General features: G+C 65.1%; 40 protein-coding genes and 1 tRNA gene (1 of these 41 running past the window's edge). 21 read left to right on the top strand and 20 right to left on the bottom strand.

Going from position 1 to position 40,694, the window contains the following annotated elements; all coding sequences use genetic code 11:
- Positions 1–283: 283 nt before the first annotated feature.
- Complete coding sequence (locus tag F9929_RS08800; protein ID WP_152046175.1) at positions 284–499, bottom strand: Trm112 family protein; 216 nt, start codon at positions 497–499, stop codon at positions 284–286.
- A 125-nt stretch (positions 500–624) separates the two neighbouring features.
- Between F9929_RS08800 and F9929_RS08795 the strand changes: the two genes are divergently transcribed.
- Together F9929_RS08795 and F9929_RS08790 are read left to right on the top strand one after the other, a co-directional pair.
- Complete coding sequence (locus F9929_RS08795) at positions 625–2,295, top strand: AMP-binding protein (protein WP_210251319.1); 1,671 nt, start codon at positions 625–627, stop codon at positions 2,293–2,295.
- A 94-nt stretch (positions 2,296–2,389) separates the two neighbouring features.
- A tRNA-Met gene (locus tag F9929_RS08790) sits at positions 2,390–2,466 on the top strand.
- A 409-nt stretch (positions 2,467–2,875) separates the two neighbouring features.
- Here the strand turns inward: F9929_RS08790 and F9929_RS08785 are convergent.
- The 3 genes from F9929_RS08785 to F9929_RS08775 form a co-directional block, all read right to left on the bottom strand.
- Positions 2,876–3,376 carry a DUF992 domain-containing protein gene (locus F9929_RS08785; RefSeq protein WP_152046173.1) on the bottom strand — a complete coding sequence of 167 codons (501 nt, stop codon included), beginning with the start codon at positions 3,374–3,376 and terminating at the stop codon, positions 2,876–2,878.
- 103 nt (positions 3,377–3,479) lie between these two features.
- Positions 3,480–4,433 (bottom strand): tetratricopeptide repeat protein, encoded by a 954-nt coding sequence (locus tag F9929_RS08780; RefSeq protein ID WP_152046172.1) that lies wholly within the window; start codon positions 4,431–4,433, stop codon positions 3,480–3,482.
- A 185-nt stretch (positions 4,434–4,618) separates the two neighbouring features.
- Positions 4,619–6,580 carry an FUSC family protein gene (locus tag F9929_RS08775; RefSeq protein ID WP_152046171.1) on the bottom strand — a complete coding sequence of 654 codons (1,962 nt, stop codon included), beginning with the start codon at positions 6,578–6,580 and terminating at the stop codon, positions 4,619–4,621.
- 225 nt (positions 6,581–6,805) lie between these two features.
- Here F9929_RS08775 and F9929_RS08770 point away from each other — a divergent pair, with 225 nt between their 5' ends.
- The 5 genes from F9929_RS08770 (at position 6,806) to F9929_RS08750 (ending at position 13,062) form a co-directional block, all read left to right on the top strand.
- The gene (locus F9929_RS08770; RefSeq protein WP_152046170.1) at positions 6,806–7,723 is read left to right on the top strand and encodes a hypothetical protein; all 918 of its coding nucleotides are present in this window, start codon (positions 6,806–6,808) and stop codon (positions 7,721–7,723) included.
- Positions 7,724–7,861: 138 nt separating this feature from the next.
- The gene (locus F9929_RS08765) at positions 7,862–9,115 is read left to right on the top strand and encodes a sarcosine oxidase subunit beta family protein (protein ID WP_152046169.1); all 1,254 of its coding nucleotides are present in this window, start codon (positions 7,862–7,864) and stop codon (positions 9,113–9,115) included.
- An 11-nt stretch (positions 9,116–9,126) separates the two neighbouring features.
- Positions 9,127–9,507, top strand: coding sequence for a sarcosine oxidase subunit delta (locus tag F9929_RS08760; RefSeq protein ID WP_152046168.1), 381 nt, complete (start codon positions 9,127–9,129; stop codon positions 9,505–9,507).
- On the top strand, positions 9,504–12,488 hold the full coding sequence (locus F9929_RS08755; protein ID WP_152046167.1) for a sarcosine oxidase subunit alpha family protein: 2,985 nt from the start codon (positions 9,504–9,506) through the stop codon (positions 12,486–12,488). The genes F9929_RS08760 and F9929_RS08755 overlap by 4 nt, the downstream gene beginning before the upstream one ends.
- Positions 12,481–13,062 carry a sarcosine oxidase subunit gamma gene (locus F9929_RS08750; RefSeq protein WP_152046166.1) on the top strand — a complete coding sequence of 194 codons (582 nt, stop codon included), beginning with the start codon at positions 12,481–12,483 and terminating at the stop codon, positions 13,060–13,062. Before F9929_RS08755 ends, F9929_RS08750 begins: the two co-directional genes overlap by 8 nt.
- On the opposite strand, the gene F9929_RS08745 is transcribed toward F9929_RS08750, so the two are convergent.
- Complete coding sequence (locus F9929_RS08745) at positions 13,063–14,952, bottom strand: M10 family metallopeptidase (protein ID WP_152046165.1); 1,890 nt, start codon at positions 14,950–14,952, stop codon at positions 13,063–13,065. It abuts the gene before it with no gap.
- A 383-nt stretch (positions 14,953–15,335) separates the two neighbouring features.
- On the opposite strand from F9929_RS08745, the gene F9929_RS08740 reads away from it, so the two are divergent.
- From F9929_RS08740 to F9929_RS08730, 3 genes are all read left to right on the top strand, one after another.
- Positions 15,336–16,253: a class I fructose-bisphosphate aldolase gene (locus tag F9929_RS08740; RefSeq protein ID WP_152046164.1), complete on the top strand. Its 918-nt coding sequence runs from the start codon at positions 15,336–15,338 to the stop codon at positions 16,251–16,253.
- A gap of 372 nt (positions 16,254–16,625) precedes the next feature.
- Entirely contained in the window at positions 16,626–17,393 is a 768-nt protein-coding gene (locus F9929_RS08735) for an outer membrane protein (RefSeq protein ID WP_152046163.1), read from the top strand.
- Between the two features lie 288 nt (positions 17,394–17,681).
- Positions 17,682–18,479, top strand: a complete 798-nt coding sequence (locus tag F9929_RS08730; protein ID WP_152046162.1) for an outer membrane protein — start codon at positions 17,682–17,684, stop codon at positions 18,477–18,479.
- 81 nt (positions 18,480–18,560) lie between these two features.
- On the opposite strand, the gene F9929_RS08725 is transcribed toward F9929_RS08730, so the two are convergent.
- A complete protein-coding gene (locus tag F9929_RS08725; RefSeq protein WP_235919120.1) occupies positions 18,561–19,562 on the bottom strand; it encodes a carbohydrate kinase family protein in 1,002 nt (333 codons plus the stop codon).
- Between the two features lie 39 nt (positions 19,563–19,601).
- Entirely contained in the window at positions 19,602–20,360 is a 759-nt protein-coding gene (locus F9929_RS08720; protein ID WP_152046202.1) for a DUF3750 domain-containing protein, read from the bottom strand.
- Positions 20,361–20,473: 113 nt separating this feature from the next.
- On the opposite strand from F9929_RS08720, the gene F9929_RS08715 reads away from it, so the two are divergent.
- Positions 20,474–21,472: an asparaginase gene (locus F9929_RS08715; RefSeq protein WP_152046201.1), complete on the top strand. Its 999-nt coding sequence runs from the start codon at positions 20,474–20,476 to the stop codon at positions 21,470–21,472.
- On the opposite strand, the gene F9929_RS08710 is transcribed toward F9929_RS08715, so the two are convergent.
- The 3 genes from F9929_RS08710 to F9929_RS08700 all read right to left on the bottom strand — a co-directional run bounded on the left by F9929_RS08710 (position 21,469) and on the right by F9929_RS08700 (position 24,790).
- Positions 21,469–22,518 (bottom strand): magnesium transporter CorA family protein, encoded by a 1,050-nt coding sequence (locus tag F9929_RS08710; protein WP_152046161.1) that lies wholly within the window; start codon positions 22,516–22,518, stop codon positions 21,469–21,471. The genes F9929_RS08715 and F9929_RS08710 overlap by 4 nt on opposite strands.
- A 99-nt stretch (positions 22,519–22,617) precedes the next feature.
- Positions 22,618–24,303, bottom strand: coding sequence for a sensor histidine kinase (locus F9929_RS08705; RefSeq protein WP_152046160.1), 1,686 nt, complete (start codon positions 24,301–24,303; stop codon positions 22,618–22,620).
- Positions 24,304–24,415: 112 nt separating this feature from the next.
- The gene (locus tag F9929_RS08700) at positions 24,416–24,790 is read right to left on the bottom strand and encodes a hypothetical protein (RefSeq protein WP_152046159.1); all 375 of its coding nucleotides are present in this window, start codon (positions 24,788–24,790) and stop codon (positions 24,416–24,418) included.
- A 209-nt stretch (positions 24,791–24,999) separates the two neighbouring features.
- On the opposite strand from F9929_RS08700, the gene F9929_RS08695 reads away from it, so the two are divergent.
- Positions 25,000–25,239 carry a hypothetical protein gene (locus tag F9929_RS08695; RefSeq protein WP_152046158.1) on the top strand — a complete coding sequence of 80 codons (240 nt, stop codon included), beginning with the start codon at positions 25,000–25,002 and terminating at the stop codon, positions 25,237–25,239.
- Between the two features lie 3 nt (positions 25,240–25,242).
- Here the strand turns inward: F9929_RS08695 and F9929_RS23950 are convergent, their stop codons facing one another.
- Both F9929_RS23950 and F9929_RS08690 read right to left on the bottom strand, forming a co-directional pair.
- Entirely contained in the window at positions 25,243–25,416 is a 174-nt protein-coding gene (locus F9929_RS23950; RefSeq protein ID WP_193227663.1) for a hypothetical protein, read from the bottom strand.
- A 61-nt stretch (positions 25,417–25,477) separates the two neighbouring features.
- Entirely contained in the window at positions 25,478–26,149 is a 672-nt protein-coding gene (locus F9929_RS08690) for a DUF1345 domain-containing protein (RefSeq protein WP_152046157.1), read from the bottom strand.
- Between the two features lie 144 nt (positions 26,150–26,293).
- On the opposite strand from F9929_RS08690, the gene F9929_RS08685 reads away from it, so the two are divergent.
- A complete protein-coding gene (locus F9929_RS08685; protein WP_152046156.1) occupies positions 26,294–26,641 on the top strand; it encodes a RidA family protein in 348 nt (115 codons plus the stop codon).
- Positions 26,642–26,654: 13 nt separating this feature from the next.
- Here F9929_RS08685 and F9929_RS08680 read toward each other — a convergent pair whose 3' ends face one another.
- Both F9929_RS08680 and F9929_RS08675 read right to left on the bottom strand, forming a co-directional pair.
- Positions 26,655–27,440: an SDR family NAD(P)-dependent oxidoreductase gene (locus F9929_RS08680; protein ID WP_152046155.1), complete on the bottom strand. Its 786-nt coding sequence runs from the start codon at positions 27,438–27,440 to the stop codon at positions 26,655–26,657.
- The gene (locus F9929_RS08675) at positions 27,437–27,829 is read right to left on the bottom strand and encodes a DUF423 domain-containing protein (RefSeq protein ID WP_152046154.1); all 393 of its coding nucleotides are present in this window, start codon (positions 27,827–27,829) and stop codon (positions 27,437–27,439) included. Before F9929_RS08675 ends, F9929_RS08680 begins: the two co-directional genes overlap by 4 nt.
- A gap of 113 nt (positions 27,830–27,942) precedes the next feature.
- On the opposite strand from F9929_RS08675, the gene cysQ reads away from it, so the two are divergent.
- Both cysQ and F9929_RS08665 read left to right on the top strand, forming a co-directional pair.
- Entirely contained in the window at positions 27,943–28,719 is a 777-nt protein-coding gene (gene cysQ / locus F9929_RS08670) for a 3'(2'),5'-bisphosphate nucleotidase CysQ (protein WP_235919118.1), read from the top strand.
- Positions 28,720–28,825: 106 nt separating this feature from the next.
- Positions 28,826–30,943: a S9 family peptidase gene (locus F9929_RS08665; RefSeq protein ID WP_152046152.1), complete on the top strand. Its 2,118-nt coding sequence runs from the start codon at positions 28,826–28,828 to the stop codon at positions 30,941–30,943.
- A gap of 70 nt (positions 30,944–31,013) precedes the next feature.
- On the opposite strand, the gene F9929_RS08660 is transcribed toward F9929_RS08665, so the two are convergent.
- Positions 31,014–31,616: a superoxide dismutase gene (locus F9929_RS08660; RefSeq protein ID WP_152046151.1), complete on the bottom strand. Its 603-nt coding sequence runs from the start codon at positions 31,614–31,616 to the stop codon at positions 31,014–31,016.
- A 301-nt stretch (positions 31,617–31,917) separates the two neighbouring features.
- Here F9929_RS08660 and F9929_RS08655 point away from each other — a divergent pair, with 301 nt between their 5' ends.
- The gene (locus tag F9929_RS08655; RefSeq protein ID WP_152046150.1) at positions 31,918–32,682 is read left to right on the top strand and encodes a L,D-transpeptidase; all 765 of its coding nucleotides are present in this window, start codon (positions 31,918–31,920) and stop codon (positions 32,680–32,682) included.
- A gap of 76 nt (positions 32,683–32,758) precedes the next feature.
- Here the strand turns inward: F9929_RS08655 and F9929_RS08650 are convergent, their stop codons facing one another.
- A complete protein-coding gene (locus tag F9929_RS08650; RefSeq protein WP_152046149.1) occupies positions 32,759–33,007 on the bottom strand; it encodes a TM2 domain-containing protein in 249 nt (82 codons plus the stop codon).
- 57 nt (positions 33,008–33,064) lie between these two features.
- A complete protein-coding gene (locus F9929_RS08645) occupies positions 33,065–34,735 on the bottom strand; it encodes a helicase HerA-like domain-containing protein (RefSeq protein WP_152046148.1) in 1,671 nt (556 codons plus the stop codon).
- Between the two features lie 85 nt (positions 34,736–34,820).
- Here F9929_RS08645 and clpS point away from each other — a divergent pair, with 85 nt between their 5' ends.
- Complete coding sequence (clpS, locus tag F9929_RS08640) at positions 34,821–35,126, top strand: ATP-dependent Clp protease adapter ClpS (protein ID WP_152046147.1); 306 nt, start codon at positions 34,821–34,823, stop codon at positions 35,124–35,126.
- A gap of 34 nt (positions 35,127–35,160) precedes the next feature.
- On the opposite strand, the gene F9929_RS08635 is transcribed toward clpS, so the two are convergent.
- The 3 genes from F9929_RS08635 to flgF all read right to left on the bottom strand — a co-directional run bounded on the left by F9929_RS08635 (position 35,161) and on the right by flgF (position 37,858).
- Positions 35,161–35,649, bottom strand: coding sequence for a hypothetical protein (locus F9929_RS08635; RefSeq protein ID WP_210251318.1), 489 nt, complete (start codon positions 35,647–35,649; stop codon positions 35,161–35,163).
- 147 nt (positions 35,650–35,796) lie between these two features.
- Positions 35,797–37,128, bottom strand: coding sequence for a FliI/YscN family ATPase (locus tag F9929_RS08630; RefSeq protein WP_152046145.1), 1,332 nt, complete (start codon positions 37,126–37,128; stop codon positions 35,797–35,799).
- Positions 37,129–37,132: 4 nt separating this feature from the next.
- Entirely contained in the window at positions 37,133–37,858 is a 726-nt protein-coding gene (gene flgF / locus F9929_RS08625) for a flagellar basal-body rod protein FlgF (protein ID WP_152046144.1), read from the bottom strand.
- 193 nt (positions 37,859–38,051) lie between these two features.
- On the opposite strand from flgF, the gene motA reads away from it, so the two are divergent.
- The 4 genes from motA to fliN form a co-directional block, all read left to right on the top strand.
- Entirely contained in the window at positions 38,052–38,924 is an 873-nt protein-coding gene (gene motA / locus F9929_RS08620; protein ID WP_152046143.1) for a flagellar motor stator protein MotA, read from the top strand.
- Positions 38,925–38,954: 30 nt separating this feature from the next.
- Positions 38,955–39,881 (top strand): FliM/FliN family flagellar motor switch protein, encoded by a 927-nt coding sequence (locus F9929_RS08615; protein ID WP_193227662.1) that lies wholly within the window; start codon positions 38,955–38,957, stop codon positions 39,879–39,881.
- The gene (locus tag F9929_RS08610; RefSeq protein WP_152046141.1) at positions 39,862–40,257 is read left to right on the top strand and encodes a hypothetical protein; all 396 of its coding nucleotides are present in this window, start codon (positions 39,862–39,864) and stop codon (positions 40,255–40,257) included. Before F9929_RS08615 ends, F9929_RS08610 begins: the two co-directional genes overlap by 20 nt.
- A 170-nt stretch (positions 40,258–40,427) precedes the next feature.
- Positions 40,428–40,694, top strand: the 5' portion of a protein-coding gene (gene fliN, locus F9929_RS08605; protein ID WP_193227668.1) for a flagellar motor switch protein FliN. The gene runs 63 nt beyond the window's last position; only the first 267 of its 330 coding nucleotides appear in the window; it begins with the start codon at positions 40,428–40,430; its stop codon lies beyond the right edge, outside the window.

Genomic DNA, 40,694 nt, shown 5'->3' with positions numbered 1-40,694 from the left:
TATGTGCTAACCACCAAGCCTGACGGCCCACAGCGATTACAACGCCCCCGCATGCGTGCAAGAAACCGTGCAGGGGCACGGTGAGGCAAAGCCGATAAAGACGGCGCAGGAAAACCGCAGGATAGGCAAAAACACAGCCGGAAACAGCGTTATAACAGCGATCAGCAGATCGACACGGGATGCCTCTCAGTCGGTGGGGGGGCGATCCAACGACCAACATATTCAAGATGCAGACGTTACCTCGAAGCGCCTGGGCATGCCGGCTTCTGAGTATCGCGCAGTCCTATTCTGCTAGAGATCGAGCTTCGGAAACCAGCATGATCGCTATTCCGTCCCGGACGGGGAAGGCGAGTTTGGCTGTCGAGGATACCAACTCCAACCGTACTGGATCGTAGACCAGCGATCCACGGGTAACCGGACAAACGAGGAACTCCAGAACCTTGCGCTCCGGGCGTACCGATACAGCTCTCGGATTGATGGTTGTCGCGCTATCGTCCATGGGCTCTTCGATAAGCTGCGAAGCCCGGCCGAGCAAGATACAGCGAAGGCTTCCTTAAACTCGATCGCGAAGGGCATTTCTTCTTCTGCTCGGCGCCGTTAAGCTCTGGTGACCGGGAGGGTATGATGCATCGACCATGGCTTGCGACCTATCCGCCGGGCGTTCCAGCCGATCTGCCGCCGTCGCCCTATGCCACCGTCGTTGATCTGATGAACGAGGCATTCTTTCGTTTCCAGGCGCGGGAAGCGTATCGATTTCTCGGCAGCCCACTGACATTCGGAGCCGTTGCAGGGCGGGCCGAAGCCTTTGCGGCCTATCTGCAATCGTTGGGCCTCGTGAAGGGCGATCGCATCGCCCTCATGATGCCGAACATGCCTCAATATCCGATTGCGGTCGTGGCGGCCCTCAAAGCCGGCCTCGTGGTGGTGAACGTCAACCCGCTTTACACGTCGCGGGAATTGTCCTTCCAGCTCGCCGATTGCGGGGCGAAGGCGATCGTCATCTTTGAAGCCATGGCTGCGACCTTGGCTGGTTGTTTCTCGCAAACGGGCATCCGCCATGTGGTGATCGCGAGGATCGGCGACGAACTCCCCATGTGGAAGGGAAGAGTTGCGGACTTGATGCTTCGGCACGTCAAGAAAGCAGTGCCACCCTACAAACTGCCGATGGCAGTTCCGTGGAGCCGGGCGATCTCGCACGGCAAAAACGCGACGTTCCAAACTCCGTCTCTCCAGGCCGACGATCTCGCCATCCTGCAATATACGGGGGGCACGACGGGCGTTGCGAAGGGGGCCATGCTGACCCATCGCAACATCCTCTCCAACGTCCTTCAGGCGCATTATTGGTATGCGCCAGCGCTCGATTCCGTGCCGGAGGGCGAACAGGCGACGTTCATCTGCGCGCTGCCACTCTACCACATCTTCGGCTTCACCGTGAACATGCTCCTCGCTCTGCATTCGGGCGGGCGGAACATCCTGATCGTCAACCCGCGCGACATCGGAACGCTGGTGCGGACGCTGCGACAGACGCGGTTTCATAGCCTGCCTGCGGTGAACACCCTTTTCGATGCGATCGCGCGTCACGAGAAGGCGCGGCTGGTGGATTGGTCGAGCCTTCTGCTTTCGGTCGGGGGAGGCATGGCGGTGCAGCACGCGACCGCTGAGCGCTGGCACGCGCTGACGGGGCGAACCATCTGCGAAGGCTACGGCCTTTCGGAGGCTTCACCGGTTTTGTCATGCAATCCCGTCTTGGCCGAGGAATATACCGGGTCCATCGGCCTGCCCTTGCCCTCCACCGAACTCGCCGTTCTGGACGATGCGGGCGCTCCCGTTCCGCTGGGTTCTCAAGGCGAGATCGCCGCTCGTGGACCGCAGATCATGGCAGGCTATTGGCAGCGTCCCGAGGAAACAACCGCGTCCTTCACCTCGGATGGATGGTTTCGAACCGGCGACATCGGCGTCCAGAAGCCGAACGGTTCGTTCTCCATCGTCGATCGCAAGAAGGACCTGATCATCGTGTCGGGCTTCAACGTTTATCCGAACGAGGTCGAATCCGTCCTCATGGAACTGCCGGGCGTGCTGGAAGCGGCGGCCGTGGCGGTTCGGGACGATCTCTCCGGCGAGGCCGTGAAGGCCTATGTCGTTCGAGAAAACGATTCGGTGACGGAGGACGCTCTTCGCGCCCACTGCCGACAATATCTCACCCGATACAAGCAGCCGAAGTTCGTGGAATTCCGTTCGGAACTCCCGAAAACCAGCGTCGGGAAGGTGCTGCGGAGGGCTTTGCGAGAAAGCTGATCCTTTCGAGCGCTAAATCGCCGATAGGGGCTTTTCATTCATCCGAATGTCGCATATATCGTCCTCACCGGCGGCCGAGAGGCTCCGGAAATGGCGCGGGGTGGAGCAGCCCGGTAGCTCGTCAGGCTCATAACCTGAAGGTCGCAAGTTCAAATCTTGCCCCCGCAACCATTGAAGTGCTAAGTCCTTTATGCTGGCCGTTCCGAATGGGACGGCTTTTTGCGTTTGAGGGCGACGATCGTTGGACGTCTGTCGCGGATGGTTTGCGACGGGAAGCTCGGGGTTTCGAGCGACGACGTTCGAACGTTGGTGGGGCTGCAAGACGGCTCGCAGCCTTCGCTGAGATCAACTCAGATCAGATACCTTCGGAAACCCTGACCTCGTGTGGTGACAACCGCGTTCGCGGTTGGTGAGGATCGCGTCAATTCTCGGCACGTCGCTGGATACCGCTGCTGGCGTCGGGCGCTGCCAATTCGGAATCAGGCTATCCTGGACGGCCTATACCCAAAAGGCATGGTTCCCCACGACAAAGCCCGTCCGGACGGTGCGGGACGGGCTTTGGTTTGAATGATCTTGGATATTAGGGCTTGTAGACGGTGTTGGTCTGCGCCGGCTGCAACTCGAAGCGCGAGATGCCGGCCGTGGCGTTCAAGCCGAATTGGGCCTGAAGGCCGAGCGACTGGAGGGTGAAGCCGTTGTTCGGTCCGCCCACCAGAACCTTGGCGCCACCACCGGCCGCCACGGAAGCATCGACGGAAGCGCCGAGATAGCGGCCGTCGAGGCTGACGGGCTCGCCGGCCTGGAACGAGGCGGCATAAACGGCCCAGGAAAAGTCCTGGCGCCCGGTGATGCCGAGATCTATGCCATAGGTGTCCAGGCGGCCAACATAGGGCTCGGAAGGCTGGCCACGGCTCGCGGGCGTGAAGACGCAGAGGTAGTTCTTGGTCGAGGTGACCACGAGGCCGAGGGCGCCGTCGCTCTGGCAGGTGAGAAGGCCGATCTTCTGCCCGGCCGAGGCTGCCGGGGCGAGTGAAACGACGCCGAGGGCTGCTACGGTGGCGAGAAGGACGCGCTTGTACATAGGTTTGACTCCAGTCAACAATTCTGGAGCCGAACGCCTCAGGTAGGCAGAGGGTTTCCGAAGGCGCTCTTCACGCCTTCGCAGGTGCGGAAATGTTTCGGGATCAGGCGCTGCCGCCACCGCGTGTGCGGTCCGCGCCGTCCTTGGCCGGCTTGTAGTTCGGATCGAGTTGCGCCGCACGCGCGTAGGAGCGGAAGGCGCGGGCCCGGTCGCCGCGTCGCTCGAACACAATGGCCTGGTTCGTCCAGTATTCGGCGCTCTTGTCGTTCAGCTTCAGAGCGGTGTTGAAGTCGTTGAAGGCGTTCTCGTCGTCGCCAAGCGCCAGATAGGAAACCCCGCGCCCGGAATAGGGCTCGGGCGCATCCGCTTGAAGCGAGATGGCGGTCGAGAAGTCCTCGATGGCCTGCTTGTGCTGGCCGTCCCGCTGATACAGCAGACCGCGATTGTGGTAGGCGCGCGGGTCTGTCGTGTTGAGGTCGATCGCCTTCTGGAAGTCGGCGAGAGCCTCACGGTTGCGCCCGGCCGTCCGGTAGAGATTGCCGCGTCCGATCAAGGCGCCGTCGTAGTTGGCGTTGAGGCGGATGGCTGCGTTGTAGTCGGCCAGCGCGTTCTGCTGGTCGCCCGTCTGGCGATAAACGAGGGCGCGGTTCGCATAGGCCTGGTAGAAATTTGGATCGAGCTGGATCGCGGTGGTGAAATCCTTGATCGCCTCGCGGTTCTGCCCGGCGCGCCCATAGGCCGTGCCGCGCACGTTATAGGCTTCGGGATTGCGTGGATCGGCGTTCACCGTGGCGGTGAGGGACGCGATGTTCTCCGACGAGCCCTGCGCCTTGTCGAGGCTGATGACGTTCGGCACGGAAGCGGTTTGGCACGCGGCCAGAACGGCAAGAAGCGACAGGCCGGCAAGGCCGGCGAAAACCCGCGAGCGCGCGGCGGTCGGGGCGGGGCGATCGGCGTCGGGCGTCAATCCGGTCGTTCCTTTGCTTCCCGTGGAGCCCCGGGCGAGGAGGCTGCGCGCGGGGCGCGAGACCGGCACGACCTCGGAGTGCCGGGCCATGCGCCATGTCGCGCGGGTGATCTGAAAGATGGCAAGACCTTGGCCCGCCATGCCTTTGCTGTGCCGGTCGAAATGGACCAAACGATGTCCGGCCGAGGCTTTGCCGGTCCGCTCCGCAATCCCGCAGGCCGCGCGCCATTAGCAAGGTCGCCGGCCCCTGTCGAGGGAGCGCGAATCACGGGCGTTCATTGCTTGGGCGGAGTGACGCAATCGGGTGACATGCGGGCAAGGAGCCGGGAAAGCACATCGAGGGCGAGAAGCGGGTCGTCCGTTCCTGCATGGGCATCGGCGAAACGGGGTGGGACGAGGGCGTTGGCATTTGAGCCCGCATCGGCTTCGGTGAGGAAGTGGACGCGGGTTTCGCGCGCGGCGGCGATGCGCGTGCGAAGGGAGCCGATGGATTCCGCGAGCTTCGTCTTGCGCTCGTCGTCCAGCCGGCTGCCGACGAGCGATTTGGCGAAGATGCGCGCCCAGTAGGTCAGCGCCATGAAGCCGAGGAGCGCCTGACGCACGGTTCCGGGACGTCGCACCACCTGCCAGTTGCTGCCGAGAGGCCGGGCGGCCACGGCGATATCGGCTTGGCGTCGGTCGAGATGGCGGGAAAGGACGAGGATGCGCGCGCCCGAATGATCCTGCTCGATCGCGGTGCCGGCGGCGGCGAGCAGCCGGTCGAGCGCGGACAGAAAGGCATCCGCCGCCTTGTCGGCCGCGCCCGTGGTCTTCTGAGGAAAGACGGCGAAGGAGATGAAGACGCCGGCCGCCGTTCCGATCAGCGTTTCTTCGAGGCGCAAGACGAGGAGACCCGGCGTGAACTCGCCGAGGAGCCCGTAGAGGAGCGACAGGACGATGGTCACGCAGAAGGTCATCGTGCCGTAGGAAAGCTGCAGAAAGTAGAAGCCGAAGAAGGTGAACAGGACGATCAGGATCGCCGAGGGCACGAGCGCGCCGCCGAGAAGGGTCGCAAGTCCGATGCCTATCGTGATGCCGGCAAAGGTGCCGACCGCACGGTTCACCGCCCGAAGCGCGGTGTCGCCGCGAGACTGCGTGTTCACGAAAACAAGGAACGCGGTCAGGATCGCCCAGAACCAGCGCGTCTTGGAAAGCATGAGGCCGCCCGTCATGCCGATGGCGGAGGAGAGGGTCACCTGGATCGCCACCTGAAAGGCGGGATCGCTGAAGGGCGATCTTCCGGTCGAACCGGCAGTCGAGGCAGGGCTCGGCAGGGGCTCGCGCTCGAAAACGATGGGCGGCAGGTTGTCGGCCAAGTGCTTTGTCTCGGCCGTCAAACGCGCGAGGCGGTCGAGGGCGGCGCTGAGGCGCTCGTTGGGGGCCGAGACAGGCACCTCGTCGGCAAGCGCGGCGAGCATCGCCGTTTCGCTTGCGAGTTGAAGGTCGAATAGCGCGACGGCCATGTGGCGGCCGGGCTCGCTTTCGCCGGTTTCGGCTTCGCCGATGGGTAGAAAGGCATCGGCGATCAGGATCGCCTCGCCGATGCGGTCCTGCATTCGAAAGGCATCCTGCCGTCGGTGGTCGCTCCAACCCGAGAAACGTCCAGCGGCCAGGATGCGCCGCAACTCGCCGATGCGCTCGAAGATCGCGAGCGTGGCGCGGGCGAACTCGTCGGCCGGGCGTTCGGGGAGGATGGCGATCCGGATGAGATGGGCGATGGCGCCGGAAATCAGGATCGCGATCGCCACGCCCGGCAGTTCGTCGGGCGTCGGGTGCATGTAGCTGCCGAGCGAGTAGCACATGAAGGCGAACATGCCGACCGCGTTCCAGCGCACGCCGTATTTGCGCGTGTAGACGGCGACGAAGACCAGAACCAGGAACGCCGCCTCGTTCAGGATCGGCCAGGAGAAAAGGAAAGTCGCGAGTGCGACCGACAGAAACCCCGCGACGCCGGAATAAACGCGGGTCACCACGCGCCGGCGATTGGTCACGTCTTTGATCTGAAGGGCTCCCTGCATCGCCGTGATGATGGAGATGCCGTAGGCCGCCACGGACAAGGGCAGGAACCCATGAACCAGAACGAGCACCGCGATGATGGCGATGAGCGTCAAGGTCACGCGCGCGCCCATGCGCAGACGCGAAAATGTCGGGTCCGACGCCACCATCAAAGCGCGGGCGCGGGCGAACCATGCCCTCAAGCGTCGTCTCGACGTTGTCGCGGCACGTCAAAGCATTCGTTGGCGGAAAACAGGGTTCGGAGCATTTTGGAGGGAACGCATGGCCTCATCAGGAAGGTGGCGTTCAAAAAATGCTCACTGACTTGGAACGTCTTCATCCAACGGTCTGTTTCTCGCGCGTCTGGGGAGCGGCACGAAATGTCGCGCCCTCATCACATCTAGCGACGACGTGTCAGGAGTAAACGAATGTCCGCAACGGTTCATCATGCGGCGGTTGCCGCACCCGCTGTTGTCGCGCCGCGACGCGTGTCGTGGGGTGCGATCATCGCCGGCGCGCTTCTGACGCTCGTCGTCCAGATCATGCTCGGGCTTCTCGGCATCGGTATCGGGCTCGCGACCGTCGATCCGGCCGGCAACGGTACGCCGACGGCCGCGACCCTCGGCACGAGCGCCGGGATCTGGACCGGCGCGACGGTGCTGATCGCGACCTTCGTCGGCGGTTACGTGGCGGCTCGCCTGTCCGGCAGCCTGACGAAGGGCGACGGCGCGCTGCACGGCATCGTCACCTGGGCCGCGTCGACCCTCTTGATCGTCTACCTTCTGACCAGCGGCGCCGGTTCGGTCATCAATGGAACCCTCGGCACGCTCGGCTCCTCCTTCGGCGCCATCAAGAACACGGTGCAGGCCGCGACGCCGAACTCGCTGTCGGTTCTGCCGGACGGGCTGGAGAGTGACGTTCGCCAGCTTCTGGCGCGCGGCGAGCAGCAGGCGCAGCAGGGTGCCGATCAAGTCCAGGCTCAGGGCCAGCAGGCTGCCGATCAGGCCCGCTCCGCCACTGGCGAGCAGGATCTGACGCGCGCCATCCCGGAGATCGTCCGCGGCCTCGGCCAGAACGCGACGCCCGAACAGCGTCAGGCGGCCGTCACCGTGATCTCGCAGCAGGCGGGCATCTCGCAAGGGGAAGCCGAACAGCGCCTCCAGCAGTTCCAGACCCGTTACAACCAGGCCATGGCGGAACTGCGCGAGCAGGCCGATGCCGCCGCCGCCGGCGCGTCGACCGCTGCCTTGACCGGCTTCGCCGCGCTTCTCGCCGGCCTGATCGTCGCCGGCATCGGCGGTGCCGCCGGTCGTCCGAAGCGTCTGGAGGCAGTTGCCGCCGTCTGAGTTGAAGCAACTTGCGACGCCGCGTCATCGCGGCGTCGCAAAATCAGCACGATCGTTCGATCAAACGGCTAAAGATCACCCGCGTCCGCCCGGCGCTTCTTGCTCCGGGCGGGCGCAGTTTTTGGCGGGGATGCCCGAATGCGACGTTTCTCGGCCTTCGCGGTTGCCCGCGAAGCGTTTCGCAACCATACCGGTTGGGGCGAGCAGTGGGCCTCTCCCGAACCCCGACGCAACTACGACGTCGTGATCGTCGGGGCCGGCGGCCACGGCCTCGCGACCGCCTATTATCTCGCCAAGAACCACGGCATCACCGATATCGCGGTGGTGGAAAAGGGTTGGCTCGGCGGCGGCAATACCGGCCGCAACACCACGATCATCCGCTCCAACTATCTCTATGACGAGTCGGCCGCGCTCTACGACCATGCAGTGAAGCTGTGGGAAGGGCTGTCGGAGGATCTCAATTACAACACCATGTATTCCCCTCGCGGGGTCATGATGCTGTCCCACAACGTTCATGACCGTCAGGTCTTCAAGCGCCACATCCATGCCAATCGGCTGAACGGCGTCGACAACGAATGGCTGACGGCGGAAGAGGCCAAGGCCTTTTGCCCGCCTTTGAACATCTCGCGAAACGTCCGCTACCCGGTGGAAGGCGCGGCCCTGCAGCGGCGCGGCGGCACGGCGCGGCACGACGCGGTGGCCTGGGGCTATGCGCGCGCCGCTTCCGCACGGGGCGTCCATGTCATCCAGAACTGCGCGGTGACCGGCATCCGGCGCGGCGCCGACGGGTCGGTGCAGGGTGTCGAGACAAGCCGCGGCTTCATCGGCGCCAAGAAGGTCGGCGTCGTCGCGGCCGGCTCCACTTCCGTCGTCATGGAAATGGCGGGCATGCGAATGCCGCTGGAAAGTTTCCCGCTTCAGGCGCTGGTGTCCGAGCCGGTGAAGCCGGTGTTTCCCTGCGTCGTCATGTCGAACACCGTCCACGCCTATATCTCGCAGTCCGATAAGGGCGAACTCGTGATCGGGGCGGGCACGGACCAGTATCCGAGCTACAGTCAGGCCGGCTCGCTCCACATCCTCAACCACACGCTCGACGCGATCTGCGAGATGTTCCCTATGTTCCGCCGCATGCGGATGCTGCGGTCCTGGGGCGGCATCGTGGACGTGACGCCGGACCGCTCGCCGATCCTGTCGAAGACGCCGGTGAAAGGCCTTTACGTCAATTGCGGCTGGGGCACTGGCGGCTTCAAGGCGACGCCGGGCTCGGGCCACGTCTTCGCCCATACGATCGCGGCGGACGAGCCGCATCCGATCAACGCCGCCTTCGGTCTCGACCGCTTCGTGACGGGTCGCTTCATCGACGAGGCGGCGGCCGCCGCCGTCGCGCACTGAGGGGTTTCGCCATGCTTCTGATCCATTGCCCTTATTGCGAGGAAGAGCGGCCGGAGCTCGAGTTCCGCCATGCCGGGGAAGCGCATGTGCCGCGCCCTGCGGGTGACGCCGCCCTGTCCGATGCGGACGTCGCGCAGCGCCTGTACTACCGCGAAAACGTGCGGGGCCTCGTTTTCGAGCGCTGGCGGCATTTCTCCGGCTGCGCTCGGTTCTTCAACGCCGTGCGCCATTCGGTGACCGACAAGTTCGTCACCACATACAAGATCGGCGAGCCGAGGCCGGAAATCACCGAGGATATGGCGAAGTCGGCCGGCTTCGATGCCAATGTCCGTCCCGCCGTCATGGGCGATCCCGCTCATACGCCCGTCGCGCGCACGGAGGCGCAGCAGTGACCGAACGCTTCCGCATCCCCGGCGCCGGCCATCTCGATGCCGCGCGCCGCTTTTCCTTCACCTTCGACGGCAACCGCTACGAGGGCCGCGAAGGCGACACGCTGGCCTCCGCGCTTCTGGCCAACGGCGTCCACCTGACGGGCCGCTCGTTCAAGTACCACCGGCCGCGCGGCATTCTGGGCATCGGCTCGGAGGAGCCGAACGCCCTCGTGGAAGTCCGCCGCGACCGGGCGCGGCGCCAGCCGAACGTGCGCGCCACCATGCAGGTTCTTTACCAAGGCCTTCGCGCCACGAGCCAGAACCGCTGGCCGTCGCTCGACTTCGATCTTGGCGGCGTCAACCAGTACATCTCGAAGTTCCTGGCCGCCGGCTTCTACTACAAGACCTTCATGTGGCCGCGCGGCTTCTGGCACCGGGTCTACGAGCCCGCCATCCGCGCCGCCGCAGGGCTCGGCCGCGCGCCGGTCGATCCCGACCCGGACGTCTACGCCAACCGCTTCGAGCATGTGGACGTGCTGGTGATCGGCGGCGGTCCGGCCGGACTGAACGCGGCTCTGGCGGCCGGGGAGGCGGGGGCCTCCGTTCTTCTTTGCGACGAGAACCTGGATTTCGGCGGCTGGCTGCGTACCGAACGGGGCGCGACGATCGACGGGGTGCCGGCGCACGCCTTCGTTGCCGAGGCCGTCAAGCGGCTTGAGGCCATGCCGAACGTGCGCCTTCTGCGGCGGGCGACGGCTTTTGGCTACCATCTCCAGAACATGGTGGCGATCACGGAGGAACTGACGGACCATCTCCCGTCGCCTGACCCGATGATCCCGCGCGAGCGCCTGTGGCAGGTGCGCGCGAAGAAGGTGATCCTCGCGACCGGTTCCATCGAGCGCCCGCTGGTGTTCCCGGACAACGACCGGCCGGGCGTCATGCTGGCATCGGCCGCGCGCACCTATCTCAACCATTACGGCGTGACGCCCGGCCGGCGCGTCGCCGTCTTCACCGCCCACGACGCCGCCTATGCCGCCGCCTTCGATCTGCGCCGTGCCGGCGTCGACGTGCCGGTCCTCGTCGACCTTCGCGAAGAGCCGGATGGCGATCTCGTGCGCGCGGCCCGCAACATGGGCATCGAGGTTCTGGCCGGTTATTCGGTTGCATCCCTGCGCGGCAGGAAGCGGGTGCGCGGCATCCGTGTGGAGGAAACCCGCACCGGGCACGACCGGCGCGGGTTCGATTGCGACGCGCTGCTGATCTCCGGCGGCTTCACACCTTCCGTCCACCTCTTCTCGCAATCGCGCGGCAAGCTGCGCTTCGATGAGGACCTTCAAGCCTATCTGCCGGGCGAGTATTCGCAAGGGTGCGTGTCCGTCGGCGCCTGCAACGGCGAGTTCGATCTCGGCCGCGCGCTGACGGCGGCGCGGGCGGTCGGCATGGCGGCGGCGGGCAAGCAGGGCGAGAGTTTCGCGCCCGTTCTCGTGGAAGGCGCTTCGGCCCATGGCGGCGGCACGGTCGGCGCGACGCCGACCGCCGCGCCGGGGCGTTGGCGCAAGGCTTTCGTGGACTTCCAGAACGACGTCACCGCGAACGACATTCGCCTCGCGACCCGCGAGGGCTTCCGCTCCGTGGAGCACATCAAGCGCTTCACCACCAACGGCATGGCGACCGACCAGGGCAAGACCTCGAACATCCATGGCATCGGCGTTGCGGCGCAAGCCCTGCAGGTGGCGATGCCGCAGGTCGGGCTGACGACGTTTCGCGCGCCGTTCACGCCCGTCACCTTCGGCACGATCGCCGGACTGGGGCGCGGTGATCTCTTCGACGCTGTCCGGCAAACGCCGATCCACGAAAGCGCGGTCGCCGAAGGGGCGGTGTTCGAGGATGTCGGCAACTGGAAGCGCGCCTTCTATTTCCCGCGCGGCTCTTCCATGCACGAGGCGGTGAAGCGCGAGTGCCGCGCGGTGCGCGATGCGGCCGGCATGTTCGATGCTTCCACCCTCGGCAAGATCGAAGTGGTCGGGCCCGATGCGGCAACCTTTCTCGACCTCATCTATGCAACGCCCATGGCTTCGTTGGCGATCGGGCGCTGCCGCTACGGGATCATGCTTTCGGAAGCCGGTTACGTCATGGATGACGGCATCGTCGCGCGGCTTGGGGAGAACCGCTACCATCTGACCACGACGACCGGCGGGGCCGCCCGCGTCCTCCACCACATGGAAGACTACCTCCAGACGGAGTTCCCGCATCTGAAGGTCTGGCTGACATCCATCACCGAGCAATATGCGACGATCGCGGTGCAGGGGCCGAAGGCCCGCGAGATCGTGACGCCGCATTTCGAGGGCGCCGACGTTTCGAACGCGGCCTTCCCGCATATGTCGGTCGCGGAAGGACGCTTCATGGGCGTACCTTGCCGGTTCTTCCGCGTGTCCTTCACGGGTGAAACGGGCTTCGAGATCAACGTGCCGGCACGCTACGGCCGCGCCGTTTGGGATGCGCTCCGCGAGATCGGCCGGCCGCACGGGATGGAGGTCTATGGCACGGAAACCATGCACGTCCTTCGTGCCGAGAAGGGCTATATCATCGTCGGCCAGGAAACGGACGGCACCGTGACCGGGCCGGATGCCGGGCTCGCCTGGGCCGTTTCCAAGAAGAAGACGGATTTCGTCGGCAAGAGCGGCATGCGGCGACCGGACCTTCTGTCGGCCAACCGCAAGGAGTTGGTCGGCATTCTTTCCAGAAACCCGCTGACCGTTCTGGATGAAGGCGCGCAGATCGTCGCCGATCCGAAACAGTCGGTGCCGATGACCATGCTGGGGCATGTGACGTCGAGCTACTGGTCGGAAACGCTGGGTCGATCCTTCGCGCTGGCGCTTTTGCGCAATGGCCGGGCGCGCAAGGGCGAAACCCTGTTCGTGCCGATGCTGGACGGCGATATCGAGGTGGAGGTCGTCGATCCGGTCTTCTTTGATCGCGAAGGGGAGAAGCTCAATGGTTGAAGCCTCCAGCCTCGCCGCCATTCGGGCGCTTTCGCCGCTGGACGGCCATTATCACGGTGGGCTCGGCCTTTCCCTGACGCCCGCCGCACCCCGCGCACTTGTGTCCCTTCGTGTATCGGAAGAGGCGCTCAGTCCGGTCGGCCGGGCGCTCGGCCTCGAACTGCCGATTCGCCCGAAAGCGACGAGCGAAGCGAACGGCCTCGCGGCCTTGTGGCTCGGGCCGGACGAGTTTCTCCTTCTGTCCGAGACATGGAGCGACGAGGCGGCCCGCGATCTCGTCTCGCGCATCGAGGGTTCCGGCACGAGCGAGCAGTCCGCCGTCGACGTGTCCGACCGTTTCGTCGGCATGGTCATTGATGGAGTGGCGGCGCAAGCCGTTCTATCGGCCGCCTGTCCGCGTGATCTTCGCCTTGCCGCCTTTCCGATGGGCGCGGCGAGCCGCACCGTTCTGGCGAAGGCGGACATCCTGCTTTGGCGGCGCGGCGAAACGCGGTTCGAGCTTTTCTGCGGTCGATCCTTCGCCGACTACGTCTGGGCCTATCTCGTGGAAGCCTCGCGCGCGCCGGCCGTGTGATCAGACCACCAGAAAGTCGCCGGCTCCGAGCGCCAGTCCCGCCGAGAGCTTGGCGAACAGCGTCTGGGACGCGGACCCCGAACCGTCCGCGTCATAGAACAGGGAGCCCGTCTGGTTGTCGTAGACGATGTGCTGCGAAGCGTTGGCGGCGCTTTTCCCGATGGTGAACTCGGCCGCGCTCAGCTTGCCCGGCAGGAGGGCGGAGAAGATCGCGTCGTCCAACTGGATGAAGTCCTGGCCGGCCGCGAAGTCGGTGATCGTGCCGACATTCGTCTTCGCATTCAGGTAGCGGGAGAACACGAAGGTGTCGCTGCCCGCGCCGCCCGTCAGGATGTCGTTGCCGCCGAGCCCGTCCAACACGTTGTTGTTGTCGTTGCCAATGATGACGTTGTTCATGTAATTGCCGCTGCCCGAGATCGCGTCGTGCCCGGTGAGGGTCAGGTTCTCGAGATTGGCGCCCAGCCGATAGGTGAGGGAGGTCTCGACCGTATCGATGCCCTCGTTCGCGGCTTCGATCGGCCGTTCATAGGCGTTGTCGACGACATAGATGTCGTTGCCGAGCCCGCCCGTCATCTTGTCGAAGCCGGCGCCGCCGTCGAGGCGGTCGTCGCCCTTGCCGCCGATCAGCGTGTCGTTGCCGTCCCCGCCGAAAAGAACGTTCGCGCCGTCATTGCCGGTGATGGTGTTGGCGAGGGCGTTGCCCCGCCCGTTGATGTTGCCCGACCCCGTCAGTTCGAGCTTCTCGATATTGGCGCCGAGTTCGAAGGACACCGACGAGCGCACGAGATCGGTGCCCTGGTTGGCATATTCGACAACGAGATCGCCGGCATTGTCGACCACGAAGATGTCGTCGCCGAACCCGCCATAAAGCTTGTCCGCTCCCGCGCCGCCGTCCAGGATATCGTTGCCGCCGCCGCCGGAGATCGTGTTGGCGGCCGCGTTGCCGGTCACCGTGTCGTTGCCGCTGCCGAGCACCGCGTTCTCGATGACTGTGCCGCGCGCGATGGCGAGGTTTCCGGCATGGCCGTCGATGTCCGAGAAGCTCTCCGCGCGCAGGTCGAGACGCTGGTTGGCCGAGCGCAGGCTCAGATCGATCGTATCCACGCCACCGGCGTCGAAGATCGTCTGGGCGAGGAAGGAGGGAATGTCCGTGCCGTTTCCGGTGGTGGTTCGATGATCCCCATAGGTGTCGTTGCCGGTCCGCGTGTTCGTCGGGACGCCGTAGAGGTTCTGGATCGCGACGATATCGGCCATCATCGGCGTGACGACGTGGGAATAGTCCGCGCTGGAGTAAGGGTTCTGGTCCTGATTGAAATAGGACATGATCGAATACTGCCAGCTATCCTCCTGATAGCGCGCATCCTTCCCGAAATCGGCGCCGCCATTGTAGTTGCCGGCATGGCCGAGCCCCAGAGCATGTCCGATTTCGTGGATGTAGCTTTGAAGGTAGTACCATCCGTATTGCGTCCAGTTGGACGCGACGTTCACGACGCTGCTGATGATCGTCGAGCCCTGGGTGTCGGAATTGGCCCAGGCACCGGCCTGGTTCTCGCTGAAATTGATCTGCGCCCAGCTATCGGTTTGAACGAAGTTGATGCCCGACACGGCCGTCCAGGCGGAAAGTGCGTCCACGGCGGTCTGCTTGGCGAAAGCGGCAAGTCCCGTCAGGTTGACGGACAAGGTTCCCCCGGCCTTCACGTCGAACTGGTGCCGGCCCCAGCCGGTGTCCTGCCAGAAGCCGTCCGTCAGATACTGGGCTTGCCGGTCGAGATTGAAGCTCGGCAGCGCGGCGAGGGTGGCCGTGGAAGAGGAGGCGTTGGTCGTCCCGGCGGGCGTGCCCGCTCTAGCGTTCTCGCCGAACCCCTTCAGATTTTGACACAGATAGCACATCGCGCTCACCCTCGAATTGCCGCCCCAGCATTCCACCCTCGCCTTTGCGCAACGCTTAAGGGCATTGAGAAAACTTGATCGACCGAACCAGGAATGTCGCGCGGCAGCTAGATCGCTGGGATTTTCCGATGCGACCGTGCTTTCCCGCAGTTCTGCTGAAGGAGAACGAAGAAGGTTGCTGACGAATCCTTCAGGTCTGGAACGGGCGGAAACTGGCGGAAGCGCTCGAACTGGACCCGCGGACGAACGCGTTCCTGAAGGCCGACTTCATCTAACCGATTTTATTCCCTTCGCCGCGCGCCGGATGGCTTTACCTTGCCGCAGCCTGACGCGAGAAGGGGCGGGGCCGCTGCGAGCGGTGCGGGAAAAGCGAGTGGGATGCCATGATCAGAACCGAGACCGTCCGCAACATCCTTTCCTGGTACGAGGGTGAGACACCCGGCCTGAAGAGCAACCTGTCTCGGCTCCTGATGCATGGCCGGCTCGCCGGCACGGGCCGTCTGGTGATCCTGCCGGTCGACCAGGGCTTCGAGCATGGCCCGGCCCGCTCCTTCGCGCCGAACCCGGCCGCCTACGATCCGCATTATCTCTACCAGCTCGCCATCGAGTCCGGCGTGTCCGGTTACGCCGCCCCGCTCGGCCTTCTGGAACAGGGCGCCGACACCTTCGCCGGCGAAGTGCCGCTCATCATGAAGATCAACAGCGGCAACTCGCTCGCCGCTTCCGCCAACGATCAGGCCCTCACGGGCACCGTCGACGACGCGATGCGCCTCGGCTGCGTCGGCGTCGGCTTCACGATCTATCCGGGCTCCGACATGGCCTATGACATGATCGAGGAACTGCGCGAGATCAGCCACGAGGCCAAATCCAAGGGTCTGCTCAGCGTCGTGTGGTCCTATCCGCGCGGCGGCAAGATCACCAAGGGCGTCGGCGAAACCTCGCTCGACATCATCGCCTATGCCGCGCACATCGCCGCACTCATGGGCGCCACGATCATCAAGGTGAAGCTGCCGAGCGCCGGCATCGATCTCGATGCGGCCAAGGCAACCTACGAGAAGAACGACATTCCGGATGCGACCATTCCCGATCGCGTCCGCCACGTCATGCAGGCGAGCTTCGCCGGCAAGCGTCTCGTGGTGTTTTCCGGCGGCGAAGCCAAGACGCGCGAGGACCTGCTGAACGAAGTGCGCGGCATCCGCGACGGCGGCGGCAACGGCTCGATCATCGGCCGCAACTCGTTCCAGCGGTCCAAGGAAGACTCGTTGAAGCTGCTCGGCGAGATCATGGACATCTACGCCTGATCCAATTCCCGACGGCCTGAGCCGAAGCGCGAGCCGCTTCGGCCGGGTGAAGCGGAAATGACGCCTGCATGACGCCGCCGTGATCCTTGTTTCGCAAAGAAATGGGGAACACGGCGGCGTTTCGTTTTTCATTGAGAAGAAACAATGCCTTACCGAGCGATTGTCCTCGCGGGTCGTCGGTTGGGGTCGTTGCACAAGCGCAACAGTCCTCACCGAACCGGAAGCTTCGCCGCTTGATAGCCACAAGGTCGTGGATCACTTGCCCCGACAGACGAGTTCTGGTGCCGAACGAACATTGATTCGGTGTGGCGCGCCAGACCGAACGTCAACAAGATCCGCCGAAAGGCGGTAGAACTGACTGGAGTATCAACTATGAAGCGTTTCGCGATCCTCTTGGCCGCCACGGCCCTTGCGACGCCCGCCTTCGCCGCCGACATCATCACCGAAGAGCCGCCGGCTCCGGCTCCGGTGGAAATCGCGCCGGCCTATAACTTCACGAGCCTTTACATCGGCGGTCAGGCCGGCGTCGCCTTCGGCGGTTCAAGCGGTGCCATCGGCAGCGACCTGCTCGGCATTCCCGGCGTCACCTCCTTCCAGGACAGCCCGGATGTCGGCTTCACCGGCGGCGGCCATATCGGCTATGACTACCAGTTCGCCAATGGCCTCCTGCTCGGTGGCGTGGTCGACTTCAACTATATCGACCACGACCGCAGCGTCGGCGCTACCTTCCCCGGCGGCGAGACGTCGGTCGGCGTCGACATGAACTATTTCGGCACTGCTCGCGCCAAGCTCGGCTATGCCATGGATCGCGTCGCGGTCTACGGCACGGGCGGTGTGGCCTATGGCGACTACGACCTCGAAGTCAGGAACGGCGATGTTCTTTCGGCGCTGGGCACCGGCTTCGGTTCCACGACCGACACCGACAAGGACAAGGTCGGCTACACGGTCGGCGCCGGCGTCGACTACCTCGCCACGCAGAACCTCTCGTTCGGCTTGGAATATCTCTACACCGATCTCGGCAGCGCGAAGACCACCACGACCTTCGCTTCGCCGGCCCTCGGCACCTCGTTCGATGTCGACACCAAGACCGATGTGGATTTCCACACGGTGATGGCGAAGGCGTCCTACCGCTTCAACTAAGTTCTTAAGACTTCTCACGAAGTCGCTATCTACAAAGGCCCGCCGGACTTTTCGTCCGGCGGGCTTTTTAATTCAACGTCAAGGATTTCGGCTTAGAAACAATTCACCAAGGCGGTTCGCAAGGCTGAGGCAAGGCGAACCTGCATCGGGGTGCTTCGCCTGCAGCCAAGCGACCCCGAAACAGAAAGCAACCGGCATCGACCGAAAGGCCGACGCCATTGTCTCGGCAGGGGACGTCGTCGCGCCGCAGGATGGCGGGGACGCCCCAGTCTTTCATGGAGTACCCAGGTGAAGCTCTTCGCTCTTCTTCTCGCTTCGGCCGCTTTCGCGTCGCCCGCTCTTGCCGCCGACATCACCTATGACGAGCCGCCGGCTCCGGCCCCGGTCGAACTCGCGCCCGTCGCCAACTGGACCGGCGCTTATGTCGGCGGTCAGGCCGGCGTCGCGTTCGGCGGTTCCAAGGGCGCTTCGGGCGTCGACGGTTTCGGCGGCCCGACGGCCACCAACCAGGACGGCACCGGCGCCGGCTTCACGGGCGGCGGCCATGTTGGCTACGACTACCAGATGCCGAACAACGTCATCGTCGGCGGCGTCGCGGACTTCAACTACATCGACCACGACAAGAAGACGGGCGTCGTTCTCGGCCAGAACGGCTCGGCGACCGGCCAGGAATTCGAGACCAAGACCGACATGAAGTATTTCGGCACCGTTCGCGGCAAGGTCGGCTACGGCGTGGATCGCGTCGCGGTCTACGGCACGGGCGGTCTCGCCTACGGCAAGGCCAAGGTGAACACCGACGAGTCGAACTTCAACACCTCGGCCAACGGCACGGGCACGACCTACACCGCTACCTCCGACTCCGACAAGGACAAGGTCGGCTACGCGGTCGGCGCCGGCGTCGATGTGCTGGCGACGCAGAACGTCTCCTTCGGCCTCGAATATCTCTACACCGATCTCGGCAAGGCGAAGTCGGAAACCACCTTCACGGAAGCCAACACCGTGAACCCGGACACCTTCACCACCAAGTCGAAGACCGATCTGGACTTCCACACGGTGATGGCGAAGGCTTCCTACCGCTTCAACTGATCGGCTCGGCCGAACAAAGAAAAGGCCCGCCGGGGAAACCCTCCGGCGGGCCTTTTCGCATTCGAGTGGTCAGGAGAGCGGTCAGCCGGCGAGGGGAGCGAGCCCGAGATCGGCCCGCCGCGGCAGGTCGGCCCCGCGGCGCGAGCAGGTCACGGCCGCCGCGCGTGTCGCCGCGCCGATCAGCGCCTTCAGGTCGTTCTCGTTCAAGGATTCGAGCGCGGCCCGCGAAAGGGCCCCGTCCTCGGCGAGCTTGGCGAGCATCATGGCAAAGAACGTGTCGCCCGCGCCGACGGTATCCACCACATGCACCGCAACGCCCGGCAGGGACGCGCCGATGCCGGATCTGCCAAGTGCGACCGCGCCCTTCTCGCCCCGCGTCACCACCGCAAGGCTGGCCCCGGCCTCGACCCAGTCCTGAAGCACGGCGTCGATGGAGCGGCCGGGATAAAGCTGCGACAGGTCCTCGTCGCTCGCCTTCATGAGAGCCGCCATCGGCCCGAGTTCGGCGACCTTCGCCCGCCAGATATCGAGATCGGGCACGACGGAAGCGCGGATGTTGGGATCGTAGGAGATGAAGCGCCGGTCCTTCTCTCGGGCCACGAGCTTCAGGAGGGAGCCGGCGGTCGGCTCGGAAACGGTGGTGTAGGAGCCGCCGATATGGATGCCCTTGATCTCGTCCGGAAGGCTCGTCGGCACTTCATCCGGGGAGATCGACCGGTCGGCGGTGTTCTCGGTATAAAAGGAATATTCCGGCACCCCGGCTTGCGACAGCGACACCATGGCGAGCGTCGTGTTGCGGTCGGTCGGGATCAGGAAACGCTGATCGATATTCTCGCGCCCCATGAAGGCGCGGAGGCGCCGGCCGTAGAGATCGCCCGAGATCTTGCAGAAGAAGGCCGAGCGGTGGCCGAGACGCGCGAGGCCGAGCGCCGCGTTCAACGCCGATCCGCCGATCCGCGCCGAAAGGCCGATGCGCGAAACGTCGTCGTCGAGATCGGCGAAGACGTCGAAAAGCGAGTCGCCGCAGGACAGGAACATGGAAAGCACCTCCTCCTCCCGGCGTTTGCCGCGCCGGTCCACCATGCTTCGGCTAGCAGGAAAAGCAGCGTCGGGAAACGTGTCTCAGAAGCTGAACCGCTCCGGCAGCAGCGAATAGCTGCCGAAGGCGGGAATCTTGATCCCGAGATGCCAGGGATCGATCCCCGCGACGAGGCCGAGGATGTTGAGTTCCAGTCCGGCCGTGCGCCCGACGGACAGGCCGGCATAGCCGAGAATGGAAAGGCGAAGATCGCCCCGGTCGCGGTCGATCACCGCGAAGCGCCCGTCGGATGGATAATCGCGGCCGATCGCGGCCGGCGGCAGGTTCGTGCGGAGTCCCGGCACATGGCGCAGCACATGCTCCACGAAAGTGTTGGAGTTCGGTCCGGGGAAGATGTGGTAGCTGCCAGCCGTCGAATAGGGATAGGCGCGGATCGCCTCGCGAACGCTCGGGATAAGCGCTTCGGCCGCTTCGCCATGCCGCTCCAGAACCAGTTGCGGCGGGTTGGAGTACCAGCGCGCGTCGGCGGCATAGGCGTTGCGGCGAATCGGCGAACCCCAGCCCACCTTGTCCCAACGCTCATAGGCGGGGGCACCCTTCTCCTTCACCACCACCCAGGAATGTTCCGAGATCGCGCCTTTCAGCCCGCCCGTGCGCGCCGCGAAGACGTAGACCGCCGCGTCCCGCGATTGCGCCGGGGCGGGCAGGAGCTTGGCGCTCGTCCAGTCCGCGTCGCGCCAGCTTCCCGGATGACTTCCGGCCCACCAGAACAGCACTGCGAGGGCGGTCGGCACAAGATAGATCAAGGCGAAGAGCAGGAAAACGATCTTCAATATTCGCATCGTCATGAAAGGGCAGGGCTGGCGGGACGTCTTCCATATGGTAGGCCAGCCCGAGCTTCGGTAGGGCGCGGAGAGCCGCCCGAAGCATGGCGGATGAAGAACGGAGCGCGGCGGTGGACAATCCTGTTCTGGTGGAAGTGACGCGCGGCGACCGGGTGGAGAGCCGTCATCGCGGCGCGCTCGTCGTGACCGATGCGAGCGGCGCGGCCGTTTTCTCCTCCGGCGACGTGGATGCCCCGGTCTTCCCCCGCTCGGCGGTGAAGGTGCTTCAGGCCTTGCCGCTGATCGAAAGCGGCGCTGCCGACCGTTTCGGTCTCGGCGCGCGCGAGCTGTCGCTGGTCTGCGCCTCCCATTCCGGTGAAGAAGGCCATGTGGCGCTGGCGGGCGACATCCTCGGCCGGGCAGGGCTTGGGCAAGAGGCTCTCGAATGCGGTTGCCATTGGCCCTTCTCGGCCACGATCTCCCGCCAGATCGCGCGCGAGGGACGTGAGCCGACGCAGCTTCACAACAACTGTTCGGGCAAGCATTCCGGCTTTCTCTGCACCGCCGTCCATCTCGGCGAGGAAACGGCGGGCTATGTCGGCGGCCGCCATCAGGTGCAGGAGCGGGTGCGGCGCGCCATGGAGGACATGACCGGCGCACGCCTCGACCCGGAGGAGGCCGGCATCGACGGATGCTCGATCCCGACCTATGCCGCGCCGTTGAAGGGCTTCGCCACGGCCTTCGCCCGCCTCGTGTCGGGTCAGGGCGCGGCGCCCGATCGCCTCGCTGCAGGCAAGCGGCTGATCGAGGCCTGCATGGCCGAGCCCTGGTACATGGCGGGAACCAAGCGCGCGGATGTTGCCATGATGGAAGCCGCGCCCGGCCGCGTTTTCGTGAAGACAGGCGCGGAGGGCGTTTACTGCGGCGCGGTGCCCGAACTCGGCCTCGGCTTCGCGCTGAAGATCGACGACGGCGCGACGCGTGCCTCCGAAGCGCTCGCGGCAGCGACGCTGTCGCGCATCTTCGCCGCGCATGACGGCGCACTGTCGGAGACCTATGCTGCGCAATCGCACGACACCTTGCGCAACTGGCAGACGACCCGCGTCGGGGATGTCGTGGCCGTCTTTTAAAGCCAGCGTTTGTAGCGGAAGAAGAGAAGCGGGATGATGGCGGACAGCACCATGATGCCGAGCGCCATCGGATAACCGAGCGGCCAGTTGAGTTCCGGCATGTGCTGGAAGTTCATGCCGTAGATCGAGGCGACGAGCGTCGGCGGCATGAAGCCGACGGCGGCGACCGAGAAGATCTTGATGATGGCGTTCTGCTCGATCGAGATCATGCCGACCGTCGTGTCGAGAAGGAAGGTCGTCTTGTTGGACAGAAACGAGACGAAATCGTTCAGCGAATGGACGTCGCGGTTCATCGCCTTGGTGCGCGCACGCGCTTCCTTCACTGCCTTGCGCCCATCCAGCACGAGCTGAAGGAAGGGGATCATCCGATCGAGGGTGGCGAGGCTTTCACGGGTACGCGAGGCGAGGTCCCCAGCCGCGCCGATGCGGCGCAGCAATTCCTTGAACTCGTGCGTGGCGATCGGCTTCTTTTCGTCGGAGGCGCTGAAGATGTCGTTGGCGATGCCGTCGAGATCGGCGGCGATCGCCTCCATCATGTCGGCCACCCGGTCGATCACGGTTTCCAGGAGACCGATCAGGATGGTGTCGGCGGTCGGCGGGCGAAGGCGGGCGGTGGGTGCCCTGGACATTCCGGCCTCTCCCGTTTCCGCGGAAGGCTTAGGAAGATGCGTTTCGATCGGATCGCGGCATAGCTTGGCGGAAAAGATTGCGAAGCTCTTTGGCTCGGTGTAGCGCAGCGTCACCAACCGGGGGCCGACAAGAATGAAGGTGACGGGCGCGAAGCTCGGGCGTCCGCTGTCGAGACCGTAGACCACCGAGGCGGTCATGAAGTCGCCGCCGTCCTCCGAATAAAGCCGGCTCGAAACCTCGATCTCGCGCATCTCCTCGCGCGTCGGCACTTCCAGCGCGCAAAGGCGCTCCACCGCTTCCTGCTCGGCCTTTGTCGGGTTGACGAGGTCGATCCAGATGGCGTTCTCGGGGATGTCGGTGCCCGTCAGGGTCAGTCCGCGCGCCTTCGCCCCGTCGAGATGGTAGACGTCGATCATGGGCGGACTCCGGACGCTTAAGGATACGCGCAGGCGAGGCTGGACGCCGCGTTCCTTAACCCTTTGCCTGTCATAAGCAAGCGGCCACCATGTGCTGCTTCAATGCGTGGTGACGGACTCGACCGGGCAGCGCAGCTTCCACACGACGCCGCTTCGCGCATAGTCCATGTCGACCGTGCCGCCGAGACCGCGCGAGGTCATCTTCTGGACGACGAGCGTGCCGAAGCCCGAACGCGTCGGGCGCTGGACGGGCGGGCCGTCCACTTCACGCCAGTTCAATTCGAACTCTTCGGTTTGCGACCAGACGATCCGCACATGGCCGTCCGGCACGGAAAGAGCGCCGTATTTCGCGGCATTGGTGGCAAGCTCGTGCAGGGCGAGGCCGATGGTCTGCGCGGCGGTCGGGTTCAACCGAACGTCGGGCCCCGAAATCACGAACTGGCCGGACGAGCCCGCCCCGAAAGCCTTCAACTGCCCTCGAACGAGATCGGCCAGCATCACGCTTTCCCAGCCGCGACCGGCCAGAAGGTCGGCGGAGCGGGCGAGCGAGCTGAGAGCCTCCGACAGGGTGTCGAGAAATTCCGAGGTGTTCGCGCTTTCCTTGGCCGCGCGGCGCGCGATGGCGGCGATCAGGGCATATTGGTTCTTGGCGCGATGCGTCATCTCGCGCATCAGGAAGCGGCTTTGCTCTTCCGCCTCGCGGCGCTCGCGCGAGGCCTGCGCCAGAACGCGGCTGACATCGCCGATCTCCGCGATGTCCGTGCGGACCGGCGGGGCGGGCTCGCCCTTGCCGATGGCATCGGCCTGATGGGCGAGGGCCTGGATCGGGACCACGAGCCGGCGACCGAAAAGCGCGGCCAGTGCGGCGGAGAAGGTCAGCAGGAGAAGAACCGCCCCGATCAGCAGCCACCAGGAACGGGTAATCGGCTGGCCGATCACGGAGTCGGGAACCGCGACGGCGGTGGTCCAGCCCGACAAAGCCGAGATATGCGAGGCCTTGATGAGATCGTCGTGGGTCGTCGGGTCGAAGGGGTAATCGCTCGACGGGTTGTCGAAGGCGACGTTGCCGCTCGGGCGCATCTTGCCGTCCGTGGCGAGAGCCGCGACCACGCGGTGCCGCTCGCTGTCCACCACCACCGCCGACCATGTTTCCGGCAGATTGCGATCCTCGACGAACGTGCCGAGATCGGTGGTGCTGCGAACCAGCGTCAGGACGTAGATCACCCGGTCGCCGCGTATCACCGGAACGGCCACCTGGAACACGATGTCGTCGGAGCGGGCGCTGTGGAAGACGTTCGTCACCAGGGGCCGGCGTGACTGGAACACCGACTGGACCGCTTCGGCCTCGGTGCTTCGTTGCGGTGGGCGCGCGCTTGCGGGCCGCGTGTCGGCCGCAATGCGCAGGGCCGGATCGATCAGAAGCGCATCGGTCCCCGCGACGGCGAGAGCGGTGCGAGCGCTCGCGGTGAATTGATCGAGATCGCCGTTCTCGACCACGGCCGTCGCCGCCAGCGCCTTCGCCAGCGTGATCATGGTGAGGAGTTCGCGATCGATCGAATCCGACAGGATCTCAGCCGTGTCGGAGACCTGAGCATGCGCGATTTCTGCCTGCTGCTGGGAAAAGCGCAGGATCAGGAAGGCGCTGAAAAGAAGGGCCGGCACGATGATCGCGATGGCGAAGATCGTGACATGGGCGAGAAGCGGCGGCCTGCGCCGCCAGCGCGAGAAACTGAACGGGCGCAGGTGGGAAACAACGCGCCGCGCCGTGTTCACTCCGCTTGTCATGGTCGAACCGATACTTTCAAGGCGGGCGACGGCGCCCGGCGCCCGGCCTCCTGTTCACGATGCGACACTATTGACCCGCCCGTCGCCTTTCAACACGCCCATTCGCAAAAGATCAGCCGAACTGCGCGAGGCCGGGTGTGGTCGCCATAACGCGATCCACGGTTTCGGAGCCGACATGCTGCCGGGCATAGGCCACGAGTTCGCGCGCGACGCTGGAAATGCCCCCCATGTCGAGGCCGAGCCCCATCAGCTTGGAGCCGAGCGCCATGATACCGCCGCCGCCGAACAGCCCTTCACCTTCTCCGCCGCCCTGCGTTCCCGCATGGAGGATGGCCTCGTTCGCGCCGGGCGTCTTCTCGATCATGGTCTCGATCGCGGGATCGGACCCTTCCGTCTTGATGTAGAGAAGGATTTCGCCGACCGCCAACCGGGCCTGCTCGGGCGAAAGTCCCGTTTCCGCAGCGATGCGGTTCAATAGTTCCTGCATGATCTTGAAGCCCCTCGTTCGGCCGCCATCCGAGGAGCTTTATTTATGGTCCCGACGCCGTTGGCCAAGGACATCGTCTGCGAGGGACAAGGCGGGAGAAGGGCAAAGATGGCCCGATTCGCCGAAAAACACGGCACCAAGCACGATTTTAGGCGCGCAACATTTTAAAATGGGTCTATGTTGAGCGTTCGGGCCACAGGAGAGATGCTATGGAGGACATGCATTCCATCCCCAGAGCCATCGTGGAGGCGATCGAAGCAGGTATTCCGGCGACCAAAGCTTTCCGGATCTATTCGGACAAGTCGATCCCGGAAGTCGCCGAACTGGCTCAACTGGAGCCACGGCGGCTCTGCCTCATCGAAGCGGGGTTGAGGCCCACGCGTTCGGAGGCGGTGGCGATCGGCAGAGCGCTCGATATCCCGTCGCGTCTGGTTGCGCCTGCCCTTTGAGATCTAGCGTCCGTCGTTGAGGCGCGGCGTCGTGCGATCGTCACCGAACGTCGTATGCCCCTCGGCGGGCGACTTCTCGCTGCCGAAGTCCTGACGACTGCGCTCATCGGCGACGGCCTGACGGTCTTCAACGGCCTCGTCCGTGGTCGTTTCGGGAGTGGTCTTCTCGCGGTCCATGGTTCGGCTCCTCACCAACGGTGCCGAACTGAACTTGGGACAAGCTCCGGGGTTCCCGTGTTCAAAGCAGGCCGGCGCCGATATTGATGGCGAGGGCCAGAACCGTCGTGTTGAAGAAGAAGGCGAGGATCGTCTGCACCAGAACCACCCGCCGCATGGTGCGGCTGGTGATGGCGACGTCGGAGGTTTGCGCGGCCGCGCCGATTGTCAGCGAGAAATACAGGAAGTCGGCGTAGTCCGGTTCGTCCTCGCCCGGAAACAGCAACCCGCCGGCCGGCTTCTCTCCCGTACCGTAGAAGAGGCGCGCATAATGAAGCGTGATCAGCGTGTGCATGAACAGCCACGAGGTCACGATGGTGAGGCCGGCCAGCGCCAGATGCGACGGCGGCAGCTTGCCGTCGCCTGCCGCGCCGTTGCCTTGAAGCTCCACCACGATGGCTGCAAGGCTGACGAGGGTCGCCACGATCGCGAGGGCCAGGACGATCCATTCGGCTTCGTCCTGTTCGGCCGCGCGCCGTCGCAGCGAGGTGACTTCCGCCCGGAGCATCTGAATCCAGCTTGTGACCAGATAGGTGAGGGTGAGGGTGTTCCAGCCGATCAGCACCCGCGTGCTGGGCCTCAACCCATTTGGGAGGAGCAGCCAGACGCCGACGCCAAGAAGGGCAGCGATCACGAGGCGCTTGCGGAGACGGATGCCGTGCCAAAGGCGTTTGTTGAAGGTCGCGTGCTTCATGCGGTCCCGAGATGTCTGCGAAGGCCCTGACTGGCTGCCGTCAATTTAAAGCCCGCTTGCCGCGTTCCGAAGCTTTCTTCCCCAAGCTTCAAACGGCGGGCGGCTTTTGCTATCGCCGGCCGGCAACCCAAGGAGAGAAGCTTCATGAGCATTCGTCGCATCGAGCCCGGCAAGCGCATGTCCGGCGCCGTGATCCACGGCGACACCATCTATCTGGCCGGTCAGGTCGGCGATCCGTCCGGCGATCTCAAGGCGCAGACTGAGAGCGCCCTTGCCGAGGTGGACCGCCTTCTGGCGGCTGCCGGCTCCTCCAAGTCGAAAATTCTCTCGACCCAGATCTGGCTGAAGGACATCGCCGATTTCGGGGCGATGAACGACGTCTGGGACGCCTGGATCGACCCCGAGAACCCGCCGGCCCGCGCGACCATGGGCAGGGCGGATCTGGCGACGCCCGATTATCTCGTGGAAGTCATCGTCGTCGCCGCGCTGTGATGGCCTTGAACGGTCAGACCATCAACTGACCGCCGTTCACCTCCAGAACCTGTCCGGTGACGTAGCCGGACAGGCGCGAGGAGGCGAGGAAGAGATAGGCGGGGGCGCAATCCTCCGCCGTGCCGAGCCGCTTCATCGGAATGGCCTCGGCCGTCGCGCGCAGCTTCTCCTCGGAGGAATAGCGGCGATGGAAATCCGTCATGATCGTGCCGGGGGACACGGCGTTGACGCGGATGTTGTCCGGCGCAAGCTCGCGCGCCAAAGCCCGCGTCCAGGTGGAAAGAAAGGCCTTCGCGCTCGAATAAAGCGAGGAGCCGGGACTGCCGCCGATCCGGGCCGAAATCGACGAGGTGTTGACGATGGCCGCGTCGTCGGACGCCTGCAGCGCCGGCATGAGCGCGGTGGTCAGCGCAACCACGGAGCGGATGTCGAGATCGAGGATGCGGTCGTATTCGGCATCCGTGACGGTCGCGGCGGGAATGCGCCCGCCCATGGTGCCGGCATTGTTGACGAGAACGTCCACCCTGTCGCCGCCGCGAAGGATATCCTTCGCCAGCGCCTGCCCGCTGCCGGGTGCCCCGAGATCGGCCGTCAGGATCGTCAGCCGCGCCAGCGCCTCGTCGCTGAGACCCGGCGTCAGGTCGCGCGCCACATATTCCTCGCTCCGCCCGGCATGGGCGACGACATCCGCGCCGGCGAACAGGAAGGCGCGGGCCACCGCCGCGCCGATGCCGCGCCCCGCGCCCGTCACCACGACGCGCTTGGTTGAAAACAGGCTCGTATCGAAGCCGTGGTTCATCCGTTCTCTCCCGTTCTCGCCGCCGAAAAACCGGCGACGATCGCGCCGACCGTCACGATCAGCCAACCGGCGATCATCGCCATGCCGCCGGCCGGCGCCGCTCCCTCGAACAGTCTTTCGCCGAAAAAGAAGCGTTTCGCGAGGTCTCCGGAAAAAAGAACCACGCCGACGAACAGAAACAAACCGGCAAGGGGCGCGAGGCGCAGGCGTTCCGGTCTGATGGTGGCCAAGGCGAGAAGCGCCGGCGCATGAACGAGCGCCATTCCCGCGCCCGTGGCGATCAATCGCGAATCGCCCGTGCCGTGGGCCGCGACGGCTGACATCGCGACGCCGCAGGCCCCGCAAAACCCGGCGGCGGACCCGAGGAAAACGGTGGAGTATCTCTTCATACGTCTCTCCGGAACGAACAGGCCGCTGCGGCAGGCTTGCCTCGCCCTCCGTCATCGGGTCACATCTGGCGATGACGAAGCGCCATGCCCCGATAGCCGACATTCTTCCTATCATGATCGAGATCGCGATCGAGGCTGGCGCTTTGGTGATGCGCGGCTTTCGCGGAGAGCGCGAGTTCGACGCCAAGGACGACGGCTCACCGGTGACCGAATGCGACAGGGGCGCGGAGGAACTGATCGCGGCGCGCCTCGGAGCCGCGTTCGCGGCCATTCCGGTGGTCGGAGAGGAAGCGGTTTCGGAAGGTCATTCACCCGGCGAACTCGGCCAGCGCTTCTTTCTGGTCGACCCGCTCGACGGCACACGCGAATTCGTCGCCGGCCTGCCGGACTTCACCGTCAACATCGCGCTGGTCGAGGACGGCGAGCCGGTGGCGGGCGTGGTTTTCGCGCCGGCCTATGGCGAGTTGTTCTTCGGCTCGCCCGAAGGAGCAGCCAAGGAGCGGGTGGCGAAGGACGGCGGGCGGCAGGGCGCGCATCCGATCGGTGCAAGGCTCGCGCCCGAACGGCTCATCGCGGTCGTCAGCCGCTCGCATTACGACAGCGACACGGACGGCTTCCTGGCCGGCCATGAGCTGGAAGCGACGGTGCCGGTCGGCTCTTCCTTGAAATTCTGCCGGATCGCCGAAGGCGCGGCGGATCTTTATCCCAAGCTCGGCCGCACGATGGAATGGGATACGGCGGCAGGGCAGGCGGTGCTGGAAGCGGCGGGCGGCAGCGTGCGCCAACTCGACGGTGTGCCGCTCACCTACGGGCGGCGCTTGGGGCAAGGCCGCGCCGATTTCGCCAACCCGCCCTTCGTCGCGCGCGGGCGAGACGATCCCGCTTCCTGACGGGCGGCAAACTCGACAAAACATTCCCATATGCGCCATTGCTGACCCGCCGGAGCAAAGCGTTCCGGTGCCGGCCGGCAGATTCAACGGAAGATCGAACAGCGCCTTGACGACATCCGACACGCCTTTCGCCGCATCCTCGAAACTGTCGCCGCCGCGCGCCGAGCGCCGGCCGCTGCGCCTCGAAACCCACGGCACCCCGCGCATCGACGATTATGCCTGGCTGCGGGCCGACAACTGGCAGGAGGTCTTCAAGGACGCCAGCGTGCTCGACCCGGCGATCCGCGCCCATCTCGATGCCGAGAACAACTATCAAGCGACGCTTCTGAAACCGCTCGATAAGTTGCGCGAGGCCCTGGTGGCGGAAATGCGAGGGCGCATCAAGGAGGACGATTCTTCCGTTCCCGCGCCCGACGGGCCGTTCGCCTATGGCATCGCCTACGAGCAGGGCGCGGAATATCCGCGCTTCGTCCGGCGCGCGCGAGACGGTGGCGCCGAGACCGAAACGGTGATGCTGGACGGCGAGAAGGAAGCGGAGGACAAAAGCTATTTCTCGCTCGGCGAGGTCGCCCATTCCTCCGATCACAGCCGTATCGCCTGGTCGCGCGACGACAAGGGTTCGGAATATTACGCGATTTCCGTGCGCGACCTCTCGAACGGCGAGGACGCGCCCTACCGGATCGAGGATACGAGCGGCTCGGCCGTCTGGACCGCCCGCTCGGACGGCTTCTTCTATGTGCGCCTCGACGCCAATCACCGGCCGAGCCGCGTCTTCTTCCATCGCCTCGGTGCCGATCCGTCGGAGGATCGCCTCGTCTACGAAGAAACCGATTCCGGGTTCTTCATGGGCGTCGGCTCGACGCAGTCGGAAGAGTTCGTGGTGATCCATATCCACGATCACCAGACCTCCGAAGCCTGGCTGATCCCCTCCGCCAATCCGGCCGCCGAGCCGCGTCTTCTGGCGGAGCGTGAGGAGGGCGTCGAATACGATGTCGACGAGGCGAACGGCACTCTCTTTATCCTGACCAATGCCGATGGCGCGCGCGACTTCAAGATCGCGACGGCCCCGACCTCGTCCGCCTCGCGCGCCGACTGGACGGATTACGTGCCCCATGAAGACGGGCGGCTGATCCTCGACCATCTCGTTTTGAAGCGGCATCTCATCTGGTTGGAGCGCCGGGACGGCCTGCCGCGCATCGTCGTCAAGCGTCTCGCCGATGGCGAGGAGCACGCCGTCGCCTTCGCGGAAGAGGCCTATTCGCTGGGGCTTTCGGGCACCTACGAGTTCGACACCACGACGATCCGTTTTTCCTATTCCTCGCCGACGACACCGAACCAGACCTTCGACTACGATGTCGAAACGCGCGAGCGGCGGCTTCTGAAGACGCAGGAAGTGCCCTCCGGCCACGATCCGGACGCCTACGTCACGCGCCGCATCTTCGCGCCCGCCGCCGATGGCGAGACCGTGCCGGTGACGCTGCTTTATGCCAAGGACACGCCCCTCGACGGCACGGCGCCGCTGATGCTCTACGGCTACGGCGCCTATGGCATCACCATCCCCGCATCCTTCTCCACCAACGTCCTCAGCCTCGTGGATCGCGGCTTCGTTTACGCCACAGCCCACATCCGCGGTGGCAAGGACAAGGGCTTCCGCTGGTACGAGGAAGGGCGGCGCGAGCATAAGACGAACAGCTTCACCGACTTCATTGCCGCCGCCGACCATCTCGTGGCCGAGGGCTACACCTCCTACGAGCGGATCGTGGCGCAGGGCGGTTCGGCCGGTGGCATGCTGATGGGCGCTGTGGCCAATCTCGCACCGGAGAAGTTCGGTGCGATCGTCGCGGCTGTGCCTTTCGTCGATGTCCTCAACACGATGCTGGACGACACCTTGCCGCTGACGCCGCCCGAATGGCCGGAATGGGGCAACCCGATCGCCTCGACGGAGGACTTCCACCGCATCGCCGCCTACAGCCCCTACGACAACGTCGAGGCCAAGGGCTATCCGCCGATGCTGGTTCTGGCGGGCCTGACCGATCCGCGCGTGACCTATTGGGAGCCTGCGAAATGGGTGGCGCGGCTTCGCGAAAAGAAGACCGACAACAACGCCATCCTGTTTCGCACCAACATGGATGCCGGCCATGCCGGCGCTTCCGGCCGCTTCAACCGCCTGGAAGAGATCGCGCTGATCTACGCCTTCTCGCTCCACGCGATGGGGAAGGGTTGAACTCGAACCAAACGAAAAAGCCCCGGCGACCGGCCGGGGCTTCGATAGGCAACCGAGACGGTGGGCGCGATCAGGCGCCGGTCTTCTCGTAGAGTTCGAGGACGTGGTCCCAGTTGATGAGGCTGTCCACGAAGGCTTCCAGATACTTCTGCCGGGCGTTGCGGTAGTCGATGTAGTAGGAATGCTCCCATACGTCGACGCCGAGGATCGGCGACGCGCCGTGAACCACCGGGTTCTCGCCGTTCGGCGTCTTGACGATCTGAAGCTTGCCGTCCTTCACCGCGATCCAGGCCCAGCCCGAACCGAATTGCGTCATGCCGGCCTGGATGAAATCGGCGCGGAACTTGTCGTAGCCGCCGAGATCGGAATCCACCGCCGTTTGCAGCTTGCCCGGCAGGCTCTTGCCGCCGCCATTCGGCTTCATCCACTGCCAGAAGTGGATGTGGTTGAAGTGCTGGCCGGCATTGTTAAAGAGCGGCTGGTTCTTGCCGTAGGCTTCCTTCATCACCTCCTCGACCGACTTGTCGCCAAGTCCGGCTTCGGCCGCGAGCTTGTTGCCCGTTTCGACATAGGCGTTGTGGTGCTTGTCGTGGTGGTATTCGAGGGTTTCCTTCGACATGAAAGGCTGAAGAGCCTCATAGTCGTAGGGAAGGGGGGGAAGCGTGAAAGCCATGACTTGCGTCTCCTTCGAAAAAAGGCTCGCCCAGCGGGGGCGCGGCGTGTGGCGGTTTGGCACCGTACGAAACCGCGCTCCTATCTAGAGCGCCTTGCCGATTCGGCGAAGCGTTAGGTTTCGCTGACGGCAGATCGGGCAAAGCGCGGTGCGGTCGCGATATCGTGGCGCAATGGACACGCTCGCGTCATCCCGCGCGGTTGGCAGGAACCTTCCCGAAGATGCAAGGTTGAGGCGAAAACATGCGTGGACGAACGCCGGCTAGAGCGCGGCGCCACCTCGCAGGAAAGGTTGACTGGAGATGGAAGAGTTTCACCCGCGTGAGCTTTCGCGCCGCTCGTTTCTGACGGCCTGCGGCATTGGCGTGTCGGCGCTTGCCACCGGATGCATGAGCGGCGGGCGGGCCCGCATCGCCGACTCGGCCATCGGACCGGCCTATTACTCGCCGGCCAATGGCGGTGCCGGCTATTCGGCACTGGAGCCGATGCCGGGCGCGGCCGGCGTACCGGCCGAATATGTTGCGATGTATGGGCCGATCGAGGACGAAGGCTTCCTCATCCCCGGCATCGACTTCACGCGCGTCGACCAGCGTTATCTGCGCCGCGTCGTGCCCGATCCGACGGGCGCCGCGCCCGGAACGATCACCATCGATACCGCCGGACGCTTCGCCTATCTCAGCCAGGGCGGGGGCACGGCGATGCGCTACGGTGTGGGCATCGGGCGACAGGGCTTTTCCTGGGAAGGCGACGCGGTTGTCCAGTGGAAGCGCAAATGGCCGCGCTGGACGCCGCCGACCGAGATGATCGCACGCCAGCCGGAACTCGAAGTCTATCGCGACGGCATGGAAGCGGGGTTGAAGAACCCGCTCGGCGCGCGTGCCCTGTACCTGTTCCATAACGGGCAGGACACGCTCTACCGCCTCCACGGCACGCCCGAATATTGGACCATCGGCCACGCCGTCTCGTCGGGTTGCGTCCGTTTCATGAACCACGACATCATCGACCTCTACGACCGGGTTCCGAACGCCTCGAAGGTCGTCGTGATCCAAGGCGGCGGCGTCGCCTGACGTCTTTCGACTCGCGAAGCCGCAACGAAAAAGGGAGGGCCGAAAGCCCTCCCTTTTCACATGGATCGCGGATCGTTCAGCGCGTCATGCGCGTGGCGTAGATCGCGTCGAGGCGGCGCTCGTTATTCTCGGCTCGCGTCATGGAGCGCAACAGGAACAGATCGACGAGCTGGCCGATGCCGAGAAGGCCGAAGGTCACGAGCCAAAGAAGGCCGCTCCAGAAACGGCCGAGATAGAAGCGGTGGAGACCGCAAACGCCGCCGAAGCAAAGCAGCCAAAGGACGAAGGCCGCAAGGCCGGATTTCTGGGAAGGGACGGGTGTCATGGCACTACTCATGACGCTTATATGACAGCGGAACCCGAATTTTTCGAGAGGTTCCGTTCACCTGCCTCGCTTCAAACTTCCGAGAATGCCGCGCAGCACCGCCGAGGTGATGGTGGAAGCGGCCGTCCGCCCGACCTGCTTCAAAACGGCCTCGGCCACGGTCTGCCGCTGGTATCCACCAGGCGAGCGCCGCTCGGGCGCGCGACGGGACGGACGGCGGTCCTCCGATTCGTCGGCCGTGTCGTCCCGACCGCCACCCCCGAGGCCGAAATCGGGAAGCTGGAAGCCGGTGCGGGTACGGCGAGGTTCGGGAGCGTTCTCGGCCGGCGGCTCCTCCGCGCGGGCACGCGCCCGTTCGGCCCGGCGAACGGTTTCCGAACGACGGGTCTCCGCATCCCTCGCGGCCTGCTCACGGGCGAGTTCGGCTGCCGCGCGGCCGGTCAGGATCTCGTAGGCGGATTCCGGATCGACGGCATTGTCGTAGTCGCCCGCGACGGGGCTTCCCGCGATCACGGATTCCCGTTCGGCCGGCGTGATCGCGCCGACCTGCGCCGAGGGCGGCCGGATCAGCGTGCGCTCCACCATCGACGGCACCCCGCCGGTTCCGAGCGTCGACACGAGCGCTTCGCCGACGCCGAGCGTCGTGATCGCCTCCATCGTGTCGAAAGCGGGGTTCGGCCTGAAGGTTTCGGCGGCGGTGCGAACCGCCTTCTGTTCTCGCGGCGTATAGGCCCGCAGCGCGTGCTGGAAGCGATTGCCGAGCTGCGCCAGGACGCCTTCGGGCAGGTCCAGCGGGTTCTGCGTGACGAAGTAAACGCCGACGCCCTTGGAGCGGATCAGCTTCACCACCTGTTCGACCCGGTCGGCCAGAATCTTCGGTGCGCCGTCGAACAGGAGATGCGCTTCGTCGAAAAAGAACACGAGCTTCGGCTTGTCGAGGTCGCCGACTTCGGGAAGCTCCTCGAAAAGCTCGGACAGAAGCCAAAGAAGGAAGGTGGAATAAAGCCGCGGGCTCATCATCAGCTTGTCGGCGGCCAGAACATTGACGGTCCCGCGCCCGTCGCGGTCGGTGCGCAGGAGGTCGGCGATCTTGAGGGCCGGCTCGCCGAAGAAGTTTCGCGCGCCCTGTTGTTCCAGAACCAGAAGGGCACGCTGGATCGCGCCGATCGTCTGCTTGGCGACGTTGCCATAGCTGCGCGAAATCTCGTCGGCATTCTCGCCGACATGGGTCAGCATGGCCTGGAGGTCCTTCAGGTCGAGAAGGAGAAGGCCTTCGTCGTCGGCGATCTTGAAGGCGATGTTGAGAACGCCCTCCTGCGCTTCCGTCAGGTTCATGAGGCGCGACAGGAGGAGGGGGCCCATCTCCGCGACGGTGGCGCGCACCGGATGGCCCTTCTCGCCGAAGATATCCCAGAAGATCACCGGATAGCTGTCGTTGTAGTAGGGCTCCAAGCCGACATCGGTCGCGCGCTTCACCAGCGCGTCCTTCGCTTCGCCGCGCTTGGAGATGCCGGAGAGGTCGCCCTTGATGTCGGCGCAGAACACAGGAACGCCGGCCTCCGAGAAGCCTTCCGCGAGCACCTGGAGCGTCACCGTCTTGCCCGTGCCGGTCGCCCCGGTGACGAGGCCGTGGCGGTTGGCGAAGCGAAGATCGAGATACTCGGCCTTCGTCGGCTTGCCCGATCCGTCATGGCCGAGCCCGACGAACACCTTGCCTTCTTCCAGCATGACGACAGGTCTCCCGATATCTCCCTTCGTTTATAAGGACCGCCTCACCGTTTCAAAGGTGCCCGGCGGATAGAGACCCATCACGATGACCGATACCGAACTGATTCCACGAACCGTTATCAAGCCGAAGGTCGAGCGGCCGAAGCTGCACAAGGTGATCCTCGTCAACGACGACTACACGCCGCGCGAATTCGTGGTGAGTGTGTTGAAGGCGGAGTTCAGGATGGGGCCTGACGAGGCGCATCGCGTGATGGTGACGGCCCATCGCAAGGGAAGCTGCGTGGTGGCCGTGTTCACCAAGGACATCGCCGAAACAAAGGCGACGCGGGCGACGGATGCCGGTCGGCGCTTGGGCTTTCCGCTGTTGTTCACCACGGAGCCCGAGGAATAGGACGGCGCTGAGGAAACGCGCCGTCCGTGTTGATTCAGCAGGTGCCGTTGCCGGTCGAGCCGGCGGGGCAGTTCGGATTGGTGTTTCCCGAACGGGTGTTGCCGCCGGTCATGCCCGTCCCGCCATTGATCGGGTTGGAGGTCGGGTCGGACGCATTGCCGGTATTGCTGCCGTCCACCGTGCCGCCGTTGACGGTCGCGCCGCCCGTGCCGCCGAGCGCACCGTTCGTGGTGCCCGTGGCCGCGCCGCCCGTATCCGTGCCGGCCGAGGAGCCCGTATTGCCGCCGCCGGCCGTGCCTGCCGTTCCGGTTCCGGTGGTCGCGCTGCCCGTGCCGGTTGTGGAGCCGGCGCCGCCGGAACCTGCACCCGCGCCGCCCGTGCCCGAGCTTGCACCACCCGAGCCGCCACCCGCACCGCCGCCGCCTGCACCACCGCCCGCACCGCCACCGGCCTGCGCATAAGCGCCGGACGCCGCGCCGAGTCCGATCACGAGAGCGAGCGCCATCGAGCCGATCTTGTTCATCATGCCTGTCCCTGTCTCTGCGGCCTCGATGCGAAGCCTTCCAGGGATAGACGCCCCATGCAGTCGCCTCGTTCCGAAACGTGGGGATCATTTCCTCGCCCACCGCACGAAAAATCGCGCAGTTCGCCGGCGCATGGGGCGGCCCGCTTATCCTTGCGCGGAGGCGATGCCCTGTTTCAACAGCCGCGACAGTTCGTCGAAGGCCTTGCCGCTGAAATTGTCGGCCGGCTTCTGCGTGATGGCGCTGTAGATGATGGGCACGAGGTCCACGGCCTGGTCGAGCGCGGCGTCGCCGCCTCGCGCATAGCCGCCGAGAAGGCGCAGGTCCCGCGTGTCCTCGTAGCGCGAGATCATCGAGCGCAGCCGCATCACGAGTTCGCGTTCCTGCGCGTCCCAGCAAAGGTCGGAAAGGCGCGAGATGGATTTCAGGACGTCCACGGCCGGGAAGCGGCCTTCCTCGGCGATGGAACGCGACAGGACGATGTGGCCGTCCAGCGTGCCGCGAATTGCGTCGGCGATCGGCTCGTTGTGGTCGTCGCCGTCTACCAGAACGGCGAACAGGCCGGTGATCGTGCCCTTGCCGATTGGGCCGGGGCCTGCGCGCTCCAGAAGGCGCGGAAGCTCGGAAAAGACGCTCGGCGGATAACCGCGCGCCACCGGCGGCTCCCCGGCCGCCAGCGCCACGTCGCGAGCGGCATGGGCAAGGCGTGTCACCGAATCCACGATCAGGAGAACGTCGTCGCCCTCGTCGCGAAAGAACTCGGCGACCGACATCGCGGTCTTCGGCGCCAGCCGGCGCATCATCGGGCTTTCGTCGCCGGTCGCGACCACGGTGACGAGGCGCGAGAGGTCGCCCGCCATGGTGACTTCCAGAAATTCACGCACCTCGCGGCCGCGCTCGCCGACAAGCGCCACGACGATGGTGTCGAAGCCCTTGGCGCGCGCCAGCATGCCCATCAGCGTCGACTTGCCGACGCCGGAGCCCGCGAAGACTCCCATGCGCTGGCCCTTCACCAGCGGCGTGAAGATGTCGATCGCCTTCACGTCGGTCCGCGCCGGCTTCTCGACGCGCCCGCGCCCCATGGCGGTGTCGGGCATCGTGTCGGCGGCGCATTCGCGCGGGCCTCGTTTCAGGGGGCCGAGATTGTCGCAAGGGCGACCGAAGGCGTCGACAGTGCGGCCTTTCCAGCTCTTGGCGGGGGCGATGGTGACGGGGCCGGTGCGCCAGGCGGGGCTGCGCACGCCGGAGCGGAAATTGGCGCTGAACGGCTTCACGGTCGCCGTTCTTTCTTCGACGCGCACGACCTCGCCGAGTTCGTCGCCGTCCGGTCCGGCCGTCGCGACGCAATCGCCAAGCCGCACGAAGGGCGACAGGCCGGCGACGCGGAACGCCTGCGCGGAAACGTCGACGATATGACCCGAAACGCGGATCAGGGGGTCGTTGAGCGAGCCCCGTTCGGGGCGCTGATGGCGTTGCACCGGATCAGGCCTTCGACCCGAGCGAAGACACCGCGTCGTCCAGCGACTTCTCGGAGGTCTGAATCAGGTTGGAAGCGCTCTCGAAGGCGCGCTGGACGTCGATGAGGCGGGTCATTTCCAGAACCGGGTTGACGTTGGCGCCTTCCACGAAACCCTGCATGACGCTGGTGCCGGCGAAGTCCACCACCGGCTGCGCCGCCACGTCCGGCCGGACGCCCGAAGTGCCGACGCGCGTCAGCTTGGCGTTGGCGGGCATCTCGAACAGGCCGACCGCGCCGATCTGCACGCCGTTCTGGGACATCATGCCGTCGCGGGCGATGGTCACCGCGCCGCCGTTCGGGTTGACCTGAAGGGGCGCGCCGCCGACGTCGAGGACGGGCTCGCCGTTCATCGAAACGAGGTCGCCGGCTTCCGTCATCGTCATGCGGCCGTCGCGGGTATAGATCGGCCCGTTGGCGCCCTGGAGGGCGAACCACGCCTTGCCGTTGACGGCCATGTCGAGCGTGTTGCCGGTCTGCGTCATCTCACCGGTGCGGGTGGAGATGTAGTGCTCGCCCGTGGAGGCGAAGGCGACCGGCTCCTTGGCCGCCTGCGACATGAAGGTCTCGAACTTCACCTCTTCGGCGCGAAAGCCGACGGTCCTGACATTGGCGATGTTGTCGGCGATGGTGTTCAGCCGCTTTTCCATGGCGAGCTGCGCCGAAAGGGCCACCGGGAGCGAGGTCTGCATCGATGATCCAGTTCCTTGGGAATGTCGTGAAGCGGAAGGTTCGGCGAAGCGGCGAGCGCCGGACATGGCGTTTCGACCTGAGCCTCCCGCGACCATCGTAACCCACGCTTGCGCCAGCCTTTCCCGGCTTCCGTCAGGCTCGCACAAGTCCTTGTTCGTACCCCGGAAGGATAAGAAATAAGGGAACACCGTCATGGGCGTTTTGCTCGGACTTGTCGTTACGATCGCCTGCGTCCTCGGCGGCTATGTCGCCGCCGGCGGCCACCTCGACGTGCTCTGGCAGCCCTATGAACTCGTGATCATCCTGGGCGCGGCGCTCGGCACCTTCCTGATCGGCAATTCGATGAAGGTCGTGAAGGATACCGGCAAGGGCGTGATGGAGGCCTTGAAGAACTCCGTGCCCAAGCAGGCCGAGTATCTGGCGCTCTTGAGCCTTCTGCATTCCCTGATGCGCGAGATGCGCTCCAAGCCCCGTTCCGAGGTCGAGGAGCATGTCGACAATCCGGAAGCCTCCGCGATCTTCTCGGCCTATCCGACGATCCTGAAGGACAAGCCGATCCTCAACTTCATCTGCGACTATTGCCGCCTCATCATCATCGGCAACGTCAAGGGCCACGAAGTCGAGTCGCTGATGGACGAGGAAATCCAGACCGTGTCGCGCGACACGCTGAAGCCGGCGAAAGCGCTTCAGGACATCGCCGACGGCCTGCCCGCGCTCGGCATCGTCGCCGCCGTTCTCGGCATCGTCCACGCCATGGGCGCGCTGGACCAGTCGCCGGAAGTTCTCGGCCACCTCATCGGCGCCGCACTTGTCGGCACCTTCGCCGGTATTTTCTTCTCCTACGGCGTGTTCGGCCCGATCGCCCACAAGGTGAAGGTGGTGCGCGAGAAGAAGCTGCGCCGCTACGTGATCGTGAAGCAGACGCTGATCGCCTACATCAACGGCGCCATGCCGCAGGTCGCGCTCGAATACGGCCGCAAGACGATCTCGGCCTATGAGCGCCCGACGATCGACCAGGTCGAGTCCGAGACCATCGGCGGCGGTTCTTCCGCCCAGGCCGCCTGATCTGGGAAGGATTGAGGTCCAACAATGTCGATGACAGCCGAACGCACCATCGAAGCGCAGATCCGGTCCGCTTCGCGGATCGAGCCGGACAAGCTGCCGCGCTTGAAGCTTCTCGGCGACGCATGGGCCGATGCCGCGGCTGAGGCCTTCGGCGAGTTCTGCACCAGCCCGGTCGAGATCGAATGCCTCGGCGTGTCCAGCCTCGTTCTTTCCAAGGGCGCGCCGGAGATCGGTGAGGTCGCCTTCGCCACGGTGCTGCGTTCGCCCAAATGGACCGAGATCGGCGCTCTTCTCGCCGATCCGGCCGCCTCCGACATCTTCGCCGAAGCCATCTTCGGCGGCGTCGGCAAAGGATGGCGGGGTCCGCGTCCGGCAACGGCGCTCGACCGGCGCTTGACCGAAAAGGGCTTGTCGAGCTTCGCGGAAACGGCCAATGCCGTGTTCGCCGAGATCGCGCCGCTCGATATCCGCCCGGATGTCTTCCTGTCCTCCACCATCGCGGAGGAACTGGACGACCTTCTGGCGAAGGACGCGCGGGGCTTCGTGGTCATGACCTTCGGGCTGAAGCTCGGCGACATGGCCTCGACGTTGCGCGCGGCGATCCCCGAAAAGGCTTTCGCCATGCATCGGCGCAAGCTCGCCGTGGTCCCGGAACGCGCGGCCCCGGCCGTGGACGAGACCTGGGCCAAGAACATCCAGGAAGGGCTGCAACTCGCCGATCTTCAGGTGAGGGCGCTTCTCGACGAGCGTCAGATCACGCTCGGCGAGGTGGCGAGCTTCGCCGTCGGCCAGACGATCGTTCTCGATGCGACGATGGAAAGCCTCATCGTCGTGGAGTGCGAGGAGCAGCGGCTCTTCCGCGGACGCATAGGAATGACACGCGACGCCTACATGGTCCGGATCGAGGAAAAGATCGATCCCACGGAGGAATTTATCGATGATATCCTCGCCGATTGATCTGGCTCTTCTGGGTGCGCTGGCCTTCACGGGCTGGCGCACCGTCGTTATGGCGCGCGAGCTACGCGCCCTTCGTCGCGGCGAAACGGAAATGTCCAAGGCGCTGCGCGACGCCGATGCCGCCATCAACCGCGCGGCCCATGCCGTGGTGATGCTGCGCTCGGAAGGCGTCGAGATCGTCGCCGCGCTGGACGAGCGCATTTCCGCCGCCCGCGACGTGGCGGTGGAACTGGAAGACACGATCCGCGTCGCCGACCGCCGGCTGGCCGTGGCCAACGATGCCGCCGCGCGCCCGCAGCCGGCCGGCGGCCCGCAGGACACATGGCTCGGAATGATCGAGTCCCGCCTCGCGTCAGGTTCCGCCGCTAATCGTTAACGACGGGTTTCGCCGACAGGGAACCCGCCCGAGCGGGCGGGCCTCCAAGGCGGAACGAAAAGACGATGCCGACCTCACAAGGAGACACGAGGATGATGGACGACGAGATGGACGGCAAGGACGAACTGGATACGTCCGCCTTCGATTTTTCGGACGCCGACACCTTCGCGATGCCGGCGGTCGAGGACGACGAGCCGTCGCAGGCGCACGTCGAATCCAAGCCCGACCTCAACATCATCATGGACATTCCCGTGACGATGCAGGTGGTTCTCGGATCGGCGGTGATGCCGGTGGCCAATCTCGTGAAGCTCGGCCGCGGCGCGGTGGTGAAGCTCGACACCTCGATCGGCGACCCCGTGGATCTGATCGTCAACGGCCGCATCGTGGCGCGGGGCGAGGTGGTGGTTCTGGAGAACGAGGAATCGCGCTTCGGCATC

It is taken from the genome of Aureimonas psammosilenae (genome assembly GCF_009176975.1).
Taxonomy (GTDB): Bacteria; Pseudomonadota; Alphaproteobacteria; order Rhizobiales; family Rhizobiaceae; genus Plantimonas; species Plantimonas psammosilenae.
This window is presented reverse-complemented; position numbering and strand designations above follow the sequence as displayed.

Bases quoted from the DNA above. Each gene is read 5' to 3' on its own strand.
- F9929_RS08785 (WP_152046173.1), bottom strand. From the start codon at position 3,376: ATGTACAAGCGCGTCCTTCTCGCCACCGTAGCAGCCCTCGGCGTCGTT.
- F9929_RS08780 (WP_152046172.1), bottom strand. From the start codon at position 4,433: ATGGCCCGGCACTCCGAGGTCGTGCCGGTCTCGCGCCCCGCGCGCAGC.
- flgF (WP_152046144.1), bottom strand. From the start codon at position 37,858: ATGCAGACCTCGCTCCCGGTGGCCCTTTCGGCGCAGCTCGCCATGGAA.
- F9929_RS08720 (WP_152046202.1), bottom strand. From the start codon at position 20,360: ATGCGAATATTGAAGATCGTTTTCCTGCTCTTCGCCTTGATCTATCTT.
- F9929_RS08745 (WP_152046165.1), bottom strand. From the start codon at position 14,952: ATGTGCTATCTGTGTCAAAATCTGAAGGGGTTCGGCGAGAACGCTAGA.
- cysQ (WP_235919118.1), top strand. From the start codon at position 27,943: ATGATCGAGATCGCGATCGAGGCTGGCGCTTTGGTGATGCGCGGCTTT.
- F9929_RS08645 (WP_152046148.1), bottom strand. From the start codon at position 34,735: ATGCTGGAAGAAGGCAAGGTGTTCGTCGGGCTCGGCCATGACGGATCG.
- F9929_RS08710 (WP_152046161.1), bottom strand. From the start codon at position 22,518: ATGATCGACGTCTACCATCTCGACGGGGCGAAGGCGCGCGGACTGACC.
- F9929_RS08660 (WP_152046151.1), bottom strand. From the start codon at position 31,616: ATGGCTTTCACGCTTCCCCCCCTTCCCTACGACTATGAGGCTCTTCAG.
- F9929_RS08750 (WP_152046166.1), top strand. From the start codon at position 12,481: ATGGTTGAAGCCTCCAGCCTCGCCGCCATTCGGGCGCTTTCGCCGCTG.
- F9929_RS08760 (WP_152046168.1), top strand. From the start codon at position 9,127: ATGCTTCTGATCCATTGCCCTTATTGCGAGGAAGAGCGGCCGGAGCTC.
- F9929_RS08655 (WP_152046150.1), top strand. From the start codon at position 31,918: ATGGAAGAGTTTCACCCGCGTGAGCTTTCGCGCCGCTCGTTTCTGACG.
- F9929_RS08690 (WP_152046157.1), bottom strand. From the start codon at position 26,149: ATGAAGCACGCGACCTTCAACAAACGCCTTTGGCACGGCATCCGTCTC.
- F9929_RS08680 (WP_152046155.1), bottom strand. From the start codon at position 27,440: ATGAACCACGGCTTCGATACGAGCCTGTTTTCAACCAAGCGCGTCGTG.
- F9929_RS08695 (WP_152046158.1), top strand. From the start codon at position 25,000: ATGGAGGACATGCATTCCATCCCCAGAGCCATCGTGGAGGCGATCGAA.
- F9929_RS08800 (WP_152046175.1), bottom strand. From the start codon at position 499: ATGGACGATAGCGCGACAACCATCAATCCGAGAGCTGTATCGGTACGC.
- F9929_RS08685 (WP_152046156.1), top strand. From the start codon at position 26,294: ATGAGCATTCGTCGCATCGAGCCCGGCAAGCGCATGTCCGGCGCCGTG.
- F9929_RS08795 (WP_210251319.1), top strand. From the start codon at position 625: ATGCATCGACCATGGCTTGCGACCTATCCGCCGGGCGTTCCAGCCGAT.
- F9929_RS08765 (WP_152046169.1), top strand. From the start codon at position 7,862: ATGCGACGTTTCTCGGCCTTCGCGGTTGCCCGCGAAGCGTTTCGCAAC.
- motA (WP_152046143.1), top strand. From the start codon at position 38,052: ATGGGCGTTTTGCTCGGACTTGTCGTTACGATCGCCTGCGTCCTCGGC.
- F9929_RS23950 (WP_193227663.1), bottom strand. From the start codon at position 25,416: ATGGACCGCGAGAAGACCACTCCCGAAACGACCACGGACGAGGCCGTT.
- F9929_RS08740 (WP_152046164.1), top strand. From the start codon at position 15,336: ATGATCAGAACCGAGACCGTCCGCAACATCCTTTCCTGGTACGAGGGT.
- F9929_RS08650 (WP_152046149.1), bottom strand. From the start codon at position 33,007: ATGACACCCGTCCCTTCCCAGAAATCCGGCCTTGCGGCCTTCGTCCTT.
- F9929_RS08705 (WP_152046160.1), bottom strand. From the start codon at position 24,303: ATGACAAGCGGAGTGAACACGGCGCGGCGCGTTGTTTCCCACCTGCGC.
- F9929_RS08735 (WP_152046163.1), top strand. From the start codon at position 16,626: ATGAAGCGTTTCGCGATCCTCTTGGCCGCCACGGCCCTTGCGACGCCC.
- F9929_RS08675 (WP_152046154.1), bottom strand. From the start codon at position 27,829: ATGAAGAGATACTCCACCGTTTTCCTCGGGTCCGCCGCCGGGTTTTGC.
- F9929_RS08725 (WP_235919120.1), bottom strand. From the start codon at position 19,562: ATGGTGGACCGGCGCGGCAAACGCCGGGAGGAGGAGGTGCTTTCCATG.
- F9929_RS08700 (WP_152046159.1), bottom strand. From the start codon at position 24,790: ATGCAGGAACTATTGAACCGCATCGCTGCGGAAACGGGACTTTCGCCC.
- F9929_RS08610 (WP_152046141.1), top strand. From the start codon at position 39,862: ATGATATCCTCGCCGATTGATCTGGCTCTTCTGGGTGCGCTGGCCTTC.
- F9929_RS08770 (WP_152046170.1), top strand. From the start codon at position 6,806: ATGTCCGCAACGGTTCATCATGCGGCGGTTGCCGCACCCGCTGTTGTC.
- clpS (WP_152046147.1), top strand. From the start codon at position 34,821: ATGACCGATACCGAACTGATTCCACGAACCGTTATCAAGCCGAAGGTC.
- F9929_RS08615 (WP_193227662.1), top strand. From the start codon at position 38,955: ATGACAGCCGAACGCACCATCGAAGCGCAGATCCGGTCCGCTTCGCGG.
- F9929_RS08635 (WP_210251318.1), bottom strand. From the start codon at position 35,649: ATGAACAAGATCGGCTCGATGGCGCTCGCTCTCGTGATCGGACTCGGC.